30 protein-coding genes and 1 pseudogene are annotated in these 57,671 nt (G+C 53.2%); 15 read left to right on the forward strand and 16 right to left on the reverse strand.

Annotation, left to right across the window (positions count from 1 at the left end):
- The 6 genes and pseudogenes from JIN87_RS11070 to JIN87_RS11095 all read right to left on the reverse strand — a co-directional run.
- Nucleotides 1–455 (reverse strand): annotated as a pseudogene (locus JIN87_RS11070) (hypothetical protein); the annotation flags it as partial.
- Between the two features lie 34 nt (nt 456–489).
- Complete coding sequence (locus JIN87_RS11075) at nt 490–2,946, reverse strand: right-handed parallel beta-helix repeat-containing protein (RefSeq protein WP_200355625.1); 2,457 nt, start codon at nt 2,944–2,946, stop codon at nt 490–492.
- Between the two features lie 17 nt (nt 2,947–2,963).
- Nucleotides 2,964–5,024, reverse strand: coding sequence for a CehA/McbA family metallohydrolase (locus JIN87_RS11080; RefSeq protein WP_200355626.1), 2,061 nt, complete (start codon nt 5,022–5,024; stop codon nt 2,964–2,966).
- A gap of 248 nt (nt 5,025–5,272) precedes the next feature.
- Entirely contained in the window at nt 5,273–6,223 is a 951-nt protein-coding gene (locus JIN87_RS11085; protein WP_200355627.1) for a carbon-nitrogen hydrolase family protein, read from the reverse strand.
- 60 nt (nt 6,224–6,283) lie between these two features.
- Complete coding sequence (locus JIN87_RS11090) at nt 6,284–6,589, reverse strand: hypothetical protein (protein ID WP_200355628.1); 306 nt, start codon at nt 6,587–6,589, stop codon at nt 6,284–6,286.
- 131 nt (nt 6,590–6,720) lie between these two features.
- Nucleotides 6,721–9,045, reverse strand: coding sequence for a CehA/McbA family metallohydrolase (locus JIN87_RS11095; RefSeq protein WP_200355629.1), 2,325 nt, complete (start codon nt 9,043–9,045; stop codon nt 6,721–6,723).
- Between the two features lie 315 nt (nt 9,046–9,360).
- On the opposite strand from JIN87_RS11095, the gene JIN87_RS11100 reads away from it, so the two are divergent.
- From JIN87_RS11100 to JIN87_RS11150, 11 genes are all read left to right on the forward strand, one after another.
- The gene (locus JIN87_RS11100; protein WP_200355630.1) at nt 9,361–10,590 is read left to right on the forward strand and encodes a hypothetical protein; all 1,230 of its coding nucleotides are present in this window, start codon (nt 9,361–9,363) and stop codon (nt 10,588–10,590) included.
- A gap of 93 nt (nt 10,591–10,683) precedes the next feature.
- Nucleotides 10,684–11,733 carry a LacI family DNA-binding transcriptional regulator gene (locus JIN87_RS11105; protein ID WP_200355631.1) on the forward strand — a complete coding sequence of 350 codons (1,050 nt, stop codon included), beginning with the start codon at nt 10,684–10,686 and terminating at the stop codon, nt 11,731–11,733.
- A 24-nt stretch (nt 11,734–11,757) separates the two neighbouring features.
- The gene (locus JIN87_RS11110) at nt 11,758–13,224 is read left to right on the forward strand and encodes an MFS transporter (RefSeq protein WP_200355632.1); all 1,467 of its coding nucleotides are present in this window, start codon (nt 11,758–11,760) and stop codon (nt 13,222–13,224) included.
- 15 nt (nt 13,225–13,239) lie between these two features.
- Entirely contained in the window at nt 13,240–14,115 is an 876-nt protein-coding gene (locus JIN87_RS11115; RefSeq protein WP_200355633.1) for a creatininase family protein, read from the forward strand.
- Between the two features lie 558 nt (nt 14,116–14,673).
- Complete coding sequence (locus tag JIN87_RS11120; RefSeq protein WP_200355634.1) at nt 14,674–18,654, forward strand: immunoglobulin domain-containing protein; 3,981 nt, start codon at nt 14,674–14,676, stop codon at nt 18,652–18,654.
- Between the two features lie 408 nt (nt 18,655–19,062).
- Nucleotides 19,063–21,771, forward strand: coding sequence for a right-handed parallel beta-helix repeat-containing protein (locus tag JIN87_RS11125; RefSeq protein WP_200355635.1), 2,709 nt, complete (start codon nt 19,063–19,065; stop codon nt 21,769–21,771).
- Nucleotides 21,772–21,847: 76 nt separating this feature from the next.
- Nucleotides 21,848–22,732: a hypothetical protein gene (locus tag JIN87_RS11130; protein ID WP_200355636.1), complete on the forward strand. Its 885-nt coding sequence runs from the start codon at nt 21,848–21,850 to the stop codon at nt 22,730–22,732.
- Nucleotides 22,733–22,919: 187 nt separating this feature from the next.
- A complete protein-coding gene (locus JIN87_RS11135; protein WP_200355637.1) occupies nt 22,920–24,002 on the forward strand; it encodes a carbohydrate kinase family protein in 1,083 nt (360 codons plus the stop codon).
- A gap of 68 nt (nt 24,003–24,070) precedes the next feature.
- Complete coding sequence (locus tag JIN87_RS11140) at nt 24,071–25,255, forward strand: aldose 1-epimerase family protein (RefSeq protein WP_200355638.1); 1,185 nt, start codon at nt 24,071–24,073, stop codon at nt 25,253–25,255.
- Between the two features lie 152 nt (nt 25,256–25,407).
- Complete coding sequence (locus JIN87_RS11145) at nt 25,408–26,901, forward strand: Gfo/Idh/MocA family protein (RefSeq protein ID WP_200355639.1); 1,494 nt, start codon at nt 25,408–25,410, stop codon at nt 26,899–26,901.
- 117 nt (nt 26,902–27,018) lie between these two features.
- Nucleotides 27,019–27,183, forward strand: a complete 165-nt coding sequence (locus JIN87_RS11150) for a hypothetical protein (RefSeq protein ID WP_200355640.1) — start codon at nt 27,019–27,021, stop codon at nt 27,181–27,183.
- Between the two features lie 40 nt (nt 27,184–27,223).
- On the opposite strand, the gene JIN87_RS11155 is transcribed toward JIN87_RS11150, so the two are convergent.
- Nucleotides 27,224–30,745: a hypothetical protein gene (locus JIN87_RS11155; protein ID WP_200355641.1), complete on the reverse strand. Its 3,522-nt coding sequence runs from the start codon at nt 30,743–30,745 to the stop codon at nt 27,224–27,226.
- Nucleotides 30,746–30,826: 81 nt separating this feature from the next.
- On the reverse strand, nt 30,827–32,083 hold the full coding sequence (locus JIN87_RS11160; protein WP_200355642.1) for an L-rhamnose isomerase: 1,257 nt from the start codon (nt 32,081–32,083) through the stop codon (nt 30,827–30,829).
- A 260-nt stretch (nt 32,084–32,343) separates the two neighbouring features.
- Here JIN87_RS11160 and JIN87_RS11165 point away from each other — a divergent pair, with 260 nt between their 5' ends.
- From JIN87_RS11165 to JIN87_RS28205, 3 genes are all read left to right on the forward strand, one after another.
- Complete coding sequence (locus JIN87_RS11165; RefSeq protein WP_200355643.1) at nt 32,344–39,330, forward strand: MBG domain-containing protein; 6,987 nt, start codon at nt 32,344–32,346, stop codon at nt 39,328–39,330.
- 308 nt (nt 39,331–39,638) lie between these two features.
- On the forward strand, nt 39,639–40,232 hold the full coding sequence (locus JIN87_RS11170; RefSeq protein WP_200355644.1) for a VPDSG-CTERM sorting domain-containing protein: 594 nt from the start codon (nt 39,639–39,641) through the stop codon (nt 40,230–40,232).
- A 239-nt stretch (nt 40,233–40,471) separates the two neighbouring features.
- Nucleotides 40,472–41,812: a formylglycine-generating enzyme family protein gene (locus JIN87_RS28205; RefSeq protein ID WP_200355645.1), complete on the forward strand. Its 1,341-nt coding sequence runs from the start codon at nt 40,472–40,474 to the stop codon at nt 41,810–41,812.
- Nucleotides 41,813–41,936: 124 nt separating this feature from the next.
- Here the strand turns inward: JIN87_RS28205 and JIN87_RS11180 are convergent, their stop codons facing one another.
- The 7 genes from JIN87_RS11180 to JIN87_RS11210 all read right to left on the reverse strand — a co-directional run bounded on the left by JIN87_RS11180 (nt 41,937) and on the right by JIN87_RS11210 (nt 55,163).
- Nucleotides 41,937–43,871, reverse strand: coding sequence for a glycoside hydrolase family 36 protein (locus JIN87_RS11180; RefSeq protein ID WP_200355646.1), 1,935 nt, complete (start codon nt 43,869–43,871; stop codon nt 41,937–41,939).
- Nucleotides 43,872–43,883: 12 nt separating this feature from the next.
- The gene (locus JIN87_RS11185; RefSeq protein ID WP_200355647.1) at nt 43,884–46,037 is read right to left on the reverse strand and encodes an alpha-L-rhamnosidase-related protein; all 2,154 of its coding nucleotides are present in this window, start codon (nt 46,035–46,037) and stop codon (nt 43,884–43,886) included.
- A 1,126-nt stretch (nt 46,038–47,163) separates the two neighbouring features.
- Nucleotides 47,164–47,922, reverse strand: coding sequence for a type 1 glutamine amidotransferase domain-containing protein (locus JIN87_RS11190; protein ID WP_200355648.1), 759 nt, complete (start codon nt 47,920–47,922; stop codon nt 47,164–47,166).
- An 87-nt stretch (nt 47,923–48,009) separates the two neighbouring features.
- Nucleotides 48,010–49,785, reverse strand: coding sequence for a sulfatase (locus JIN87_RS11195; protein WP_200355649.1), 1,776 nt, complete (start codon nt 49,783–49,785; stop codon nt 48,010–48,012).
- Nucleotides 49,786–49,800: 15 nt separating this feature from the next.
- Entirely contained in the window at nt 49,801–52,635 is a 2,835-nt protein-coding gene (locus JIN87_RS11200) for a glycoside hydrolase family 78 protein (protein WP_200355650.1), read from the reverse strand.
- Between the two features lie 223 nt (nt 52,636–52,858).
- Nucleotides 52,859–54,019 (reverse strand): Gfo/Idh/MocA family protein, encoded by a 1,161-nt coding sequence (locus JIN87_RS11205; RefSeq protein ID WP_200355651.1) that lies wholly within the window; start codon nt 54,017–54,019, stop codon nt 52,859–52,861.
- 229 nt (nt 54,020–54,248) lie between these two features.
- Nucleotides 54,249–55,163 (reverse strand): AraC family transcriptional regulator, encoded by a 915-nt coding sequence (locus JIN87_RS11210; protein WP_200355652.1) that lies wholly within the window; start codon nt 55,161–55,163, stop codon nt 54,249–54,251.
- Between the two features lie 528 nt (nt 55,164–55,691).
- Here JIN87_RS11210 and JIN87_RS11215 point away from each other — a divergent pair.
- Nucleotides 55,692–56,786 (forward strand): TIM barrel protein, encoded by a 1,095-nt coding sequence (locus JIN87_RS11215; RefSeq protein ID WP_200355653.1) that lies wholly within the window; start codon nt 55,692–55,694, stop codon nt 56,784–56,786.
- 98 nt (nt 56,787–56,884) lie between these two features.
- Here the strand turns inward: JIN87_RS11215 and JIN87_RS11220 are convergent, their stop codons facing one another.
- The gene (locus tag JIN87_RS11220; RefSeq protein ID WP_200355654.1) at nt 56,885–57,604 is read right to left on the reverse strand and encodes an acyl-[acyl-carrier-protein] thioesterase; all 720 of its coding nucleotides are present in this window, start codon (nt 57,602–57,604) and stop codon (nt 56,885–56,887) included.
- Nucleotides 57,605–57,671 lie beyond the last annotated feature (67 nt).

Here is a 57,671-nt window from a genome sequence, read left to right on the forward strand (position 1 = left end):
TCTATGTTGCCACCTGCGAACCTGAGAAAGATTCCGACCTTAGCATCCTGACAATGCAGCGAATCGATTCTCACGTGGGAAGGGTTGTTCCACACTATACATGCCTCATCAACGAGATTGACTCCTGTGATAAGAGGTGCACGGCCTTTTCCGTAGGCGGTAAGTCTAATCGGAGATTCAGCTGTACCTTTGCCGCGGAGTTCCAACTTAGCGTTCTCCCAAACGTCACCACGCTTCAAATACACGACTTCTCCTGCTTCCAGATCCAACGCTGCGAAGTTGTTAAAACTACGCCACGGGTGATCAGGAGAAGTTCCTGAGTTAGCATCATTGCCACTGCTAGAGCTGACGTAGTATTTGATTCCGTCGTATGTTTCTTCAGCAAAGGAGTCTGCAGTTAGCAGGCCGGAAAACAGAGAACTTCCTATAGCTATCAAAGCGAAAAGTTTATTCATGATAAAAACAAAAGGGATAGATCGTTAACGGGATTTAGTTGATCTGAAATATGGGTCTCACGGGAACGATTCGAACAAACAGCTTACCAGGGGCAACTTGCAGGAACGCGGACTCCTCTGGCTCATCTGCAGCAATCAAACCACTTTCGACCTCTGTCCATGCTTCCAGATCGTGGCTCAATTCAAGCCGGTAGTTTGTTCCAACTACAGCCATCCATTTAACGGTCAGGCCTTTCGAATTTAAAAGATCGAACTCGAGAATCTCGAAAAAGGAAGCGGCATCGTTTGGATCCGTATTGGCACGGTATTCATCCGCGTTCGACTGGCCGTCTCCATCCGCATCATTAAAGGCATCAAGAGAATTACTCGGATCAAATCCTCTCCGAATCTCCCAAAGATCAGGCATACCATCACAATCCCGGTCCTGCTCGTTAACTGGAATGAAGTTTCCACGCGGATCAGCCAATGAATCAGTAAAGAGTAGTAAATCCTCGATGTCTCCCATCGAACCATTGTCCCAACTCAACCGATACACCGGCCCCGTTTCAGTCGAAATTAAGCTAACATGATCAGGACTGCTCGATAAATTCCCGACACCATCGCCCGTAATCAAATACCTAGCGGGATCAAAGACACCCCCAGTTGTATCCACCACCTGATTGAAACGTAAATCAAGACTTGTAGGCGAAGCCGCTTCGACAGAGGCAACAAAAGGAGCCTTCTGAGCAGCGAACTCATCGATCCTCAAAATCGCCCCCGTCTCAGAAGTCGGATCGATTCGCCAGCGAGTCACGACACCCCGATATTCGGCACTAGCTCCCAAATCTACCACGTACTCACGCATTTGTCCGTCAGCGATAACGGGAAACGATACGGATTTTTCGACGGAAAACGAAGGGTCCACTTCGGTCTGGAAAAAAATCTGAGCAACTTGGCCAGTAGTCGAGCTCATGCACACTCGTACCCAACGGCTCTCTCTTGTATTCACCCACGTATCCGGACTTTCGATATACGCATCAGCGCCATCAGACACCCCCATCAAACTCCCGTCGACTACACTCAACCCGCTCCAATCATTTTGGTTGCCCCATCCTTCTACCGATTTTTCAAAACGCCACTCAATTGGACGATCCTTCACATCAGCCCAACTCAAGTCGGAACGAATATCCTCCGGATGAAAATCCCGATCCCAGCGATCCTGCTTGTCAGCTACACTCAGCCGTCCTTTCGCATCATCCACTCCGACATCGCTCCCCAAGTACACCCCTACATTCTTCAACTTGCCGTAAGTTTCAGAATTGTCTGGTCCACCACCGTATCTGAACTCTGAGTTCTGCGAAGCACTTCCTGGCTTCGGATTGCGAGCATTGTTCCACACCGTCAACCGCTCCAGCAACAACTGGTCATTGGAGCCGGCACTATTGAGTACAAGGACACCTCCACCCTCGTTGTCATGCAACACGGTGTCTCGAACCACAATGTTCACACAATTGCCTTCGATATCGAAGCCTACACCATCGTTGCTGTCGGCAGGACGGGTATTGCCCGCAAACTGACAATCTTCGACAAGAAAGTTCTTACTGTGCTGGATAAAAGCTCCGGTCGTTCCGGTACGATAGTATCCATCGCCCCCCAGCCACGTATCAACTCGTTTGGCATGTCCTCCGTCCACAAAGAAAAGGGCGAACGCACCATTCTCACACCCAGTCACCCAAGAGTCTTCAAATCGTACATTGGTGAAACGGCTCTGATAAATGGCTGGAAAATAGAATCCGTTCCCCAAGCCTGTATTCACATTCTTAAAACCGCAATGCGTCACCGAGAAGTCGTTCAGGACCAGAGTACTCTCCGCCGGCCAAGGCCCACCTGGAGGAGCAGGAATACTACCTCCCAGCCAAATCCCAGCGCCCCAAGACAATTCAAAAGGCGGATTGACCGTGATGTTTCCTTCCTCATCGCTCCACCGCTCATTCATGTTTTCAAAATAACAATTAGTGATGTGCACATCCTGATTGTTAAACATGTCACCCGTACCATCCGTATTCCCTCCCGCGAAGCGGAGATAGATCCCTATCTTCGCATCTCGGCATTGCAGCGAGTCGATTCGAACGTGCGACGGATTGTTCCAAACGACACAAGCCTCAGTCGTTAGATTAATCCCCGTAATCAACGGCGGCTCGCCCTTTCCGTACGCGGTCAGCCTGACAGGAGCCTCGACGCTCCCTTTCCCCTTAAGTTCAAGCTTAGCATTCTCCCAAACGTCTCCACGTTTCAGATACACAGTCGTTCCAGGACCGAGTTCGATATCGACCAAATTGGCGAAACTACTCCAAGCTTGCTCGGGTTCGCTTCCGATATTCGAGTCATTCCCACCACTGGAGCTAATGTAGTAGTTGTTGCCCCCATTACCCCAAACACTCACGCATCCAATGAGCAGGCTGGATAAAAACAGCACGAATCGAGTTACAGATACAGGAAAGGCACAATTCATGATAAGCGAAGTTACCTTTATCGGGCGAGTTCTTGCTTGATAAGAGCTTCGTATCGATCGATTCCACTCTGGATGTAATCGAGCTGAGCCTGCCTCTGCTCGTCACTTTCATATCGAGCATTGGCTCGTACATTCTCTTTGTGCCCTTTTAAGAGATTCACCCAGAATTGGGCTACATCAGGTTTAAAGACTCCTCTCCCATCAACATCCACAAAGATGCCAGACGTATGAGCAACATGGACACGCTTCAACGCAGAGAACTCATCCGTCTGCGAACAGCGAGCAACGAACCACCTTGCTTCTTCAGCTGTGATATCAAATTCCAGCACCGCGTCCTTTTCCGAGGTTTCGGTCTCCACCATAACCTGACCATTGGAAATCACCTGAAATTTTCCGATCGGTTCCCGTGACGAAACTCTCGCTGTTACCGAAAGCAGATCGCCTTTTTCAACATCAATAGTATCCCCAATTTCACTACCATTTACAGAGAGAAAGATCAGAGGTCCGGAAGTAGTGAATGTCCTGCCCCTTCGAATTCCCTCGATCCAGTTCTCATACGTGAATCCACCTTCGACCTTCACGTACATTCGTGCCGAGCCAACAGTACGCGCCGGATGATCGGATCCGTTTCCGAGCGGAATCTTCAATCCGCAATCGAGAAAACGGTAAAAGTTCGCCGGAGTCATTTGGTCGAATGCATCGGATAAGCCCATGATAGCATTCACCGGGACATCTGATCTATGATTAGGTCCCATGTCATGAGCCTCGGTTGAGATTCCACCTTGGGCGTGAACTTCCTCGATCGCCGTCTTGTTGAGCGGCCAGTCATAGGCAGTATGATCGCCCCCCGACCCCATGCCGGTCGCCACAGGCTGCACAAGCTCGGTAATATTCAAAAAGCAAAGGTGTCCATAGTAGTTATCGTTCCGATACTCCTCAGCCATCTGGATGTGGTACGTATCGTCACTGTGAGATAACACAGGTCCAACGGGAAATTGGTCCGGCTTTAAGAAACTCCCGCCTTGGGACTCTGGCCGATACTGAAACAGCGTCAGATTGTTAACCACATTCAGATCTTCCGCTCGTTGTACAACAGCAAGAAGATTCATGTCCTCGTTCTCGCTCCAGTGATTCTTCAACCAATGCACATGCGTGTCGCCAGAGATCCACGCTTCATCCTTCATGTCGCGAAAACGCTGAGCCATCAGCTCCACCGAGCGGTTCTCGCCAGCAGCGACTTCAATTTTCCGCTCTATTAGCTTGTGCTCGTAGCCGCGTTCATAAGTCAAGTTCAGTTCACCAGATGGGACCTTAGCCCGAAACGTCCCATCGGAGTAGAAAAACGGAAGCTTGTATCCATAAAATCGATTCTCAGATCCGATTTCGAAGAGCATCTTCTCCGACAAGGTCGTGTTACCCGCGTACGCTTCTCCATGACGGCCAATACCGTCACTACCAAACAAATACACACGTCCAGGTGAAAGCTCGCCATCCGACTCAGAGACCACCCGACCTTCGAGGACGGCAGGTTCCAGCAAACGAATTGGGATCGCTACTTCTTTCTGCAGCCCCCCCGAGTTCGAATCCACAAGCTGTATACGAATGACTCCTTCGCTACCGTTAGCCCTAGCCGCCTTCGCCACCTTTTCGTGAATTACCTGACCGTTACCATTCACGAACTGCACGCGAGCGATAGACTCTTTCGCTTTCGTCTTAGGAGCAATGGGGACCATGAACACACGAGACTCGCCCACAGGAATCGTAGTACTTATAGACCCCGCAGGCTGCCCAAGCTCAAACGCGATCAGATCCAATTCGTTTGCGCTCTCGTTGTTAATCTCGATCCAAACGAGCGAGTTTAGCCCACTCCAAAGTTCGAAGTTTTGCAGTTCGCTAGCAGGCGTTAATCCTGACTCAGTCCAGTCAAACGAAGCCCCTTGAAGCGTCTGCTTCAACTTACTAAGCAACGCATGAGCATCCGCTCGTGCCGTTTCAAAGTCACCTCCGTCTTCCCACGGAGTGAGGCACGGATATATCGCCGTCGACCGATCGATTAGCTCCTGCTGTAGCGGTGTCATCGCCGTACTTAGGACATAGGTAAATAAATCGAAGTAGTAGCGGATCGGCTCATTTCGAGCTACGTTCTGCAATTGCTCGACCGTAGGCTCAGGCCGTTGATGGTGATCAGGATGGGCAAGAGCCGACTGAGCGCACAGTAGAGACAAAACAGAACTTCCGCAGATACAAAGTATCCAGCGTTTTAGTACCCCTCGTCTCGCACCCTCAAGGCGTTTTAAGACCTTACCCATTCCGCTATTTCTCGCGTTTAGCGAGAGCTAGGATCGTAGTCTCCGCCGCCTTGCAGGTCCTTACGGCTGAACTCCTCGATTCCGTTCTCCTTCATCAAGTCGTCGTACCGATGTGGTCTGCGGTAAGAGTCACCCCAGATCGTACGCTCACGATAGAAACGCAAACCGCCGAGATCAACATTCGCATAGAGAATCGTCTCTTCCGGTCCAGCTTCTCCCAAAGGCTCCGCCGCCGCGTCAAAAGCCACCGAACGACCATTCATGTAAGGTTGCGGATAGTTCGTCATCAGCATAGCGGTACTGTTTTCAAGAGCCCGAATGCGGAATTGATCAATTCTTAGATCAGGCAAAGTACATGCATTTGGCGTTAGGATTATTTCCGCACCCTTCGCCATCAAGATACGTGCGCTCTCTGGGAATTCGCGATCGTAGCAAATCATCGCGCCCACATCTACAGGTCCCTTCTTGGTATCCAAACTTCCAACGAACCACTCGCTACCTGGTGTCGTCGAACGTTCGTTTGGAGCGAAATCTACCGTGTGGACCTTTGCGTATGTTAAAACTTCCTTACCGTGGCGGTCGAACAGAGTGATGGTATTGCGAGGCGCAACATCCCATTTTTCGAGGTAAGTCACACCAATAGCCATATCGAGTTCCTTCGCCAGCTTACTGAAGTGCTGAACCCAAGGGCCATCCTTAGCCACAGCATTAGCCTTCCAGGGCTCAACGTCGGCACGTTCTAGAGAAGGGAGCCACTGGTAACCATTGCTCCACATTTCCGGCATCAAAACGATGTCAGCACCGTTTTCAGCAGCCTTTCTACAAAACAGATCAGCCTTCTCTAAGTTAGCCTGGGCATCGCCAGGAACAGGCATCATCTGCAACAAGCCCACCACGAGCGGCTCCTGCGAGCGTGCAGCAAACGCGCTCACCAAAAATATCATTACAATTGAAAATCTCTTTTTCATACTACTTTTCCGATAAGCCCCCCACCACGTCAGACACGAGGAATCCATATTCTAGTTTCTTCACTTCTCCCGCCTTCCAACATCGGAGAACTCCTGGGAAGACGGTCCAAATGACAAATAGGCAAACGGAGAATCTATCACAAAAACACCACCCTGCTCGGCAACTTCATCGCATGAGCTAAACTTAAGCGCACCCTCAGGTTTACGGCTATCCCACTTGCCTACCCAAAGCCCCAATCGCGCGCCAATGCCAGTGCTCGAATTCGCAATCACGAACTCGCCACTTGATTCGCTAAGTTGAGTTTGGGGTACCTTAGCGACAACCACCGTGCTTCGACAGTTTTCCATATCAATACCCTTCTTCATAAGGTATCGTTTCCTATGGCAAGTTTAAACGTGCCCTACGGATAAATTTTACCAAGCCATGAACCAGTTCGCCGAACTGGTTCAAGGCGATGCGAGTGACAGTTCGACCAATCTGAAAGGATCCCGTCTCCCTACCGAGGAACGCTCAACTGCTCATCCAACTCAGCAAGAAGCTTACGGTAGATTCGACGTGTAATCTCCGTGCGCTCGCGAACCTGACTGGCTTGTTCGACGGATCGAATCGCCCAGAAATCGATGTGGCTCATCCTCCCCTTCGACTTCGCATCCTCTGCAGCCGCAACCACACCGTCGATTTCGTCGAGGATAGCGAGCTGCTGCCCCACGATGTCTCGCACGCGTTTGACGTTCCAGTGACGTTTCCCACCCTGCGATACATAAACCGGCGTCGTATGGGCAACTGATCCATTCAGACCATAAGCTCGTAAGGCAATCCAACCGCTCCCATCGACAGGTACCTCGAACGAAGTCGAAAGCTCCCCTCCACCAACCTGAGTGATCGAAACGCGTTTGATCACCTCGCTCAAACGCACCACCTCCAAGCTCACTGGCTCTGAATCACCAGGCAACCCCCAAGCTTTCGCGTCGATTTTAAGCGTGTCGCCCAACTCCGCTTGGATTTCCTCGCCCGCCATTTGACCGTTCACCGAAAACTCGAGCATCGGCCCATTTGTTACGAAGGTATGCCCCTTCGAAATCGCATCGAACCAAGCATCAGCCGTAAACGGCTCGTTGCCGAGGTAAGCGTAGAATCGAACATTCCCAAGCGATCCCGCATAAGGCATGTCACTGCCAGCAGTCCCCGTTAGCTTGTAGCCGAGGTCGAGGAAGTCATAAAAGAGCTGAGTGCCAAGCGATCCCTGCATAATACTGTAGAAGTCGTACATCTCGCGTGGCACCATCAGCGCCATGCCACGGTGAGCCTCGCACGCATTTTGCCCCACATGGGTTTGACCAAACAAGCCACCTTGCTGATGGATCTGATCCGCGATCCAGTCGAGCTGCAGATAGCGGCTCAAATCGCGAGCCATCTCCGTGATATTCATACCAATGTTGTGACCCAAGATCGACCGCGGATCCTCCTGCCCAGGGATCAGAAAGTAGCCATCCTCCTCGATCCGAAACGCTTCCCCAAACCCACGCTGCGAATAATAAGTCCGCTGTGGATCTCCCATCTCTAGAATATTGGATACTCGTACGTCCATAGCTCGCGTAAACGCCATCAGCTTTTCGGCATCTTCACTCGAACGCATTCGACTATGCACATGGTCATCGCCACTGTACCAGCCACTTTCCGCCATATCGACCCAGCGCTCGAGCTTCACGACTTTATCTGTCCACCCCCCCGACTTGATCTCGAAAATCTCCCGAACCGGTACCGTTTCGATTCCACGAAACACAGTCACTTCCCACTTTCCGACAGGGAGCTCCATCTCAAACTCATCCGGCACCACCCAATAGTGCCCCGTAAATTCGCCCGGAATACGAACATCAAACGCCCGTCCTGGACCGTAGATGTTAAAGCCCGGAACGACATCGATCGCCGTCCCCGTCACATCTTCGATCATCGGCTTCAAATCCATCGAACCCGACGGAGCCCACATACGCCCCGAAGGCAAAGCAGTAAGCCTTACCATCGCCGGCACCGACTCCCCGTTACCATCCTCCACACGGAAACGGAGCTGCCCGGACTCTGGCATATCAAACTTAATCGCATGCCATTGAAACGGAGTGGTAGCATCGATTTTCTTAAACGCGATGTGGGTCGAATAATCACCAGATGGTGGCTCCGTTATGTCCTGAAAAACATAGATAATCCCATCCTCGTCCACTGGTATCTCATACTGCCCATCATAACGCTCCTGCGCCATGTTCATAGACTGCACCACGAAACGCTTAACCCGGTCCCCCGTCTTCGTCTTTAACAACAGACACCCTGCTTGCGCATCAAAAGGAACCACCGCATGAGCATCCGGAAAAGACACCCCAGGGCGAAAATCATAGGCAAGCACCTGCGGCGCTGATTCCAATACCTCACACAATATCCGCTCCCCTTCAGAGCGATTAAAAGCCGCATCCTTTGGTCCTGCCTCAGGGTGCCTTCCCGCCTCAATATCTTGGGCAACCTGAAAGGCATGCAACGCCTGATCCAATCGGGCAAACTGCCCCTTAGCAAGCAACCCGCTCCCCCGCTCAGTCAAAGCTCTCGCAAACTCCGGAGCCCCAGGTATTGCATCTGAAATAGATGCCGCCTGCTCAGCCGTCGGCTTCTCGTAATGCGCACCATGGGCCCGCAAATCCGTCGGGACCAAAGCAACAATCGCCGCACAGCAAAGCAAAGCGGCTCTTAAAAAGATGACACTACGGCATAAGTGCCCTAAATCAACAGTAGCCGCAGGCGCAAAGAATCCGAGTGCGTTAATTGAAATCTTCTTCATCTAGAGATTGGCCAGAGACATGACGAATACTCGCGAATAAGCAACTAGGAATCGTTTCTCATCTGCCAATTATTTGGCAAAGCAGAACAAAAATATCAGTGCCGCTTCCCGCTTTCGCCCTCCGATCCACGCCCTCTAGATTCTAAATACCTCAAATAGAGCCCCCCAAACCAGGATCCTCCCTCAATTTACCACGTTTTGTATAGCAGAGCTTAATAGCGCTGCTAAGGAAGCTCGGGATTGACAAAGCCAATAGGTAACGTTTCCTTTCAAATTCATACGGGCCTACGCAGCTCTAATTCACCCCCCGGAAACATGATCAAAAAGCTATCTATCTTCCTTGCTATCCTCATAGCAGCCCCCTTTCTCCAAGCCCAAGACGAGGACCCGCTCGCAGGCTATAAAAAATTCAAGTATCCCGGCCTAGTCCCTGGAGGCCGCGATGGATACAACATTTTCGACGGAGGCGGAGAATACAAAAACTTCACGCTCGCCGAAAACCAAGAGCCGCTCGTCTACGTGCTTGGCCCACTCAAGACCAGCCCAAGAGCAGTGATCGAATACCGTGCCGAAGTTGCCGTCGAAAGAACGACCGCCGACCCAGAGTGCAACATTTCGCTCGTAGCTCGAAACGCAAAAGGAAAGGAGATCGCCACCGGCTTGGGCATGGTAACTCCCGACTACACCTCCCTCGCCCCGAACTGGCAGAGCGTCACCAGCAAAGCCGTAATGCCGGAGGACACCTTCTACGTCGAGATGCGCATCCAGCTAAACGCGCCGATGAGGCTCCACACCAAAGAGAACCAGGCAGGGATCCGTTCTCTGGGCATCTGGTCCCCCCCAGCAGACAAGAGCCTCACCCAGAAAGCGAAAATCACGAACGACATACTCAACGTCGTCTTCGATCCAAATAAAATGAGCCTTGGTGTTGTGGACAATCGCAACGGCAAAAAATGGAATTCCCTCCCCCTTCCTAGCACTTTTGGCCTCGAGAAAGTTGCGACCGGAAAACTGGAGGACGGAAGCTCCGTCATCACAATCCAAGGCGTCTACCTCGCCTATACGGCCCCCTACCGCATCACAGTTATGCTGGCCCCCAACGCTCCTTCTATCATCTATCGTACTGAAACCGATCCGAACCTACGCTTCCCGGAAAAAATCGGCAAAATCACGACCGTACCATCCTTCATCGCACCTGACGACACTCACAAACTCGTCCTCCCCGCCAGCCCGCATTTCCTCTACTCACCGAGCGATAAGAACATTACTCCAACAGACTGGACATTCGACGAAAACCCAGCCTGGGCCGGTATCACCGACGCTGAAGGGGCCGCTGGTATGATGTACATCGTAAACTCCTTCCAGCACGCCTCCGCCGGCATCCGCCACGAGAAAGTCAAAGGCAAGACAGGTCCTGCATCCATCGACATCCACTGGAACTCCTTCGATGGCACATGGGAATACCCACGCGACGTGCAGATCTGGTTCACTGACCAAGGCGGACAAGACGCTCTCAGCGAATACTTCCTCAACCGGAAGTTCTAGCCGCGGACTCCCCATCCCGGTCCCGAATCCCCCTCCTCAATCGGCATCCCCCACTCCTCGAGGGATGCCGAAACCAACAACAAACAATAATCTATGGCTCCTACCCTCAAGGAAGTAGCAAAGGAAGCAGGTGTCGCTATCAGCACCGCGTCCGGAATCCTCACCGAACGCCCAGATTCCTGGGCTTCCGAATCCACCCGTAAACGCGTGCAGGAAGCAGCAAACCGTCTCGGCTACGAAGCAAATCGCTATGCCCGCGGCCTTAGAATCGGCAGCTTCCAAACAATCGGATTGCTAGTACCCGACCTCCTCAACCCAGTCTACACGGTCTACGCCCGAGCGATCCAAGAAGCATTAGAAAAAGCCGGCTACTCCCTTACTGTCGAAGAGGCTAAGGCCAGTTTGAAGGGCGAAAGCGCCGCCGTCAAAAAGCTGCTGGCGAGCCAAGTGGACGGTATCCTCTGCTTCTTCATGGACATGAAAGCGCACGAGAAATTGTTCACCAAGCAGAAGAACAACAATCTTCCAATGGTCTTCTTCGGCGATTCTTACCCGAACTCAGGAATCGACAACGTGCAAATCGACTTCGGACGTGGCACCAAGGAGGCGATCGAAGAGCTGATCAAACTTGGGCACAGTAACATCGGCGTACTCTACGGCTACCACCCCGTACCCAAGGAACGGGAGCGGGCCGACAGCCGAATGGAGTTTTTCCAGACCGTGCTGAGCAAACATGACCTGCCATTCCCAGAGTCCAACCTGCTGAAGTCCGGGCACACTATGCAAAACGCTTACGACCGCTTCAAAGAGTACCTCGACAGCACGGATCCCACCGATCGAGTCAGCGCCGTTTTCGCGATCAACGACATCCTCGCCCTAGGAGTGATGAGGGCAGCGATCGATCATGGCCTAAGCATTCCCGAAGACCTCTCAATCATAGGCGTGGACAATACGCCCATGTCCCAGTTCAGCCCCATTGCCCTGTCGTCCGTAGGGTACCCAATCCGCGAAATCGCCCGAACCGCAACCGACTTCCTGATCTCACGCCTCCAGGGCGACAAGGAAGCCCAACGCGAGGTCATGTTCTCAACTCACCTCGTGCATCGTGAAAGCATTGCTCCTCCCGCTGTGGAAGTAGTTTAGCCGAAACGCTCTCCTCTCAAAAAAATGACGACGCAAACCCTGCCTGAAACCAAGCGGCCAACAACCTGGAATATCATAGGCTACTCGCTTGGCGAAGGAGCAGGATCCCTCGTCATGAACAGCATCAACGGCTTCGCCCTACTGTTCTACACCGATGCCTTGGGACTTCCGGCAAAGATGGCCGGACTCGCTCTTTCACTCGCAGTTTTTTGGGATGCCATCACCGATCCGGCGATGGGCTACATCAGCGACAACTCGCGATCGCGATTCGGTCGCCGGCACTCGTTCATGTTGCTTGGCGGCATCGCCATGGCCGTGAGCTACTATTTCATCTGGGCCGTCCCCGATGGATTCCGCAGCAGCCAAGAACACCTCTTCTGGTACCTCGTAATTATGAACATAATCATGAGGACGGCGGTGACCGTCTTTGTGGTTCCCTACGTCGCCCTCGGCTTTGAAGTCTGCACCGACTATCAAGACCGCTCCAAACTCCAAGGGATCAAGTTCACAGTAGGCATGCTGGCAAACTTCGCCGGGCCTGCACTCGCTTGGAAGTTCTTCTTCGCCGACGTGGGTGAGACGAAAGGCACCTCCATCGCCAGCAATTTCAACGACATGGCAGTCGCCTTCACGATCGCCGTCATACTCCTTATCCTCGCGACCACCTGGCTCACCCGCCAATTCGCCATCGACTCTCGCAGTTTTACTCCACCAAAGAGCCATGGTTTCGGAGGTTTCTTCAAGGAAGTCTTCAGCATCCTTTCCGAAAAGCTGCCCGCGATCATCTTCTCTGCGGTCACGACCTACATTGTCGGAGTCGTACTCGTGGGCTCGATCCAAATGTACGTCTACGTACACTTCATGCAGCTTACGTCCGACCAAAAGGTCTTCGTCCACGGTATGGGCATGGTCAGCGGCGGTATCGGTGCCCTTGTAGCCCCGGCCATCGCCAAACGGCTCGACAAAAAGGCAACCGCTATCGTGGGAATCGGATGCGGCATCCTCTCGAACATCCTGATGTGGCTCGTCTTCATCACCTTCGACCTCCCCGTCGACACCGCCCTTTCAATCGGAAGCGCTAGCATCCCGGTCGCAGTCATCTGCTTTGTTCTCTGCCAAGGGATGTTCTGGGGAGGAAACGCCATCCTTCAGCCCATAACTTACTCGATGATCGCTGACGTATCCCAAATACGCCAACACAGAACCGGAGAACTCCGTGATGGCAGCTACTCCGCCATGCTCAGCCTGATCTATAAAGTAGCGATCGCAGTGGGCATCCTCATCTCCGGCTACGTCATTTCCGGAATCGGCTACGAAGCGGAACTCGAACAACAAACGTCCCTCGTGGTGGATCGGCTGATGCAAGCCCTCTGCATCAGCGGCATCGTCTTCCCGCTCATAGCCGGACTCGTACTGGTCTACTACCCGGTCAACAAAGCCCGGATGGAGGCTCTTGAGGTAGAATCCGAACTCAAATTTCCAAACAATTAATCGCAACTGCACACAATGACTAAAGAAATCGCAAAACAAGTACAACTCGAGCACATGATGCCGCGGGAAGTCGACGCCGCCCAGTCCAGCTGCCCAACCCTCTTTCTTCCCCTCGGCACAATCGAATGGCACGGCTTCCAAAACGTGCTTGGACTCGACTCCCTCAAAGCGCACGAGCTGTGTGTCCAGGCTGCCCTACAAGGCGGCGGACTCGTCCACCCTCCCCTTTACGGCGGCGTGGGAGGTCTAGACGAGCCACACACCTTCATCTTCGACAAGGAAGAGAGCATCATCTCCAACTACCTACGCCCTTGGCTCGAACAGCTAATCCGCGAAAGCCACCGCAACGGCTTCAAGGCCATCATCCTGCTAACGGGCCACTATGGTGCCGCTCAGCAAATCATCGTACGCGAGTGCGCCGTCCGAATGAGCAAAGAGCTCTCCATCCCCGTGCTCGGAGTACCTGAATATTTCCTCGGCCTCGACATCGGCTACTACGGCGATCACGCAGCTACTTTTGAGACCTCCCTGATGATGCACCTACATGAAGGCACCGTCGATCTCGACCGCCTTGGCGAAGCGCCACACCAAGGCGTACATGGTGAAGATCCCAAGATCCACGCCACCGCAGAAGAAGGTGCTCGTCTAGCAGAACCAATCGTCCAACGCCTCGCACTCCTCGCCGCACGCATGCCAAAGTGGGACCAAGCGACACGTCTCCGCTTCGTCGAAGCTGAAAACGCACTCGTTTCGAAGCAAATCGAGCTATCAACGCCAGCCACCGCCTGGGGAGCCTGGGCCAAGGTACAAGAAGGCGCCCTGGATAACTACCCCATCATGCTGGAGAAGGAAGACTTCGAAGGAATCAAAGCTCTTGCTGAAACGCTTTGATTCCGATCTGCGACCTGAGCTGGAGGGCACTGCCCTCCATCACTCGCCAACTCATCAAAGCTGACCAAACGTTCCCGCAAGAAGCGCTTCAGAGCATCACTTTCGGGCGAGAGTATACATCAAAGGTAGTAAGTTCGCCCACCACACAGGTAACGTTTCCTTTTAGACTTGAAATCTAAAATACGTTCCACCATTAAAGCGAGCAGAACCCTAAGGTAACGTTTCCTAAAGCAGTGCAATTTGCCGTGAACGAATACCGCGAACCATCCCCAATCGAAGAAAAGAAGATATTTCAAGAAGCTGACTCCGACACTCAGAACACGAATCTGAAGCCAGCGACATACCCATGAAGCTTCTATAATTTTAAACGTATCAAACAACAAACTTAACCCGACCTCAGCTGAAAACCCTATCAGCGCGAAGGGAAATCGCCTGAGGTCGGATAAGCAACCTTCCCTACAAGGTATCCAAGTTAACAAGACGTTTAACTTTTTTCGCTAGTAACGAATTTCAAAAAAACAACATCCTTCCATAACAACAAACCGAATAGACGCCCCAATGGAAAAACGCCAAAGCAAGCGTAACGCCTACTTCAGTAGCACAAAATTCACGTCGCCAATTTCTTCGCTAAGGACCTTCCTAGCTCTGCTTGTATTGATTGTGACTTTTGCGTTCTCTGGAGGCAATCTCCAGGCAGATCCAGTTGTAGTCCCCATCCTCAACCCGAGCTTCGAAGAGCCAGTGGTCACATTGGAAGACAGTTATTGGTTTAGCGGAGCGCAAGATTGGACCGTCCTCGGGGGTCTGGGCACTGTACTCGCTCGAGATGGGCTTGATGTACCCAACACCGCAACTGAGGGCATTCAAATCGCCTACGGGAACAGTGCAGAGCACCGCCTTATTCAAGAAGTCGGGACCATGGACGCGAACACGACCTATACGTTCAGTATCGACGTTACGCCAATCGGTGCAGACCTTAGTTCGACCTTCCTATCAGTGTTTATCGAAGATTCGCAAACGTGGACGCCCTCTCCCGCTCAATCTCATTTCCGCCCCAGCTGGGACACCGATCGCGAGGACTTCGCCCTCACCCACCTGGAATGGACCACTGTTACACTCTCGTTCAACAGTGAGAACTTTGAGAGTATCAACGGCAATACGATCCGCGTTCAGATGTTCGGCACGAACATCGCCTACGATAACGCTCGCCTCACCAAAGAGGTGAATCCCACACTTTTCATTACTGCCCAACCTGTATCGCAAATCGCTGAACCAGGTGACAGCGTTACCCTATCCGTTGAAGCCAACAGCACCGCAGGCGATGTAAGCTACCAATGGCAAAAATGGGGAACTGATATCGAAGGCGCAACTGGCATGAGCCTCGTTGTCGATCCCGTTACAGGTTTCGACGCTGGTGAATACTCCGTCGTGGTCACCAACGACAACGGAAGTCTGACCTCGTCCACAGTGACAGTTACGGTCGCGGACATCATACCAGTATTGAACCCGAGCTTCGAGGAACCAGCCCTCTCCTCACCAGACAACATGTGGGCGAACAATCTCCAAGGATGGACGGATATCAATGGCGGTGAAAACGTTGGAGGAGGCACCACCATCGCCCGCCCTGGCATCTCTGGCGCCGAGTACGCCTCTGACGGAACTCAAATCGCTTTCGTCGCTTCGGAGCATATGTTTGTCCAGAATCTAGGAATTCTTGAACCTCATAGCCTCTACACGATCATGGTGGACATCGCTCCCCACAACGATCCGGCAACAACAAGATCCGAAATCTTTGTCGAAGCTCCTGTAGACTTCACCCAACCCGTTCAGATCGCGCATCGCCCTGACTGGGACACAGAACGCCGAGACTTCATCCTTGAACCTGGCAAGTGGACAACGGTTACCGGCTACATCCACACCGACAGCTGGGACGGCTCAGTCCAAGAATGGGGCACCGAAGGCGACATTTCCGGCAAGGAAGTCCGCCTACGTTTCGCTGGTGAATTCCTCAGCTACGACAACGTTCGAATTTTCAGAACGTACATGCCTTCTATCACGACTCAGCCTACTGATCTCGCAGTCACCGAAGGCGAAGCCGCAGTCCTTTCCGTTGCAGCGGACGCCCTGCCAGTTCCCTTCTATCAATGGAAAAAGAACGGCGAGGATATCCTTGGCGCAAACGGACCAAGCCTCAATATCCCGAGCTCTGCGTTCGACGATGCGGCTAGCTACACCGTGGTCGTAGCGAATAACGTCGGATCCGTCGAATCCGCTCCCGCAACACTCGCCGTTAACCCAGCAAGCGCAGCTCCTGAGATCGCACTTCAGCCAGCTAGCCAAGCAGCAGGCATCGGCGGCAGCGCGACCTTCAGGGTGGTTGCAACAGGCATCCCTGCCCCTACCTACCAATGGAAGCGCGGCACCCTCGACATCGAAGGGGCAACAAGCAGCGAGCTAACCATCCAGACAGTCGAAGGTTTCCACACGGGAGACTACTCTGTAGTGGTCACCAACAGCGAAGGTTCGGTTACTTCCAATGCGGCAATGCTTTACGTCGGGGAGCAAATCATTTTGCAAAACCCTAGCTTCGAGTCTCCCGATACAGACGGCTGGCACCCCACTGTTAATGATTGGGATGTCGCACGAAACATAGGCACCACTTACGTCAACGAAGCCTGGGCTCAGTATCCAGCTCCAGACGGTGATCAAGTAGCTTGGGGTGGAACAAATACTGACATAATTCTCACTCAGACTGTCGGTACAGTCGAAGCGAACACAGTCTATACAGTTTCTGTGGACATTTTCGCTCTCGGCGAACTGGCAGACACTAGCGCTTCAGTAATCTTTGAAGAAAACGACAACTTCTCTGTTCGAATGGCGGACATTTCATTCGATCCAAGCGGCGACCCAGCAAGAGAGGACTTCACCCTTAAAGCGGGCTACTGGAATACAATAACCGCCTCCTTCGATAGCCAGTTCTTCGACGGCACCGACGATGAAACGGATGTTATCGACCAGAACATGTGGATACACCTTAGAGGTGATGGCATCGCGTTCGACAATGTCCGACTCGTCAAGACATCAGCTCCAGCAATCACAACGCAACCAATGGCGACAGAAGTCATCGAAGGCAGCCAAGCGGTTCTCTCAGTTGTGGCCACCGGAGCTCCAGCCCCCACCTACCAATGGAAGAAGGGTGCTGACGATATCGACGGTGCAACCAGCAGTAGTCTCACAATCGATACAGTTGCTATTGATGATGCCGGTGACTACTCGGTGGTAATCACCAACTTCCTCGGTTCGGTTACTTCCGATGCCGCAGCGTTGACTGTCACACCGCTTGAAGCGCCTGCAATCACTGAGCAACCAATGGATCTCACCGTGGTTGCCCCAGCAGCAGCTAGCTTCAGCGTAGTCGCTACCGGTGTCCCTGCCCCTAGCTACCAATGGCAAAAGGGTGGCATCGATATCGAAGGCGCAAACAACGCTACCTTGACGATCAATCCGACTGATTCCGTCAACGCTGGCGAATACTCGGTCGTGGTCACAAACTCCCAAGGCAGTGTTAGTTCAAATGTAGCAACGCTCACCGTAAACTTGGAGCCAGACTCGGCACCAGTGGTTACCACTCACCCACTGAGCCAAACCGTAACAGCTCCAGCAAGCGTGACCTTCAGTGTCGAATCAACAGGCTTCCCCGTTCCCACCTACCAGTGGAAGAAGGACGGCGTAGACATTCCAGGCGCAAACTCAGTAACCTACACCATCGATCCTACCTCGGTTGAGGATGCTGGTGACTACTCGGTAACACTGACAAACAGCGAAGGGTCTGATACTTCTAATGCTGCAACACTCGCTGTTAATCCACCGCTTGTTGCTCCAGAAATTACACTGAACCCTCAGAGCCAGACGGTTCCTGCAACGAGTACGGTTGTCTTTACCTCTGCTGCTAGCGGCAACCCAGAGCCAACATACCAGTGGCAAAAAAACGGAGTCAACATCGATGGTGAAACCGGGAGCAGCCTTACCATCGATGCAGTTGATGTCTCCAACGCAGGTGACTTCAGCGTAATCGCGACAAACTCCGAAGGCGAAGCAACTTCAGCAGTAGCGACTCTCACAGTCACACAGCCAACTGCCTTCGACTCATGGGCAATCAGCTACGGATTGAGTGGAGCGGACCTCGATATGATGGCCGACCCTGACAACGACGGGGACAACAACCTCTTCGAATACGCTACTGGCGGACACCCTGCAGGCGGAGCCGATCCAATCGCAAGCCGCCCAAGCGTGAAGCTCGTCAAGGTCAACGGAGTCGAAGAGCTGCAATACAGCTATCCACAACGACTCAACGCTCCTGAACTGAGCTACCAAGTCGAGACAGCGAACAGCTTGGATGACTCGTGGTCCGAAACTGGATACGAAGCGATGACTCCAAACACTGCGATCAACGACGACTTCGAACTGGTCACCGTTCGTGTGCTAGTCGGAACCGACCCTGGGTTCGTCCGTCTCGTCATCAACTACACGGCACTTTAAGAGTGCCGGCCAAGCGGCTTTAAAAAAGAGAATAATTAACCCTCAACAAACTTAACGAGGGGAATACGAAGCACACCATTCTCTTTGAGGGCACGAGGAATCAACGATCCTCGTGCCTTCTCTTCATCTTAGTCCCCAAGCCTGCCCGCGACTCGCCCCCACACCCATACCCATACCGGCATTCAACTCAGATACTACGCCGGTTTAAGCCTTTGCCTACTGCGTATCAATTGCCATACCCGCGCGAGAAGTCCCCCTATACTCTCAAACGTCGTAGTCTATAGTTTGATACAAGTGCCAATCTCCGTGTCCGAGCTAAGCGCGAACACATGAACCCTAACATGAATAAAACGAAACAATATGAGATTGTCTCTAGAACCTACCCCCCAAAGACCACTCGCTAAGCGGGTGTTATACTCAAAATCCAACTCCTTTATTCATAAGCTATTCGCCTACGCTCTGTTACTAGCGTTTGGCCTTTCCTCCCCAGATACGAACGCCGCCGAACAAACGGTACCCCTGCTAAACCCAAGCTTCGAAGACCCAACTCTAGATTCAACCAATTCCTGGTATGGCGGCGTCAACGACTGGGGTACACAACCTGCTGGTTTCGTCGGTACGACCTACGCTCAACCAACCATCGCCGCGTCGCCTGCTCCAGACGGGAACCAGTATTGCTGGGCAAATACAAATGGTCTCCAGCTGTTCCAGCAAATTGGTACCATGGAAGCCAATACCTGGTACACCTTCACCGTTGATATCTTCCCAATCGGCGACCTATCAACTACAAGAGCGGAGGTAATCATCGAAGAAACAGATACATGGTCTGCTCAAATGGCTGCTGCCCTCTACCATCCGACATGGGACACCGCGCGTGAGGACTTCACCATGACCGCTGGCCAGTGGACCACCGTCTCGGTATCCTTCCACAGCTCGCAGTTCGCAAACCTCAATGGCAACAACATGCGTATCCGCGTGGCAGGAGACTACCTCGCTATCGACAACGCTCGCGTCACCAAGGATGCCGACCGCACCTACTACATCGACGCAACCAACGGTAACGACAACAACGACGGCAAAAGCGAAGCCTCCGCGTGGAAGACCTTCGCGAACCCGAATGCGATCCTCCTCTACCCAGGCGAAACCGTAGCTCTCAAGCGTGGCGAAACGTGGACTGAGCAACTCAACCTCGCTGGTAAAGGCGTAGATGGTGCGTCTATCGAGCTCACTGCTTATGGTACAGGAGCTCTCCCAACTATCGACCTCGACCAACCCTACGATGGATACTGCGTCGTGATTGAAGGTCCCTCATACTGGAATATCAACAATCTGCATACACGCGACGCTAAGCTCGGCATTTACCTGCGCTACATCGACGACTACGGAAACCAAGATGTGGTGGTGGAAGACTGCTACTTCGAAAACATGTACGATCCCGCATTCGACGCCGCGCTCTTCAACTACGAAGTTGCATGGTCTTGCGGCGTGTTTGCCGGAGGTAAGATCGGTGCCGGCAATGAAAATCTTACCGTCTTGAACAACCTGACCGTGCGTCGAAGTCAAATGATCAACTGTATTGTTGGTTTCGGTACAAATTGGTTCTTCCCTGGCGTCAACTATTCACGCATGACCAATGTCTACGTTGAAGACATCGTCGTCACCAACAACCTTGCCGGTGCAGTGTGGCTCAACCATATTAACGGCGGGCACACCAAGCGCGTCCGCACTTACGGGAAACCTGACGTAACAAACTTCTCCTTCGGCACAGGAACCACCGCTGGCTTCATGCAGCACTGTGCTAACTACACGATCGATCACTGCGAATTCTCCGAGTGTGCTCGCGTGCCTGGTGAAGCGGACGGCACTGGTTTCGACTTCGAAGGCGATAACCACAACATCGTCTTCAGCAACAATGTATTGGCAAACAACGACGGAGCGGGCGTCCTCATTCTCAGTTCAGTCGCTCCCAATACGAATATCCAGATCACCGACTGCGTGACCTACAACAATTCCTTGAATCCATGGGTTGGACACGATGCTGACTACGAGTTCAAGTCCGCAGGTGGTGCGGCCAGTACTGGTACCATCACCAACACTGGCATCTACCGTTCTGTCGACGATACCTCCGGATGGTTCTCAGATAGCTGGGATGGCTTTACCGTGACCAACTCCCGCCAGCTTTACTACGACGACGTCGTGACTCGAGCTAGCACATGGGAATTCGAAACAGTGGGCGACTTCGAAGGATGGCACACATTCAACCACCTTAGCGGAGTAAGCGTAGCCAACGGTTTACTTAGCGGCACTTCAAATGGTAACGACAGCTACCTGCACACGCCGTCCATGTTCGTGGATACAAATATCTATCCAAAGGTAAGAGTGCGTCTCAGCAGCACATCCGGAACTGCGGCTCAAATCTTCTTCGTCACCGAAACAGACGCCAGCTGGGACGGAGCCAAGCTCCTGACCTTCCCGGTTGTAGCCGACGGCGTTATGCGCGACTACGTCGTAGACATGAGAGCATGTGCTGACTTCAAGGGAGTCATCACCGGAATGCGCCTCGATCCGACTACCGTATCGGGCGCAAACATCAGCATCGACTATTTCGCTGCTGTCATGGAAGACGGCGTCACCACCGCTCCTCCACCTCCACCATCTTGGACGAACCTTCTCAACAACGGCTTCGAGTCCGGCTTCGAGAACTTCGTCGATGGCGGTGGCGACTGCGCTCTCAACACTCTTCCTGAATACTCGTACTTCGGCAACAACTCCATTCGTTTGCGTGATAACTCTGGAACCGCATCTTCGATGTACATGAGCGCTGGCCTCGACGTCAGCTCATACAGCAACGCGAAGATCAACTTCCACTTTTACCCACGCAGTATGGAGACCGGAGAAGATCTCATCCTCGAAGTCAGCAACGGATCCGGCTGGACCATTCTCGATCAATACGTGAGAGGCACGGACTTCGAGAACAACTCGTTCTACGAGGTCGAAGAAGTCATTCCCGTCAGCAACCTAGCAAATCCTGCTGACCTACGCTTCCGCCTCCGCTGCGACGCCAGTGGCAACAGCGACTACATCTATGTAGACGAAGTAACCATCTCCGCTCGCTAAGCGAGCAACCGACCTTCAAGCCGGATCACCCTCGCGGCGGTCCGGCTTTTTTTCTTTTTTCAACAGCGATAAACAAATGCACCAATATCTAAACGACCAATCCAACGAGCCTCCCAAGCTACGCATTTATCTAAACTTGGAAAACCTCATCGACCTGCCTGCCCATTCCATCGGGCATGAGCTCAAGTGGCCCGAGGCAGAAGGCAGACTGCACGCAGATGGTTTCCAAGGCGTCCAACTCACCGGCGAATCCCAGCCCATCGAAGGCGGGCAGCTCCCATACTGCGGGCTTGATCGCATCAACAAGCCGGAAGAGTCCGACGCCATCTTCGCCTGCCACAAAGAGCGCGGCGATCAGTGCATCACCCTGCATGTAGGTTGGGGTATGGAGTCCGACGCGGAAGCTCACAACCTCATCGACTCCATTCTCAACGCCTCCGAAAAGCACCATCTACCCGCATTTATAGAGACCCATCGAGCAACCATAACCCAAGATGCATGGCGCACGGTAGAATGGACAAAATCGTATCCTGAAATCCGATTCAACGGAGACTACAGTCACTTCTACTGCGGCCAGGAAATGGTCTACGGAGACCTCGAAGAACGCTTCAAATTCATGCAGCCCATCTTTGATCGTGTCGGCTTCCTGCACGGCCGCATCGCCGCTCCAGGTTACATGCAAGCCCCCATCGAGAATACGGAGGATCGTCCCAAACAAGCTTTAGGAACATCCAACTACCTTGAGCATTTCAAGGAAATGTGGCGACGCTCCATGACAGGATTTCGAGCAAACGCCCCGGCAGGTAGCGTGCTCGTATTCGCACCGGAACTACTCGCCTCCCACATCTTCTACGCACGCGTCTTTCCTGACCCAAACGGCAATCTTCAAGAAGAAACAGACCGCTATCAGCAAGCCCTGCTCTATCGCCAGCTGGCACAAGAATGCTGGGCTGAAGCGTAACTCTTACCGCTTCCAACAACAGTCCTCCTCAACTCGTCCCTTCTAGGGACAAACCAAGTCATAAAGTGCAAACTTTTTGTCACTTGGCACCTTTCAACGTGCCCCGTTTTAAGATATATTCAGATAGTTTTATCTCGAATAAAAACACTCACTGGCGAACGGCCAGCTTTCGAAAATGAGGAGCAATATGGATAACTATATCAATTTCTTAAACAACATCAGCGGTAAGGTCCTTCTCGGCTGCGATGGATTCGTCGACGAAGTCTACCAGATCGTCGACGTCAGACAGAGTCTCACCGAGTTCACCGCCATGGACAACCTCAAGGAGTTCGGCGAACTCATCACCAAACGCGCGGACGGCGGTGTCGGTCTCGAGATCGTCCCCAAGCGTCGTTGCTCAGGCGGCTTCACACCCAACACCGGTCGAGTCGCCGCCTTCCTCGGCCTTAAGCCCACATTAACTGGCCTCTACGGCAAAAACACCATCGACTCTGCTTTCGAAGAGTTCACCGAAAACTGTAACCTCATCTCCCTCGGCGATCCCGCGCTCACCATCGTATTCGAATTCGATGACGGAAAGATCCTCATGAGCGCCCTCAAGTCGGTTGCGAACCTCACTTGGACCGAATTCACGAAGTTCTTCGGCGAAGAAAAGCTCACCGAACTATTCGCCAACACCGACATCCTCGGCCTCGGATACTGGTCTCTCACTCCCGACTTCGACAACTTCCTCATGGGTTTCATCTCCCAATACGAGGACGGCAAGGCGCCTAAGCGCATGTTCTTCGACTTCGCCGACATCAAGAAGAAGTCCAACGAATCCTTCATGGAGAGCTTGGCTCTGCTCAAGCAGTTCAACGAAAAGATCCCCATGACCATTAGTCTCAACGAGCACGAAGGCGCCGAGCTTTTCTCGCGCTTCGACATGGAGTGGATCGAAGAACCAGCCCAAGTCGCCTCCGGCTTGACCACTCTCCGCCAAGAGATCGGCATCAACGAACTCGTGGTACACACTCCGCATTTCGCTGCCGCATCCAACGCTTTCGACGGCGAAGCCCACGCAATGCAGGAGATGCAGACAAACGTCATCCGCACCGCTGGCGCGGGCGACACCTTCAACGGCGGATACCTCTGCGCCTCTCTCGGCGAACTCTCCGTCAAGGAGCGCCTCGCCATCGCGAATGCAGCCACCGCCTTTTTCGTCACTCACGCCACCGCGCCGACTCGCGAAGAACTCATCGCCCAAATCGAGAAAGCCTCAGACAAGTAAGGATTTTCTCAATACATGTAGCGACCGTCGCCCGTCGACGGCCCTAACGGCCCCCAAACAAAATTTCCATGCACTACACACGCACCCTTCTGCACCCCGACGCAACTGAGCCGATGCCCACGCTGGGACTCGACTCCACAAGCCTCTCCACCGGAGAGAAGCATCAGTGGTCTGTGCAAACACGCACCCTTCACGGAGGAACACAAGAAGGCGTGCAGGTCGTGGAAATCGACAACGGAAAACTCTCCTTCGTCGTACTGCCGACCCGCGGCATGGGCATCTGGAAAGGCAACTGCGGCGACGTGCGTCTCGGTTGGGATTCCCCAGTCAAAAATCCCGTCCACCCTTCCTACGTCAACTCGCAGGAGAACGGCGGAATCGGTTGGCTCCGCGGTTTCAACGAATGGATCGTCCGTTGCGGACTCAGCAGCATGGGAGCTCCAGGGCCAGACATGATTGTCGACAACAACGGCAACGCCCTCGAAGCCTTCCTGCCCCTGCACGGCAACATCGCTAATCTCCCCGCCCACACCCTATCCCTCGAGATCACCGACTCAGAGATAATCCTCCGCGGCGAGGTCGACGAAACCATGCTCTTCGGTCCTGCCCTCAGGCTACAAACCGAAATCCGCACCGCATTCGGTTCAGGTGCGCTCGAGATTGTGGATACAGTCACCAACCTCGGCAACAATCCGACCGAGCATGAACTCCTTTACCACGTCAACTACGGCAGCCCGCTTCTCGAAGAAGGAGCCAGCTTCCAAGCCCCATTCAAGCAAACGGCGCCACGCGACCCTCGTGCCGCGGAAGGCGTAGAGAACTACAACCAGTACGACGCCCCTTCCCCTGGCTTCGTCGAGCAAGCCTACTTCTTCGAGCTCGCCGGCAAACGCGGTAGCCGCGAAAGCCTCGCCATGCTGAAAAACGGCAAAGGCGACCACGCCTCACTCCTGCGTTTCTCCCTCAAGGATTTCCCCTGCTTCACACTTTGGAAAAACACCGGGGGCTCAGCTGATGGCTATGTAACAGGCCTCGAGCCATCCACCGCCTACCCAAACACACGCAACTTCGAGCGCACAAAAGGTCGGGTCCTCGAGCTCGCTGGCGGCGAATCCCGCACAACAAAGCTTGTGGTCGAATCTTTGGATACAAAAAAAGCCATCGCGACCGCCGAGAAAGAAATCAAGGCTCTGCAAAAAACGGCAAAGGGAACAGTCCACCCTCATCCAATAAGCAAGTTCTCAGACATCTAGCAGGCTACAACAGCCCGCAGGGGAAAATATGACCAAACCAATGCGGAGCCTTACCGCCAGCCTCTGGCCAATCTCCCTTTCTCCGGATGCCCATAACAAGAATGTGAGTTTTCCCCTAATATATTCATAAGCCCTACCAACCCAAAATCCCCATGAGCAAAATTTCACGTCGTCAATTCATCCAATCGTCAACCGCTGCTAGTGTAGGCATTTTAGGGGCACCAGCCATTCTCAACGCAGCCAACAAAGGAGATAAGCTGCGCGTCGCCTTTATCGGCACAGGAGGCATCAACGGGCGACATATCAATGACACCATCAGTCACGGAGATCTCTGCACAGCGTATTGTGATGTTGATACAAACCGCTACGCTAACATCTGGAAGGGAATTGCCCGGCTCGAAGAGGAAGGCAAAAGCTGGCTAGCGAAAAAATGGAAAGCAGCAAAACCTTTCCAAGACTACCGAGAGATGTTCGCCAAGGCGGCAGACCAGTTCGATGCGGTAATGATCGGCACTCCTGACCATAGCCACTACCCAGCCACAGTCCTAGCCCTTGAGCATGGGAAACATGTATTCACACAAAAACCACTCACCCACACGATCTGGGAAGCAAGACAGTTAAGCATAGCCTGCGATCGCTACAAACTCGCTACACAGATGGGCAACCAAGGGCACGCAAACGAAGGAAACCGCCAGATTGCAGCTTACGTCCAAGGCGGACACCTCGGCGACATCAAAGAGATCCATTGTTTCACCAACCGTCCGGTATGGCCTCAGGGATTCGTCTGCCCTCCAGGAGCAGACCCAGCCCCCGAAACGCTCGATTGGCAAAACTGGCTTGGCCCCGCAGCCAACCGTCCTTTCTTGGGCAACCGAGGTTTAGACGACGACCAAGAGAGGAAGCGCGGCGGCTCCTACCTCCCCTTCAACTGGCGTGGATGGCTCGACTTTGGCGGCGGAGCTCTAGCCGATATGGCCTGCCATACCATGGATTCGATCTTCATGTCCCTCGATCCCGGATTCCCAACCCATGTCGAAGCGCTTAACGTCGATACCCTCACCAACTCCGCCTTTCCCAAAGGTTCGACTATAAAATGGACCTTCGGGCCCAATGAAAAGCGTCCTGGCTTCGACGTCTACTGGTACGACGGCACCGACAATGCCTACATCGACAAGAACGGCAAACCACGCCGTCACGAACGGCTCGAAGAGCTTGCCCAAGGCGAATCGCTTGCTAACTCCGGTAACATTTATGTCGGTACCCAAAGAACCCTACTCATCTCCGGCGCGTACGGCGACAGCGCACGCATCATCCCAAAGGAGGACCACCGAGCCCTTGCCATGGAACTAAAAGAGAAAACCGGAGATCACCGCCCAACACGTGTCTACGAACGCTCAATCGGTCACCATACCGAGTTTCGTGAAGCGGCAATCGGGAATCAACCTTACAACTTCCCCGGCTCGAACTTCAATTACGCCGGCCCCTTTACCGAAACCGTTCAGCTCGGCAACGTCTGCCTGCGATTCCCAAGAGAAAGACTCGCCTGGGACGGGCCCAACCTCCGTTTCACCAACAACGAGAGAGCCAACGAGCTCATCAGCAAAGAGTATCGTAAAGGCTGGAACTTCAAGCTCAGCAAAGCATAGCCTCCACTCACAGCATCTCCCCCCCTGGCTCTTCCAAAACATGATGGAGCAGCTGGATGGATACACCTATTTCAAGTATCGCGATTCGAAGTTTCTAGTGTTTTCACAACCAGCACAGTGGAAGCCTGTGCTGGCGAAAAAGAACACTGCCAATATAGAGAGCTTCTTGTCCTGAAGGATCACCAAGAAGAAGCCTTACACGATGCTTTGAGCGATCTTGTCTACATCGTCCAGACTTTCACTCAAAGCGAAGATCTGGAGGATGATGTATGCCTCGCATGACTACGCATCACGAGAAGGGCGAACGCTCATAGCCTTCAACCTACAGTTTCACTGTCGTGTACACTGATATAGTGTCCAACTCGATAATTCCGCTATCGGTTTGGCCTGAAACAATTTCGATTCGTAACTGCTCCAACTGTCCAGTCCACGCATCCTCTTTCCCGATCGGGAACACTACGTTTCTAAACTCCGAATCATTGGAAACCAAAGGAACGAAGATGGACTTAGCCGATTTGAACGCCTCGTCCTTGCTTCTCCAATACACACGCGCCATGGCAGCGCCAGTACCGTTCTTGATACGAAGCAAGATCCCCTGAGTCGCATCACTGCTGAGATCTATAACAGACGACTCGATCACCGGATTAGTTTCAGTAACTGCAACCTTCAAGTTCGCCTCTGAACCCTCGAGAACTTGCAGACCTCTGATAACGTTCCAGCCAGACAGGTTGCTCGCACGATCCATAGTCCAATCTATAATCCGATTCTCCGGCATCGGAATCACCGGCAAGCGAGCTTCCTCAAGTCGAACCAAGTACAATGGCTTCAAATCCAATTGCTCGATACCATCTGCGACAAGTTTATACTTCCCCGCTGTTTGCGCTTCAAAGTAAGCCTTGTCCTGCGAAGTCGAAATCGTCCCTGCCGCTACCGGTTCCGACCAACCACTCTCGCCTAACCAGCGCAGCAGTTTCCAGCTCACCGGCCCCTCCGATGAATCGAATAGGCACTGAACGCCAAAGAACGGCTTCTCAGCAGAAAAGACAAAACCATCGTTTTCCTTCCGTGTATCCAGGAGCTGCGTATCCACTTCTTCAACATAGCCTCCGGTTCGCACAGCCAATTCACCTTGAATGTCCTTGTACCAACCAATTTTGCCCAGAGGATCGGAAACTTCGATAACGTACTCACTACATTCCTGTGGAGCTACGAAATACAGATCCAGCCAATCCGCATCAGCCGCCATGTAATATTCCTTGCGGGTCAGCAGCTCGCGCTCTCCGCCTACCACGGCGTAGACCGAGCACATCAGCCCATTTTCGTCGTAGCCCTCGGTCCAAAGAGGAATCGAGAAACGGTTCAATGGCTGATTGCTAGCTACGCTCACGCGTCGAGACAACTTGCCATTAAGAACTGAATACATTTCGAATTTTTCCGCTTTAGATTCTCCAATTTCACGAGTCTTCCATTCGCGGGCGGGCACGAAGTTTAGCTCCACGTTTCTCACGTAGGTCGAACTATTACTGAGATCACGAATCACGAGATCGTTAACATTATCAGCGCCTTGATTACGTGGTGAGTCGCACCAGTTTGGACGGTAGTAGGATACAGTCTTCCAGGTCTTGCTGTCGGTCTTCTGCGTCACTCCCAAGTCCATCCACTCTCCCGTGAATGCATTCTGGACGCCGGTGGTGAAACGCCCGTTACCCTCGTCAAAATACTCAACACTCACGACAACACCAAACATGCCATCGTATTGCTGACGATCATCAACATCAAAGACAATCTTGTCATTATGAGGCGGATACGTGGCAGCACAACGCTCGCCATCAACAATCGTAAACTTCGCCTTTCCATCTGGCTGGACATCGACTTGTCGCAAGCCAAGCCACATGTTCCGGTACGGGACTGGAACATTGGAGTGTTCGTTCACGAGCGGATAAGCCCCTAAGCGCGAGTAGAACTTCGTGATAAGCGGGCGTCCCAACTGCTCCATCGCAAAGTAGAAATACTTCTGAACGTGCTGGGCTCGAATGTCTCCATCATAGAGGAAAACGTAATCCGTGCCGTTGAGCATCGTCCGGTTCAGCAGCGACACTGGATGCCCCATCGCATTCAAGGTGTTACGGTAGATCTGACCGCCCGTCTCGTGAGTCAGCGAAATTCCCGGAGTGTGCTTGTAGCGAAACCAAACGTAGCTGGAGTCCGTATGTTCATCCCAAGTATCGTAGAGCTCGCTCAAGCCATTTTGCTTGATGTCAATTCCGCGCCTTACCGCTTCCTGAGCGACTCGGCGGTACATCCAGCCAATGTCGTTTTGCTTCTTGAGGCCGTAGGCTAGGCAGATTCGCAATGGCGTATCCGGCAATCGTTCACGGTAGAGATCCATCGCCCAGATGATATGCTCCAAGTAGTTATCCCGTGTGAAACCGTAAGCCATCCACTGCTCGTCCAGAACGCCCGGCTCGTCTTCATCGAGCATCACTTCCTCCCAGCGTCCCAGTCCCCCTACATTGACAATACCTAGTGACGGGTGATCCTCATAGCGATCCGCAAACGCCTCAACCAAGGCTCTCCATTTCTCTCGGAAAATCGGATCGAAATAATTCGGGAAACACGGACCTTGGTCAGACCAGACCCGATGCTTCAGGGTATCGATCTCGATCTCACCCACACCTTCGAGGCTAACTTCCATGCGAAAGTCCTCTGCCGTTGTCCGAGGCGAGTACCCACGCATCAACTCCTCCTGTCCGCTCTTAAGATCGTAGCTACGCTCCTCGAGTACCCTATCTCCGTTCTCGGAAACCAAGCGGTACACCACACGCGAATCCTTAACAGCACGCACAAGACAGTGAGCCGCATAGCCTCGTCCCTTCTGAAGCGGGAATAGCTCTACATTGTTGCGAAGGACTACCGTTCGCCCTTCCACTTTGCTATCGGCACGGATAGATCCAGAAGTCCAGTTAATCGAGTATTTGTCTTCTTGGCTTTCACCCAACAGCCAAACTCCGAGATCTTCGTCCAGTTCATTGACGACGAAGTCGGCCGAGGCGTTCACCTTGCAAAGAAAAAGATTGTCCAACTCGACCTCGCCAGAGCCTTCCCATTCCCAGGTCATCGATTCGATGCTACTACCATTGAAACCGACTACAGCTGAACCTGTCTTCCTTTCACCAGCCGCCCCAGTGAAGCTCTGAGTGAATACATGAGCACCCTCGCCGCTCGAGTACTTCGCCCTCAACGTCAGGATTCCCGGACTCGACATGCGGAAGTCGAATTGAGCTGTATACTGGGCCTCACGGTCGAAAAAATAGCTCGGATCAGTCGCCAGAAAGGCAGTCGCTCCCGAGGTAGATGCTCCCGCCTTTACTGTCCAGTTTCCGGAGATACTCCCCTTCGTTCGTATCCCATTACCAGAGAGCTGGAAATCGTCCATTCCGTTCTCAAAACCGGACCAGGTGCCACGGGCTATGCGGCGCACGTTGTATTTGTCGAACACCCACGAAGGAGTGTTCTCGAAATTGTTATGAACCGCTGACAGACGTACATCGACCGTCTTGCCCACCGCTTCCCAAGCCGCAAACTCAGCGTCGAGCCGCTCCCAATCATACTTCCCCTCTTCGGCTTCGATGTCGCCCCACCAGATGATCATCTCACTGCCGATCACGTTCGGATTATTTATCTCTGCGATGTTCTCGTAGGGTTTGCCCGGCGAGCGAAAATTGATGAAGCCACGCTCGCTGAAATGCCGTACCTTGGACGGAACGAGCAAGCTACCCAGCCCCAAAAGGCCGAGGATCAATAGGACAAAAATATAGGGTTTAAGCTTTGAGAAAAAATGCATGCTTCCTTGCGAATAAAGATTACAGGCACCACCCCATAAATGAAGCGGTGCCTGCGCCTTGACTCATTTACCTGAGAATTCTTAACGCTTAACCAGCTCCTCTTGCTCGTAACGCTTCACTGCCCCAAGCCACTGGTTATCGCCAGCCGTTTGCTGGCGTTCGCAATACTCGTTCCAAACCGTGCCCCATGGCAGTGAACGAGCATCTTCCATCATAGCCAAACGGCTTGTATAATCACCCGCCTGCTCAAGCTCACGCAGCTGCTTAGTTGGCTGAAGTAAGCCCTTAAGCAGCCCCTTCTTCGCATTGCGCGTGCCGATTACCCAAGCGGCAATGCGATTGATCGACGCGTCGAAGAAATCGAGACCTACGTGGATACGGTCCATCTGGCCGCTGCTCACACACTCCTGCAGAATCGCAGTTGTCGGATCATCCAAGGCCACCACGTGGTCACTATCCCAACGTACACCTCGACTCACGTGTAAAAGCAACTCCGGCACGTAGAGCAAAGCCGCCGAAATCTTATCTGCGACCGATTCGGTAGGATGGAAATGCCCGGCATCCAAGCACAGCGCGATTTGGCGTGTCGCCGCATACCCTAAATAGAACTCGCTAGAGCCGACCGTGTAGCTTTCCACTCCGATACCGAACAGCTTGCTTTCGACCGCATCGATATTCCACTTTTTGGATACATCCTCCGCGAGGATTGCATCCAAGGATTCCATCAACCGTACCCGCGGAGCCATACGATCCGCTGGAGTGTCCTTATACCCATCCGGAATCCAGATATTGTTCACCACTGGGCTATTAAGCTCCTCACCAATCGCCGCCCCGATCTTTCGACTCGCTATACAGTGTTCGATCCAGAACTGACGGATCCCAACATCCTTGTGGCTCAGCGTAAAACCATCCTCCGCTTTCGGGTGACTAAAACTGGTAGGATTAAAATCGATTCCGAATTGATTCGCCTTGGCCCAATCGATCCAGCTGCGGAAATTCTCAACCGTCAGTTCATTACGCTCCGGCAATGGCGAACCGTCCGTTGCATAATTCGCGTGTAGATTAAGACGCAACGGCCCCGGGATATGCGAAGCGGCCTGCTCGAGATCAGCCATTAGCTCCGCCGGATTGCTCGCTTTACCCAAATAGTTGCCAGTCGCCACACAACCATTCCCTGCCCCTGCTTTTTCTGGAGCTTCAAAGCCGTCAACGTCATCGCCTTGCCAGCAATGCATGGAAACTGGGATTTCGTTCAAAGCCTCAAGCGCCGCTTCAGTATCCACTCCAACGGCAGAAAATTGTTCACGGGCAAATTCGTACATAGATGAGTTCTTCATGATGAAAATAGCATGATAGGTGGCCTTTAAGATTTCCGGAATTACCGGCAGTACAATGCCAAAAGGTAACGTTACCTATAAAAATTATCCGTTTAACGGTTTTTACAAATACCCGCACTAGGAATCGTTTCCTTTTGGCTTGTCTTTGGATTAACACTTACTTTTTACAAGAAAATAGCAGCAGCCGACTCTCCGCCTTCAATACCCAACAGATCGCCTGAATCCCCCCCTAAACCGCTACTGATATTTCACACGACAAGATGAAGAACGCCTCAGCGGCTTCTTCACCTCCCCATCCATATTCTACCGACGCCGCAAGTGGAGACCGGCCTCATCCCGATTCCTTTTCACGGACGAATACGTCGGCAGACATCAACCTCCAAACCAAACACCCCCTACTCATGGAAGAACGCCTACTGGCGCGTCGCGAGACGCCCCCTCTCGGCATCGGCTTCAGGTCGATGAGCCGAACCCTAAAGCGGTCGCTCGCCGCCTTAACCACGCTGGTCGCAGCCTGCTCCTTCGGAGACAGCCTTCAGGCCAATGATATACAGAACCCTAGTTTTGAAGAGCCAGCCCTCTCCTCCCCAGATAACGTTTGGGTGAATGGCGCCCAAGACTGGCTTCTTCTAGGAGGCGGGGGCACCACACTCTCCCGAGATGGCATTGGAGTTCCGACACCGAATACCGACGGCTCCCAAATCGTATTTGCGAGCAGCGCCGAGCACCGCCTCATCCAGGAAGTCGGTACCATGGATGCGAATACAACATACACCCTAAGTGTCGACGTTGCGCCTATAGGGGACGATATGAGCGGGACGTTCTTGTCGGTCATGATCGATGATTCCCAAACCTGGACCGAATCCCCAGCCCAGGCCCATTTCCGCCCGCTCTGGGATGTGAACCGCGAGGACTTCACGCTAACGCCATGGCAGTGGACGACGGTTACGGCTTCCTTTAACAGTGCGGACTTCGCAAGCATCAACGGCAACACGATCCGCGTACACATGTACGGCACGAATCTTGCCTACGACAACGTAAGGCTTACCAAAACTCTCAACCCGACTGTCTTCATCACATCTCACCCAGTCTCACAAACTGGTTTCATTGGTGAAAGCGTCACACTCTCCGTCGAGGCAAACAGCACCGCTGGAGCTGCCTCCTACCAATGGCAAAAAGACGGAGTCGACATCCCAGGAGCGACAAGCTCAAGCCTCGTCTTCAACCCCGCTTCAGAGAGCGACGCTGGCGACTACACCGTGATTGTCTCAGACGTCAACGGCAGCAAGACCTCGGAGGTCGCGACGCTCACAATGAAGCAGCCTAGCCTTCTCCTCAACACAAGTTTCGAAGAGCCCGCCCTCACTCCAACTAACCAATGGGCCAACGGCGTCCAAAGCTGGACTCTCCTCGGTGGCGGCGGCACCACGGTCGCCCGAGCTGGCATTCCAGGCATGGAATACGCCACTGACGGTACTCAAATCGCGTTTGTGGCGGATGGCGACCATCACCTCTTCCAGCAAGTCGGAACTATTGATGCGAACACGACATACACCTTCAGCGTCGACATCGCCCCCATGAACAACCCGGCAGGAAGAGCGGAAGTCTTCATCGACGACACCGACACCTGGTCTCCTCTAATGCCGCAAATGTCCTTCCGCCCAATTTGGGATCCTACTTTCGAGCAATTCACATTGACCCCAGGGCAATGGACCACAGTCACGCTCACATTCAACAGTGCCGATGCCCCAAGCGTCGTCGGCAACAACATACGCGTTCGCATGTCCGGCGACAATCTCGTCTACGACAACGCGTACCTCACTAAAACCGCCAATGCAGACCTCGTCATCACTTCCCAGCCTGTTTCTCAAGTTGGTATCGTTGGCGATAGCGTTACTCTCTCTGTCGCTGCAGACAGCTATGCGGGAGCGGCCACCTTCCAATGGCAAAAGGGCGGAATCGACATCGGTGGAGCAACAGGTTCTAGCCTCTCCTTCAATCCAGTAGCAGCTGCCGATAGTGGCGACTACACCGTCGTCATTACAAACGACAATGGTAGCCTTACCTCAGATGTTGCAACGCTTACAATTGTAGAACGCGTCGCTATTATCAACCCAAGCTTCGAAGAGCCTGCCCTTCCCGAAAACGGATGGGCAAATAACCTCCAAGGCTGGGGTCTCCTCGGCGGCGGCGGCACTACCTTTGCTCGCGACGGTATTGGAGCTCCAGCTACAGCTTCTGACGGCTCCCAGATCGCATTCGTGATGGATGCCGATCACCACGTCTTCCAAGAGATTGGAACAGTCGATGCGAATACCATCTACACTCTCACAGTAGACGTCTCTCCATTGACCACCCCGGCTGGACGAGCGGAGATCATCATCGAAGACTCCCAGACCTGGCTTGCTCAAATGGGCCAGGCCCTTCACCGTCCCGCTTGGGATCCGACCCGCGAGGACTTCACTCTAACTCAAGGCGAATGGACGACCGTTACAGTGACCTTCGACAGCGCTCATTTCGACGGAACAAATCACGATGGATGGTCAGAACCTGACGTGATCGGCAAGACAATGCGCATACGATTCTCAGGTGAGAACCTCGCCTACGACAACGTGCAAGTCATCAAGACAAGCGCTCCCGTCATCACAAGACAACCCGCGGCCCTCGTGGTTACGGAAGGTGACAGCGCAACCTTCGCAGTCACCGCAACCGGCGTCCCTGGGCCTACTTACCAGTGGCAGAAAGACGGCATCGACATCGTCGGAGCCACAAGCGCAAGCTATACGATCGATTCCACAGTTCTTGGCGATGCTGGGAATTACAGCGTAGTGCTCACAAACCTCGTAGGAAGCGTCACTTCAAATCCAGCGAGCTTGAGTGTAAATGCGATCGCAGGCGTCAATCTCTCCGATCTGACCCAGACCTACGATGGCTCTGCAAAATCGGCCACCGTTAGCACAACCCCTGCCGCTCTGGCAGTGAGCGTGACTTACGACGGTTCGGCCAGCCTGCCAATTAACGCTGGTAGCTACGCAGTGGTGGCCACAGTAACTGAGCCCGGTTACATCGGCTCTAACTCAGGCACACTCGTAATTGAGAAGGCAGCCGCGAGCGTTTCGCTCTCCAACCTCGAGCACGAGTTCGACGGTTCTGCGAAGGCTGCAACTGCTACAACGACGCCTTCCGGCCTTCCTGTTGACGTAACTTACAACGGTTCCTCAACTGTACCAAGTGCAGTCGGCAGTTACACAGTACTCGCTACCGTTAATGACCCGAACTACACTGCCGCAACAGCGAACGGAACACTGGTAATCGCTCCACCTCCACCAGTGGTAGCGGATGTTGTCATCTCCGGACTCTCTCAAGTGTTCGATGGCGCGGCTCAGCCAGTGAGCGTTTCCACTACTCCAGGTGGCCTCGCGGTGAACGTGACTTACGACGGTTCTTCCACGGCCCCAACAAATGTCGGTAGCTACGCGGTTGTCGCGACTGTTGCCGAAGCGGGTTATGTGGGTTCTGCTTCCGCTACCTTGGTCATCACTCCGGCTTCAGCTACTATCAGCTTGGGCGATCTTGATCAGACCTTCGATGGTTCTCCAAAGGCGGCCTCCGCAAGCACCACGCCAGGTGGAGTATCTGTTGCCATCACATACGACGGCTCCGCGACTGCTCCAACCTACGCTGGTAGCTACAGCGTCGCCGCTGAGATTATCGACCCGAACTACACAGGCTCTGCAACAGGCACGCTCAACATCGCTAAGGCGACTGCGAACGTAGCTCTCGGCAACCTTTCGCAAACCTTCGACGGAAGCGCTAAGTCCGCAACTGCTACGACGACTCCAGAAGGTCTCGCTGTGAGCCTCACTTACGAAGGCTCAGCAAGCGCTCCGAGCGCGGTCGGCAACTACGCTGTTGAAGCAACAGTGGTCGACGACAACTACGAGGGCTCCGCTTCCGGAACGCTCGCCATCACTCAAGCCTCCGCTCAGATCTCGCTCTCTAACCTCGAGCAAGGTTTCGACGGATCAGCCAAGACCGCTGGCGTCAGCACAACCCCAGAAGGTCTCGCAGTCAGCGTGACTTACGATGGCTCCGAAAGCGCTCCAACAGACGCGGGCAGCTACGCGGTAGTCGCTACTATCACAGAAGCAGGATACACTGGCTCTGCGAATGGTACTTTGGTCATCACTCCTGCCGAAGCTTCTATCAGCCTCTCTGGTTTGACTCAGACCTTCGACGGATCTGCTAAGTCTGCATCTGCAAGCACCACTCCAGGCGGTCTTTCAGTAGACATCGCCTACGACGGTTCAGCCGATGCGCCAACGAATGCTGGTAGCTACGCAGTGGAAGCGACCATCGACGATCCTAACTACACAGGTTCAGCGACCGGTACACTCACCATCGAGAAGGCGACGGCGAGCATCACGCTCGGCGGACTCGCCCAGCAATTCGACGGTGCAGCCAAGCCAGTGAGCCCAACGACAACTCCAGAAGGCCTCAGCGTAACGGTCACTTACGACGGTTCCTCCAGCGCTCCTAGCGCGGTGGGTAACTACGCGGTCTCAGCGACAATCGCGGACGACAACTACGAAGGTTCCGCCTCGGCTACCCTCACCATCGGCGAGTCTGTTGCTCAAATCATCCTCGGAAACTTCGAGCAACAATACGACGGAGCTCTCAAGGGCGTATCCGTAACGACAATACCTGCCGATCTCGCAGTCCGCGTCACCTACAACGGTTCAACAGTGAGCCCATCCGAGGCTGGCAGCTACGCAGTCGAAGCAACGATCACTGAAGCAGGCTACTCTGGCTCTGCGACAGGTACTCTGGTAATCACTCCAGCGACAGCAAACATCAGCCTCTCAGGCTTGAGCCACACTTACGACGGATCCGTAAAGTCCGCCTCAGCTAGCACCACTCCAAATGGCGTATCAGTCGCAGTCTCCTACGACGGCTCTTCTGACGCTCCTACTGAAGCAGGCAGCTACGCAGTCGAGGCAACTGTAACAGACCCGAACTACACAGGCTCCGCATCGGCAACACTCACTATCGCAAAGGCAACTGCCAACGTAGCCCTCGGCGCCCTCGCCCAGGAATTCGATGGGGCAGCTAAGCCAGTAAGTGTAACAACGAGCCCTGAAGGTCTCTCTGTTGAAGTCACCTATGACGGTTCGGCAAGCGCTCCGAGCACAGTGGGCAGCTACGCGGTCGAGGCCACTGTAGTTGACAACAACTACGAAGGTTCCGCGTCAGGTACCTTGGTCATCTCCCAGTCCACTGCGGATGTCGTCCTCTCCAACCTCGAGCAAGGATTCGACGGATCAGCCAAGACAGTTGGCGTATCCACAACTCCAGAAGGTCTCGCAGTTGAGGTCACCTATAACGGTTCCGCTGACGCTCCGGTCAACGCTGGCAACTACGCAGTCGTCGCCACCATTACAGAGCCAGGCTACTCTGGCGCTGCATCGGCAACGCTCAAGATCGCTAAGGCAACTGCCACCGTGACCCTCGGCGACCTAGCCCAGGAGTTCGACGGCACAGCCAAAGCAGCGAGCGCGACCACCAGCCCAGCAGGCCTCACAGTTGAAGTCACCTACAACGGTTCCGCTAGCGCTCCAAGCGCAACAGGCAACTACGCCGTTGAAGCGACTGTAGTTGACAACAACTACGAAGGTTCCACATCAGGCACCTTGGTCATTGCCGAGTCTACCGCAGAAGTCGCCCTCTCGAACCTCGAGCAAGGATTCGACGGATCAGCCAAGAGCGTAGTCGCTACCACAACTCCAGCAGCCCTCGCTGTTGAAGTGACCTACGACGGCTCTAGCGAAGCTCCAAGCGACGCAGGCAGCTACGCGGTTGTCGCCACCATCACCGAAGCCGGCTACACCGGTTCCGCATCCGCCACCTTGGTTATCACTCCTGCTGAAGCGACTATCAGCCTCTCCGGATTGAGCCATACCTACGACGGATCCGCTAAGTCCGCGACCTCAAGCACCACTCCAAGCGGTGTATCCGTGGACGTAACCTACGACGGCTCTGCAAGCGCCCCGACCAACGCTGGCAGCTACGATGTAGTAGCAACAGTGAGCGACGCCAACTACACTGGCTCCGCCTCTGCAACGCTCACCATCGCCAAAGCAAGCGCAACGGTCACGCTCGACAACCTCACTCAGGACCACGACGGCTCCGCTAAGTCAGTGAGCGTATCGACTGATCCCGAAGGCCTCGCGGTGACCCTCACCTACGCCGGCTCTTCCGAAGCCCCCGTTGAGATCGGTTCCTACCCTGTTGTAGCAACCATCGAAGATGCAAACTACGAAGGTTCTGCTTCTGGCACCCTCACCATCGAACTCGACGAAGCAGCTATCCCAGTTGCGGAAGCAGGATTGGATCAAGCGATCCGCCCTGGCCAAAACGTCGATCTAGACGGTAGCGCCTCAAGCGACGACGAGACTCCATCAACCGAGCTCACCTACGAGTGGACATTCGGATCAACTCCAGCTGGCAGCGCCGCTGTCCTCGCCGGAGCTGACACCGCAACTCCAAGCTTCGTAGCTGACCTCGCCGGTATGTACACGATCTTCCTCATTGTAGAGGACGAGGATGGCAACCGAAGCGAAGTCGACATGGTAACGGTTAGCACCGAGAACCTAGCGCCAAGCGGCCTCATCGAGGTCGAGACCGAAATGCCAGTCGTGGGTGACAGTATCTACGTCAACGCGAGCGCAAGCACTGACCCAGAAGGCGACGAGATTTCCTACAGCTGGAGCATCAGCTCTCCTGAGGGAAGCGCGGCAGCCTTCGACGATCCCGCAAGCGAACGCACCTTCTTCGTCGCTGACCTTGCTGGTGACTACGAAGTCAGCCTCACAGTGAGCGACCTCCTCGGACCAAACGAGCCTTCCTCGGTAACTGTCACCGTATTGACAGCCCAAGAGCTCGCCGAAGTCACTGCCCTCGAAGCAGCCGAGCTGGTCTCTGGTCTAGGCGCTGAAGCCGTGGTCAACACACGCATGCAAGCGACCCTCGTGGTCAACCTTGAGCAACTCGCAACAGACATCGCCAACGGTGACTATGCTGCGGCAGCTCATCGACTCGGAATGCTGATCGAAACAACTGATGGCTGCGCGCTCCGCGGTAGCCCAGATCGCTCCCGCCGTAACATAGACTGGATCACCGATTGTGGCACTCAAGAGCTCCTCTACTCCGATCTGATGTCTATCCAGGAACTCCTCGGAGCTCTGTAGTCACGAAATACGACTTGAACGATCCTGTCTCCGCCGTCCGCGGCGGGGATATCCCTCAAGTTTTTCAATCTCAAACATCCCCGCCCTTCGGGGCGGGGTCCTTTTCCCGAAGGACTCTCGAAAACCTAAAACATCTACACAAACGACCGCCGGGAGAATTGAACCTAATCCAATCCCCCAGTCACTGAACCGGTCCCCTCAAGGCCATATGGTCTTTCCAAATCCCTCTAGGATTTTACAACATTTTCACCATAGGAAACGATTCGCTAACCACGCTAAGATCCAATAGTCAGCAACCCTTCAATATAATGAAATCAAACAAAACACGCTTTTCTCTTTTTGGACGAACCAAGATCGCGACTGCCGCGGTAGCCCTACTTTCGCTGTTCGCAGCGAATCAAGCAGCTGCAGTTGTCATCACCTCCACGGTTGATGACAACTTGGATGGTACCTACACTTACAACTACACCATCGACAACTCGAACGGCAGCTTCCACATCGCTTCGTGGATACTGGATTTCGACTTTCCAACCTCCGCGTGGGATTTTGCAAGTAGCGTCGTCACGCCTCAGGGCTGGGACTTTGCCGGAATTGAACTCCCCTTGAATCCCACGGGTTCAGCGATTGAGTTCTTCGCTTTGGATGATATTGGTGCGGATGACATCCTGATCGGCAGCTCTCTCTCTGGTTTTTCGCTCACTAGCGCACTCATGCCAGGCGATGTAATGTACTCCGCCTACCCCTGGGATTTTTCCAGCTTCGCCGAAGGCACTGTACGAGGACCAACACCGTCGGATCCTTCTCAAGTACCGGACACAGGCTCTACAACAGCACTCTTCGGTATGGGACTGATGGGCCTCGTCCTTCTCCGCTTCAGCTCCAAGCGTCGCGAAAACGGCTAAGGTTCTCGCAGAAAAGAACCTACAGCTCCCAGCAGCTGAAAACGCATTTCCAACTAGAGCGGTACCTCCACGGTACCGCTCTATTTTTTTCTCAGAGTTTCCTCTATTTTGCCGCGAAACAAAGGAAACGTTTCCTTTCGAATTGCCTCCCAAGCGGTAGCGCTGTTTTCCCACTAGATGTTTCTCATCGCCGAGGCCGTACCTCAACGGCCGATCGCATGAACTCAATCTAGCATGCCGTGAAGCTTTCAACCGCACTCTCCTTTCTCACATTTCCTCTCAGCTTTTCATTAACAACACTCGAGGCGTCGTCTCCGGCCGTCGGCGAGACGCTCGAATACAAGTCATGGTTGCTACAGCATTTCAGCGAACAGGAGCAGTTAGATCAGGGCATTGTAGGCGAACACGCCGACCCGGATCAGGATGGGCAGAGCAATGGCTTTGAGTTCCTGGCAAACCTTGATCCCAAGGACAACTCCTCCCGCTTCCACTTCGGCTACGAGGATAGCAAAAGAGAGTATCTCCGTTTCGGTCCGAACAACGACGAAGTCGTTTACGCCATTGAATACAGCTCCCTGCTCAAGAACTGGATAGCGATTGACCCGACGGCACTTCTGCCCGGCGGCGACTCCTTGCGGTTGAGTCTGAAGAATCATCCAGCGGAAGCCTTCTACCGAGTCGGGATCTCGCGGATCGATCGCAGCCCCAACTCCAATGATTTTACTTCCGCCCCAGCTGGCACCTACACCATGGGCTCTCCCAACGCCGAGATCGGACGAGGTAGCGGAGAGATCCGACATCAGGTCGAAATCACTAAGAATCTCCTAGTTGGCGGCACCGAAGTAACAAATTACCACATGGCCTATGTGCTCAACTGGGCACTCCAACGTGGTTTCCTAGATGCGGACTCACAATCGGTGACAGTCGTTGGAGACGAATCCCAGCAGCAATTGCTCTCTCTAAACGACCCGGATTGCCAGATAAGTTTCAATGGCATCTTGTTTGTCGTCGAAGACGGCAAAGGCGACTTCCCCTGCATCGAAGTCACCTGGCATGGCGCGATGGCGTTCTGCCACTACCTTACCCAAAAAGATGGCGAGAAGTCGCAAGCCATTAACCTCTCCGACTGGACGATCGACTTCACCAAAAACGGCTACCGTCTTCCCACCGAAGCGGAATGGGAATACCTCAGCCGAGCCGGAACGACGACCGCCTTCTACACAGGCGATATCACGGGAGCTTCGGTGGACCCAAATTTGGACAAAGCGGGCTGGTACAACGACAATAGCGAGGGAGCGACTCACGAGGTTGCCGGCAAACAGGCAAACGTATGGGGACTCTTCGATACCCATGGCAACGTATGGGAATGGTGCTCAGACTGGCATTCCAGCAGCCTCGGGAGTGAAAATGTTGTCGATCCAAACGGCCCAGACTCCGGCTCGCGACGAGTCATTCGCGGGGGAAGCTGGTCGAGCTTGGCACAGGACTCTCGAGCCGCCTTCCGAGATAGCTTCGAACCAGGCAAATCACATAGCACGATCGGATTCCGAGTTGTTTCAGCTTCCGTGCCTCAGCTTTGAAAGCCCAGGAACTCGCCTCGCCTCAAGTTGGAAACATGCCTGACTCCGGTTACATTTGTATTCATATACTGGATTCCTAAACACACTTAAAACAACGCGATTATCTTCGATCATTAACTGCAACCTACTCCTGCAGTATCCAGATTTTTCCAGATCGCGCTGGAAGGGTTGGGAAACGAACGCTTACCCCTTTGCCGAAGAATTTCTCACCGGAAAGTCTTTCTGTGAAATTCCACTCCTCTCCGAGGCCGAGATTCGTGCTGTCCAACTCGAGTTCCATATCGTCATCAGTTAAGTTGAAGACACCAATCATAAGGGGGCCTTCCTCGCTAACGAGTACTGGTTGATGCGGGTCACCGTAGTGGTCGAACCAGCGCACCTTGCCTGTGTGCACGGGCAAAGACGACTTGAGCAGGTCTAGACGGGGACCTTCTAGCTCCTTCATGTTCTCCCCGATCATGGCCAAACCACCGGTCATCCATACCATCTGTGCCCAACAGGATGCTTCGTTCTCTGTAAGTCCGTAGGCAGGGCTGTCGACATAATCAGGCGCGTGACGGCGAAAGTTCTCGAACTCAGGCTCCGGCGCATAGTCCCGAACGAGCAAGCAATCTGGGTCGTTTTGCCACCAAGTTTCGTGCATCCAATATCTCCATACATGCTGTACGGCCGAGGTCTTTATATTACAGTTACCCAAAGGCCAATCGCCCATCGGCACATACCAACGCGAAGAGACGTCGTATCCGATACGCATCCCGTCAAACAGGCCGATCGCCGGCCCCATAGCAGAACCACAGCCCAGCATGTAGCGATCTTTCGCGACCTCGCGGATCGCAGTGATGCCCTCGCGGAAGAGCTGCGCGGTTGTCTTGGAATTATCGTATCGATCACCCGGGAAAATAGCGTGGATGAGGAAGTCGATTTTGATGTATTCAAATCCCCATTCATCAAACACGCGAGTGAAGGTTTCCTTGAGAAACTCGATCGAACCTGGGTGGCTGAGGTCCAGCCCGTAGGTTCCCCAGTAATCCTTGGGTTCACCTGTCTCCTCGTCCTTGACCAAAAGATGCGGATTTTCCTTTGCGAACTGGCTCACCTTGTCGACCGAGAACGGAGCGAGCCACAAGCCGGGAACAAAGTCACGTGCCTTGATATCGTCGGCTGCCTTTTTCATGCCACCTGGGAAAAGCCCGCCCGCATGCCAATCGCCCCAAACCTTCTCACTTGTTTTTGACTCGAGATTCCATCCGTCGTCTATCTGAACGAAATCGACTTGGAGCTCATCCTTCATCTCCTGCAGAGCGTCCATGTTGTCGTACAGGTCTTTCTCTGTGAGCGTATCGTAGTAGTAATACCAGCTGCACCAGCCAGCCGGAGCTTTGCCCGGGTTGCGCTTACCAAGAATGGCCGCAACCGACTCGGCGTAAGATCGCATGAGTCCGGCTAGCGAGGATCCCGCTTCCAGAACTAGAGGCGAAATCTCCAACGAATCTTCAGCGCTCAATTCGATACCTTCCCGGTCGCAGCGGCAAGTAAGCGTATGCCTCCCCTCCGCCTTGAAATCCGTAATGAAGGTGTAGAACGCTGTTTCCAGACGAGTGAAGCCTGCGGTCAGGGCATTGTTGCCTTGGCTATCGGTCAAACCAACAACACTGTAGGATTCGTAGTTGTTCGCTACGTCGTAGAGACTGCTGAACCCAACCATGTCCTTGCCGTTGTTGAGGATACGGTCAAACCGGATGGTGGATATGAGCTCACCTCCCGAGAGAGGATTTAGCCAGTCCACCGATACGCTTTCGCCCGAGAGGTTTTTCCAGTTGGTAGCTAGGCTGAGCTTCCGCCCCTCCGCTACCAACGATAAAGAAATCTCCCATTTACTCTCAAGAGCCCAACGGATCTCGTTCTCTCCTGTACCCATGGTCCAGCTTTGATCCGGCTTGATGGACTGACCGTTTACGATGATTTCCGGTAGACAGTCAGCGATCGCGACCTCGTCTCCTTTGTAAGTTAAGCTGTATGATTTGCTGTTCGGATCAGCTTCAAATTTCCAATCGCTCATTTTCGATTTCTCCTATTTCCTAAATTCTTTTCTAGCTTTTCGAAAGCCGCCTTTGCCATCAAACACGATGCCCATCATGCTCCGGTGGATACCAATTACCGCAACGCCAGACCAAGCATGAACGTGGGATACAGGGATCCAATCCATCTCGAGCGTTGGCGTATTGCCGAGGAACGGATGAGGATAGATATCATCGGAAGTGTTCGGATCAAAGACTTCCCACCAAGTCTTTGCATCGCGATCGAGCATCGGCTTCCAGTAACGATTCAAAACTTCCGGAACGCGATCCCCCATTCCGTAACGCTCAAGCGCCTCGAAGACGATGAGATAAAAACTTGGTCCATACGGCAGCACGTAAGCATCCGGCTCGAGCAATTTCTCAAGAATTGAGCGGCCGAGCTCCTGATCTGGGATGCCCGCCGCGCACAGCATCATGTTGCTTTGGAAGCTCGCGCTGAATTCGCCCTCAGATGGATGCACCTCCCGGTACAAGCCTTTCTCTGCTTCGAAGAAGACCTCATGGGTACGGGTGCGCAGCGTTTTCACGTGACCACCAAAGAGCTCCGCATCGGACGCTTCACCGCAGAGTTCAGCCATTGCTGCCATTGCTTCCAAGTGCTGGACGTAAAGCGCTTGGATAAAACTGGTACGACCCAAACGTTCAATTCCCACACCCCAGTCAAAGAACGGCGTTTCCTGAGAAGTCAGGTTGATGAACTCGCCAGTGAAGTACCTGCGAATATAGGTATCGGCAAGCTTCGCCGAAGGGTACCATCGCTTGATAAATTCCAAGTCTCCATTAAACAAATACTGCTCGTGCAACATGATGCAGAGGTGCAGCTGGAAATCTGGCAAGTACTGACCATTCTCACGAGGGCCTACACAAGGCACCCGCCCCTGCGGATTCTGCAAAGCAAAGAGTTGCTCGATCGACTTTCTACCGAGCGGATCTTCCTCGTAGAGGTACATGCTCATCAAGGCCATGATACGGGCATCAAAGGTCCAGAGATCCGGCTCACGCAAAGGACAGCCTTCGAAATGCTGAGAAGAGCTAATCCGCAATGTGTAATCGCTCACGTCGATGATCTGCTTGAGAAAGTCATCTTCAACGCCGCGATACTCTGTAGCAGGAAATGAATACATCTCGTTGTGATGCGCCACCGACTCGATACAGATCGGTCCGGACTGCTGTATGATCACCAGCTTGATGAAGCGGAACGCCCGACGGTGATAGGCCTTCCACTCCCGGACCGAACCGTGAAACTTCACGACATCCGTACGGTAGCAATCGAGACTTTCCCCGTACCAGACTTCGACAATCGCTTCGTCACCGCTTATCTTGATTTCCGGTCGACCGACGACTTCCTTCTCGAAGTCAAAAACCAACTCAGGCGAAGCTCCATATACCTGCTGCTCAACTCTCACCGGCAGTTTCAATCCCTCCGCTGAAACGACCACCTTTCCGTCGACATCAAAAAACCAAGATCCCCTCCGAGAAAAGTCACTTACCAGATTCTGCTTGATAACACGTCGTTCTAGATCCGGCAGCTTGTACTCCTCAAGGTTGACCGCATAGCGGGAGTTAACAGCTGGTCCCCGCGAAAACGCATCCTTCCACTCGGGGCCGATCTCGTCACCCGCCGACATCCAATTGTCCTTCTTGTCGCCGTGATAGAACTCCTTGTAGCCATTCCACTCGCTAAGACGGCTTCCCACCGTGCTGTACTCAGGGCTGATCCGCACCTTCCAGCCGTCCTCCGAACTGCGGCAAAGGATTTCGTTCGACGAAGACAGACTGAAAAGCATTCCCGGTTCCCCTACATCAAACTCGGAGATGCTCGGGAAGTCATACCCTTCGTGAAAAACACGGATCGAAACTCGGTTCGTACCTTTCTTCAAAATCCCTGCCGGGATCGCGTGCTTGTGGAAATACCAAAGTTGGCGAGAACCTGGAGTTGGCCCGTGGGCGATCCTCTCCGAATTGACGTAAAGCAGGTAGTGAGAGTTCGCCGTGACCTCCCCTACGATCCCGTCAAGATCAACACCGTCGCCAATCTCGAAATCCCGCACAAAATCCAGATAAAGGGGCTTACCCTTTTCGATCCCCGAGGGACGAATCTTCTCTTGGCCCGGCAAAGCGAGCCACTCAGCATTGTAAATAGACATCGTTTCTTAACAGAAATAGGAGCAACAGGTATCGTTTCCTATTCACAAAAAGAAAGAGCCCGATCTGGTCAATGCTCGAAGTTCGATTCCGCACAAATTTGTCCGAAAGAAGCTTTAAACACACCATTTGGCAGCCCCTTGACAAAACATTCACCTAACAAGCAGAACGTCCCCCACGATGCACGAAGGGGACGACATTTAGCAGCATTTGTACAGCGGGATAACAAGAGTAACCACGAGAGCCTATTCTCTCACAGTCACAAAGCAAAAACCTCACTACTGAACCGTAACATCTTCGATGTAGTACAGCTCCGTGTCACCTTCTAGAAACCTACCACTTATGCTCCCCGCGAGTTTGTGAACATGAGCCCACGACCTCCTCCTCTGCGGCTACAATGCCTCAGAAGCCTCCCTCCTCTCCCGCTACAATTATCTCCACTATTTCTCCCCAGCATTCCGAAAAACCTATGGTCAATCGCCCCCAAAGGCACTCGGCGTAACGCCGCACGAGATAACTCCAGATTGCTTTCAGATTCACCTCATTTTCAGAACTGGCAAATTGCCATCAAATTGCCACTTGCCAATCTAAACTGGCAATTTTCAAACCTTGATTTTTGAGCACAATGCTACATATTCCACTCTAATAGAGCATTTTACAAAAATGAGACAAAAGAAAAAGGCGTCCTCTACCGGGGGTTCGAATCCCCCTCTCTCCGCCACTTTTGTCTCAGACAAAAGCGACTCCGTTCGGGGTGCCCCTTGTTTCGTCGCGATGCTCCTCAAGTCTCGCTTCGCTCGGTACTCCGCCACTTTTAAAGCCTCCCAGCACGTAGATTGTTCGGGAGGCTTTTGCGTTAAACAACGGAAGGAGGTGAGAAGCTCTGGAAGAGAGTTCGACGAAACGAGCTCGCGAGCGAAGTATGCGTCCGGAGCACTTGAACGAAGTTCAACCAATCCCCTCTCTCCACCGTTATCATTGGCCCTATTTCAGAACCTCGCGGGCGAACCAGCAAGCGAACCGCGTGCCAACAGCTACGAATTTTGATGAGCTACACAGCAACAGCCTCTAGCTTGCGAACACAGCAAAGCAGACCTGAACCTTTCACCTCGAAGCGAAAAAAGATTTTCAAAGCTGCCTAATTGATTCAATCAACGCCTCTGCGACCCTCGCCGCTGAAGCAGGGTTCTGCCCGGTTATGAGTCGGCCACTAACGACCACCTTATCATTGAACATACCGGCTTTTTCAACAATCGCGCCACACTCTTCCAACTTGTCCTCCAGGAGAAATGGCACATCACCGGCAAGTCCAGCGATCCGTTCTTCCGCATTTGTAAAGCCAGCAACCCTCTTTCCCTTAATCAGCAGCTCGCCGTTACTTAGTCGCAGATTCACGAGCGCCGCAGGACCGTGGCAGACAGCCGCGACTGATCCTCCAGATTCGTAGATCGATGCCGCGACATTAGCGAGAGCCTCGCTCTTGGGGAAATCCCACATCGTGCCGTGCCCTCCCGCGAAATAGATTGCGACGTATTCGCTAGGATCGACTTCCGCCAATGGCAACGTAGTTGCCAAGCTTTCAACAGCGCTGAGCGTCTCCCAGAAACGCCTGTTTTCCTTATCCCTAAGACTGAAGCTCCCCGGGTCGATAGGCGCGTGTCCTCCCTTTGGACTGGCGAAATGTATCGTGTAGCCGGCGTCATCTAAACGAGTCCAGGCATGGGTAATTTCGGAAAGCCAGGACCCCGTCGCTTTGCTCGAGTCTCCTATCTTGGATTGATTCGTTACGACCAAAAGCACTTTGGGTCCCGCCTCTACAGGGAGGACAAGATAGGTCGAAAGCGCCACAACAAGGAAAACAGATGCGAATGTAATGCGTTTTTTCATACGTTTTCCAAAGGATCTAAGTGCAAGTTGAATTCTCGGATTCGTATCGAGAGAAGGTCGCTCGCAAACCTACGTTCCTTAAGCCTCTCAGTTCTTTGCTTTCTCCCAATGCCTTACACTGTAAGCGGGCTTCGCTTGGATCGCGAATTCATCGCCCAACAGTTTTGCCCGCAAATCGACAAAAGGATAATCGCGAGTGTCATTCTCTGCGTTGTATCCGGGATTCAATGTCGGCATGTACTTCTGCTCCACATTATCGTCGAGCCATTGATTGAGCTCCTTGAAAAGTGCACGGGCGAGCTTCGGTTTAGACTCCGTCAAATTATTCGCCTCCGAAATGTCCTTTTCGACATTGTACAGCCAAAGCCGTCCCGACCAATCATAAATCAATTTGTGAGGACCCTTACGAATCGCCGAGTGAGGCGTCAAAGGCAGATTATCGACGGGATTGTAGACCTGCACATTTAGGGGGTAATGCCAAAAATACGTGTCGCGCCCATAGTGGCCGCGGCCTTTCGGTTTCTCAATCAGACCGGTCAGGCTGCGCCCATCGATCCCGGGCTGTCCGTCCACACCACTGTAATACGGTTTAGCGTCCAAGCCTGCATACTCGAGGATCGTCGGAAAGAGATCATTACAATCTACCGAACGATCGACCCACTTGCCTCCTTCGATCTTGCCCTTCCAGTAGAAAAACAGCGGCACGCGTATCCCACCTTCGAATACCATGGCCTTGCCACCCTTCAAAGGAGCATTGGAGGTCGCCCGCGAATCATCCGCCTTGGTCTTCTGATTCAGTGGCCAGGAAACGCCCCCATTGTCGCTCATGAAAATGATAAGCGTATTTTCGAGTTGATCAGTTTCTTCCAAAGCTTTCACAAGTTGCCCAATTGAATCATCCATACTGCGGTTCATCGCCGCATAGGTCGCGTTGTCATGCTTGTTCCATCCCTTGCTCCCCTTCGATTCGAAATAAGCGATATCCTTCTTCTTGGCTTGAATCGGACTATGCAAGGCGAACTGGCAGAAATAGAGGAAGAATGGCTGCTCCTTTTTAGTCTCCGCGTGCGAACGGATAAAATCCGTCGCTTGCGCCGTCAGCTCGTCGGTAAGGTATTCAAAATCCTGATCCTTTCCCATATTGGAATGAAGCAACTTATCTTGCGGCATTTGAGGATGAGTGAGTCGATCGCTCTCCCAAACCTTGCGCCAATTGAAGTAAGGAGAGCCTCCCGCATCGAAGTAGGCCAGTTCCTCGAAACCTTGATCCTTCGGCTCGTAGCCAACCGAACCATGTCCGCCCAGATGCCATTTCCCCACAAAAGCCGAACGATAGCCGCTCTCATTTAGTACCTCCGCAATAGTATTTGCATCACGCCCGAGATCGCCATTTTGCCCCGAAGGCAAAGCCAACAAAGAGCCGCCATTCCATAAGGCCTGCTCATGCGGGATTCGGTCCCCCCAAAAGATCGCATCCTGAGTGAGATGCCCCGGTGGCGGTGTCTTGTTTTGATTGTACCAACTGCGAACAATCCCCGGCGTCGCCGTGGTAAATCCGATTTTCCCCGCATAACGTCCCGTCAAAATGCTGGATCTAGTCGGCGAACACAAGGGACAGGCATAAGCCTGCGAAAAGGCGACGCCCCCCTTCGCAAGTCGATCGAGGTTTGGCGTCTCGTAGAATTGCTCCTCCGTCGCCACTCCCGTCACACGCTCGGCAAAGGCTCCGACATCCGTATAGCCCATGTCGTCCGCAAGTATTAGAAGCACGTTCGGCTTCTCAGCGGCTCCGAGCGAGAGAGCCGACCAAACAAACAGGGCCGAGGTTAGGCAGGAATAGAATGCCGAAGTTGTTCTCATCATTATTAATCTCTAAATTCAACTGTCCGCCATGACTTCAAATCGGTAGCTTCCCGACTGAAGGCGAAATGAGCTCATACCGTTTTCGCTTGAGAGATGCTCCACTCCCTCAGCCGCAGAAACCGACTTCCCAGATTCCCGCACTTTACCAGGCTTCGAGACGGGGAGATCCAAACGTGCGCTTGTATTCGCAGGAACTGATACATCCAAACTCAAGCCACCCGCATCAGTCTTCTTCCATTCGACCTGAATAAGACCATTGGGCGAATCGAAGCCACCCTTTGCCCAGCTCAACTCTTCAGTCGGGTTAGGCGCAATGCGGAACTCCGTCCAGGAAGGTGCCGTCTGGTCGATCCCCACCAAGTTTTGGAACATCCATTCCCCCACCGCGCCAAAAGCGTAGTGACTGAATGAATTCATCCCTTCATTACTCGCCCCCTTACCCTTAATGTAGCTATTCCAACGTTCCCAAATGCTGGTCGCCCCATTCTTCACTTCGTATCCCCACGAAGGATACTCCTGAGTATGCATTAATTTTCCGGCCACGCTGTGCTGACCGCTCTTGGTCAAGGCTGGCAAGAGATGTCGGGTGCCTAGGAATCCAGTCGCCATGCGACCGCCCTTCTCCTCCACCAAAGCCGCCAACTCCTGGCCAGCCGCCTTCTGCTGATCCTCTGGAATCAAGTCCATGAAGATCGCCAAAGCATAGGCCGTCTGGGTGCTCACCTTCAGCTTGCCCTTGCCTTCCAAATAGAGCTTTCGGAAAGACGCTTCGATTTCCTTCCTCTGCTTACGATAGAAATTCCCTTTCGCCTTATTCCCAATCGCATCGGCCATCTCCGCCATCATTTGGGCGGACTGCGCATAATAGCATAAGTCGATATAAGCGAGCGGAGTCGGTTGATCCAAATTCAGCCAATCCCCCCAGGTCTTGCCTTCTTCCGTTCCCAACTTCTTGCGATCTCTCGCATGACGGAAGGCCATAAAGGTATCCATGGACTGCCAATTGTCTTGGACGACTTCCAAGTCTCCGTACGCCTGCCAAATCGTCCATGGGCAGATTACACCCGCGTCCATCCAAGCAGTGCCATGCGGCGGTCCAGGACGCGAATACGGGAAGGGAGCAAAGGCAGGATAGGATCCGAAAATCAGCTGCGAATCGCGCAGGTCCACCAGCCATTTCTTATAGAAGGCCGCAATGTCAGCGTTGTAGGTCGCCGCCTTTACGAAAATCTGAGCATCGCCGGTCCAGCCTAAGCGCTCATCGCGTTGCGGACAATCAGTCGGCACTTCCAAGAAGTTCGCCCGCTGTGTCCATACGATATTGCTGTAGAGCTGATTCAGCATCGGATCCGAACACTCGAAACTTCCGGTCAAAGGCGTATCGGAGTGCATGACTAAACCGGTGATCATGTCGAGACTTGGCTTCTCATCGATTCCCGTCACCTCAACGTACTGAAAGCCATGATACACGAACTGTGGCGACCACACTTCGGCTTCCTTGCTTCCTTTTAAAGTATAGGTATCGGTGCTACGAGCGGTACGCAGATTCGCCGTCACCAGTGTCTTGTCCGGACGCACCATTTCAGCTACCCGCAAGCGTACTTTTTGGCCGGCTTTACCCTTCACCTTCAAACGAGGAATTCCCGCGAAGTTCTGCCCGAGGTCGAAGACATATACGCCGGGCTCAGGCTCGAAGATTTGCTTTGCAGCCAGCTCCTCTGTCACTCGAACCGGTACGCCTGGGTGGGCCTCGAGGGTATCGACATAGGGTAGCATCACCGAAACCGGCTCCCAGGCCTTGTCATTATATTTTGGCGACGTCCATTCTCCCAGTTCGCGGCGAGCATCGTAGGACTCGCCCATTAGAATATCGGTTTCCGTAATCGGACCTAGCGAGGTTTTCCAAGTCTTATCGGTCTTCACGATTTCGCGTGTTCCGTTTTCATACTCTATTTCCAACTGCATCAGAAGAGACGGCGTTTCGCCGTAGTAACCTCTACCCGAAGGATTGGAGTGCATCTTCACGAATAAGGCATAACCAATATAGCCCGCGTACCAGCCATCCGACAGGGTAGCTCCAATCGCGTTGGCGCCCTTTTCGCGTACGTGATCCGAAACGTCGTAAGTTTGGAAATACAAGCGCTTGTGGTAGTCGGTCCACCCCGGAGCAAGGTACTGATCGCCCACTCGCTCTCCATTGATGGAAACCTCATAGACACCCCTCGCAGTAGCGTACAGTGTCGCCCGTCGAATACCTCCCTTTGCCTTGAATTCCTTTCGGAAGTACTTGGCCGGGCGCATTCTCAAAACACCGCGATGCGGGTCATCTGTTAAGAAAGTCACATTCTCGGACGTTTTGAACTCATGATTGTCCTCCATGCCAATCCAGTCGCCTTCCCAATCCGAGTGCTCCAGCAAACCGACCGACCAGCTAGCGACATCGCTCCAATCGCTTGCCTTGTCATCACCATCCCAGAGCTTAACTTTCCAAAAGCACTGCGAGCGGGCGTCCAACTCCTTTCCCGCATAGCGAATCAAGCGCGTATCGCTCGTATTCACCTTCCCACTATCCCAAAGATCCCCTTGATCACTCTCTAGTTGCGAGCGCGTCGAGGCCACCAGAATCCGATAAGCGCTTTGCTTCAAGCCGCGCGCTTCCGGCGCTGAGGCGCTCACCCTCCATGAGAGACGCGGGGCCGCTTCGCCAATGCCGATCGGATTTTCCAAATGCTCCACTTGGAGCTGAGACGGCTGTATGGTTCCAGCCAACAAAGTCTGGCCAACAAAGAGCAACCAGAGCACGGCGAAACCAAAGACTCGATAGCGATTCTGTATTCTAGAATATGTCATATTTTCAAAAAGTTGATTTTTCTGCCCTAACTGCGTTTTTATTTTCCGCTAAGATCGTGCAACTACAGTTACGGCCGCTCGCTTAGATTCACGTATTTGAGCACAATCAGCCCAACCGTTAGTAACGAGTTTGAGGAGCCCCTTCCGCATTTATCCCCCACCCCTTACAAACCGCTTCTTCAACTGTCAGTCCCGCAAGAACATGACTGTCAACCAAGCCACCCTAACTCTTCGCCATCTTCGTCCACTTGCTTTTCGACTTGGCTGATTTGACGACCGTTTCAACAAAGGCCATCCCTTTCACACCGTCGTCAACAGTTGGAAAATCTAAGCTCTTCGGCATCTTCTTTCCGCTTACTTCCGCTCGAATCGCCTTCGCCGCATTCACGTAAACATTCGCAAAAGCCTCGATAAATCCTTCGGGATGACCAAACGGCAGACGGGTGTTTTCCTGGGCGACCCGACAGTTGTAAGCATTGCCTCGCCTCACGATCTGGCGCGGTTTATCCGAGTATTTCACGATCAGCTCATCTGGGGATTCTTGGTGCCATTCGAGAGAGCACTTCGTTCCGTAGATACGGATATTCAGGTTGTTCTCATCTCCATTAGAAATCTGCGACGCATAGAGCACGCCTTTCGCCCCGCCTTTGTAGCGGATAAGCACATTCCCATCGTCATCCAGCAAACGGCCGGGAATGAACGCCGTCAATTCCGCGCAGAGCGATTCCATTTCCAATCCAGTGATATATGATCCAAGATTCGCTGCATGCGTACCGATGTCCCCCATACAGTTTGAAGCTCCGGCAATAGACGGATCAGTCCGCCAGGAGGCGATCTTCGCGACGGCCTTGTTATCTACGTCGCCAACCGCATAACCCTGGGGGTATTCAGTCACTATTTTCAGGATACGACCAAGCTTCCCTTTCTTCACCATTTCCTTGGCTTCCTTCACCATCGGGTAGCCGGTATAGTTATGGGTAAGAGCAAAGACTTTTCCAATTCTTCGCACCAGCGTCCGCAGCTTTTTGGCCTGCGCGAGATCGAATGTCATCGGCTTATCGCATATCACGTTGAACCCCGCCTTGAGAAAGGCGCTAGCTATTTCGAAATGGGTGCTATTTGGGGTAACGATGGTCACGAAATCAATTCGTTGGTCCTCCGGCAACGCAGCCTCTGCCTTAGCCATTTCCAAATAGCTACCGTAAACACGACTCGGATCGAGAAATAGCTCCTTCCCTGATCGCTTCGACTTTTTCGGATCAGAGGAAAACGCCCCCGCAACAAGTTCGATCTGCCCATCGAGAGCAGCGGCCCGTCGGTGAACGTTTCCAATGAAGGCGCCAATACCCCCTCCAACCATTCCCATTCGTAGTTTTCTATTCATTACAATAAAATTTGAGATTCTGATTCACACGAGGGCATAGAACAGGCACTTCATCTCCCCGAAATATAAGCCTCCATTTTTCACAAATTCAGCGAACCTCGCTAATGCGCTAAACGCGAAAACAAGTGCTCTCGTCTCAGAGCGAGCGGCCGTTCCCAATCCGCAACATTGGGCGACCATTGGCCGCGTCGAAAAGAAACCTACCCGCGCAAAGCGAGTCGCTCCGCTGTCAAAGGCTCAAGCGGAACTCCCGTGGAGTCTGGCCCCACCGTTCGCGGAAGAGCCGGTTGAAATGGGATAGGTTTTGGAAACCTGACTCAAAGGCCGCTTCGGTGATCGAGTGATTGCCGGCTATCAGCAAACGCCGACAGTACTCGAGCCGATACTGCTGGAGAAAAGTGGTGAAGGACTGGCCAGTAAATTGTGGGAAATGACGCGAGAAAGTCGCGCGACTCGTCGATGTATGCTTCAGCACATCCTGCAAGGTGATGGGATCCCGGAACCGCGAACTGATAAACTCGATCGCCTCCGAAATGATCTCACTGTATCCAGCCGCCCCTGACTTTAAGCGAATGGGACGCGAAAGCGAGCTTACCCCAGCAGACTTCTCAGACGAAAAAGCCTGAGCGATGTCACCGAGCAGCTCGAATATAGTACCCAATCGACTGATTGGCGCTTGAGCGACCGCTTTCTCCAAGGCCCCACCTACCCGCTCCGAAAGCTCCTCATCAAATAACAACCCCTCGGCAGCGAGCCCCCAGAGTCGATCCAAGTCCCGCAATTCTGGAATCTCGCCAAAGGCCGAGCCAGGCCCGACTCGAAATTGCAAAGCAAAGCCAGCTGACTCGCCCACCTGCCACTGGTGAGGCAGAAGCGATCCCAACATCACAGTCTCAGGCGCATTCACCTGCCGAATGGAATCCCCCACCAGGCGTATTCCCTCTCCCTTCGAAAAATGAGCCAACTCGATCTCAGGATGGTAGTGCCAACGGTGCCCCATCCCACCTGTGCGTTCCAACGCAGGTTGTCCGTGATGAATCTGGGGCTTCGCCACTGAGCCATCCCAAGACAGTAGTCGAAACGACAAGCCAAGCGGACTGGTGACTTGCTCGAATGAAGGAGACGTTTTGGGTTTGTTCTTCATGAGGGGGGACATCGAGTCAGCTCGACGTCCGACAGTAGAGGAATGAGATAAGCAACGGGCTGCGGAAGAATCATTAAAGCTCGCATCATAAGCCTCAGAGGGGGCAAACGGTCTGGATGCAGCCTATCTCTCAACAAGACCATGGATTGAGACTGACACCCGCAGAGATTCTCAACCAGTTCAAAGCACGTACGTTGACGTTCAATCCATATGCAATCCGGTTCATTTGGTGCTTCTGAGCGGTCTTCATAATACTCTAGTATCGGAAAAGGTGGTTAATTCCACCGTCATGACGAGACAATAACACGTATTATGCAATCTACGAACAAGCGTAGCCTTTGACCCGTCCGCCAAGCTCGCAGCGCGCTCCTCGCCGAAGCAATCGAAATTGTGAGTTGGTCAATAGGAGTGGAAGTGGCAGACCTGAAACAAATCTCCGTCCATTAAAGTCGCAAACTGAGACTAGAGCATCAGTTTCCGCATTCATTGCATTAGCGGAATTAGCAAAAATGATGAACAATCGATCTCATGAAATCTCCTTCAAGTTATCGATTTTCCTTTGGCCCTTGGAATATTAGCGAAGGTGCCGACCCTTTTGGCCCTGAAGTAAGGCCTGCCTATCCTCACGAACAGAAATATGCCCTTTATAAATCGCTCGGTTTCGAAGGCGTGCAATTCCATGACGACGATGTAGTCACTGACATCGATGCGAAAAGCCCCGCCCAAATCGCAGCCGAGGCACGACGCATCAAATCGATACTGGACAACGAAGGGCTCGTCCCAGAATTCGTAGCTCCCCGTCTTTGGTTCGCGGAGCAGACAGTGGATGGTGGATACACCTCCAACTCAGCTAGCGATCGTCAGTACGCATGGGAACGCACCCAAAAAAGCATCGATATCGCAAACGAAATCGGAAGCGGAGCCTTGGTCTTGTGGCTCGCACGCGAAGGCACCTACATCCGTGAAGCGAAGGATGCTAAGCTCGCCTACGAGCGCATTCTCGAAACGATCAACCGTGCCCTCGAATACGACGATAAGATCGAGATCTGGATCGAACCAAAACCCAACGAACCAACCGACCAAGCCTACGTGCCAACGATCGGACACGCCGTCGCCCTCGCCTACGCCTCGCAGGACCCAAATCGTGTAAAGGGCTTGATTGAAACAGCTCACGCTCAACTCGCCGGACTCGATCCTTCCGACGAAATGGCATTCGCGCTCGCCCACGACAAACTCGCCAGCGTGCACCTGAACGACCAAAACGGACTCAAGTACGACCAAGATAAGAACTTCGCTTCTTCCAATCTCCGAGCCGCCTTCAACCAAATCCGCGTTCTCGAAGCCGCCGGATACGGCAGCCGCGGAGAATTCATCGGTCTCGACGTTAAAGCCATGCGTACACAAAAAGGAGTGCCCGTCACCGAACATCTCTCCAACAGCCTGCGCATGTTCCACCATCTCGTGGAAAAAGTCCGCAGCTACGACACGGCGAAGGAAGCCGCTTTCCGAGAAGCCAGAGACTATGAAGGTCTCGAACTCTACGTGATGGAACACCTGATGGGCGTCCATCAAGCGAGCTCGCCTTCAACGCCAAATGGCGAGGTGCTGTCAGCGGCCCAATAAGGTTTAAGACAACAGATTCAGGCGATTTGTTTAAGCAGAGCGAATCGCTATCTCTCAGCGACCCGACTCAGTCAAACGGGGCACCCTTGCGATAAGAGCTAATCGAAACGTAGCTGACCATAAGAAGCCATCTCTTCCGCAAAGCCGATCCTGAAAGCAAGCCCCTGCTCTCCCTCCTCCAAAGCGACTTCAACCGCCTCCTCACTCAACCCGATTTCCTTGGTAAAATGAATGACGAGCTCACGTGGACGCGTATTCTTCTTTTGGACACTCAAACCCGTCTGCAGAAAATCCAAGTAAGCAGCGCTATTCACGTGCTGATGCGGATCGTAATCCGCATAGCGCAATGAAATACTCGTCCGAGCGGCACCTTCAGTCGTTCGCAAAAGAATCATCCTCACCAAATCGCTAAAGAAGCAATCATGGTTTCGAACAGGTATCGACTCGACAATCTCTTCGGGCACTTTCGCCACTCTCTTCTTCCCCAAGTCCACATACAACCAAACCGCTGAAGCCTCCCCGATTTCTTTACCATCGCAAAGGATACGGAACTCGCGGAAGGCCTTGAAGCCTGAAAACGAGGAGATCCAAGTCTCCACCTGAATCGTTTCCCCAAATTTCGGATACCGTTTGAAACGCATCGCAAGACGCCCCAAAAACCAAGATTTTTCCTCTTCTCCTTTCTCCTGAATTAAGAGATTGTAATGCTGAACCGCCGCTTCTTGCAAAAGCTGAAAGAGCGAGCCGAGACGAATCCGTTGTTCTCGGTCAACTTGGAAATAGCCAATTTGATGTTCTTGAAGATACTCGCTATCCATTACACAGAATCACTTGTAGGAACAACGCAAATACAGCCCTTCCGTTCTCTTTGTCAATTCACTCTAG

This window comes from Pelagicoccus mobilis (genome assembly GCF_016595505.1).
Classification (GTDB): Bacteria; Verrucomicrobiota; Verrucomicrobiia; order Opitutales; family Opitutaceae; genus Pelagicoccus; species Pelagicoccus mobilis.

Bases quoted from the DNA above. Each gene is read 5' to 3' on its own strand.
- JIN87_RS11075 (WP_200355625.1), bottom strand. From the start codon at position 2,946: ATGAATTGTGCCTTTCCTGTATCTGTAACTCGATTCGTGCTGTTTTTA.
- JIN87_RS11080 (WP_200355626.1), bottom strand. From the start codon at position 5,024: ATGACACCGCTACAGCAGGAGCTAATCGATCGGTCGACGGCGATATAT.
- JIN87_RS11085 (WP_200355627.1), bottom strand. From the start codon at position 6,223: ATGAAAAAGAGATTTTCAATTGTAATGATATTTTTGGTGAGCGCGTTT.
- JIN87_RS11090 (WP_200355628.1), bottom strand. From the start codon at position 6,589: ATGAAGAAGGGTATTGATATGGAAAACTGTCGAAGCACGGTGGTTGTC.
- JIN87_RS11095 (WP_200355629.1), bottom strand. From the start codon at position 9,045: ATGAAGAAGATTTCAATTAACGCACTCGGATTCTTTGCGCCTGCGGCT.
- JIN87_RS11100 (WP_200355630.1), top strand. From the start codon at position 9,361: ATGATCAAAAAGCTATCTATCTTCCTTGCTATCCTCATAGCAGCCCCC.
- JIN87_RS11105 (WP_200355631.1), top strand. From the start codon at position 10,684: ATGGCTCCTACCCTCAAGGAAGTAGCAAAGGAAGCAGGTGTCGCTATC.
- JIN87_RS11110 (WP_200355632.1), top strand. From the start codon at position 11,758: ATGACGACGCAAACCCTGCCTGAAACCAAGCGGCCAACAACCTGGAAT.
- JIN87_RS11115 (WP_200355633.1), top strand. From the start codon at position 13,240: ATGACTAAAGAAATCGCAAAACAAGTACAACTCGAGCACATGATGCCG.
- JIN87_RS11120 (WP_200355634.1), top strand. From the start codon at position 14,674: ATGGAAAAACGCCAAAGCAAGCGTAACGCCTACTTCAGTAGCACAAAA.
- JIN87_RS11130 (WP_200355636.1), top strand. From the start codon at position 21,848: ATGCACCAATATCTAAACGACCAATCCAACGAGCCTCCCAAGCTACGC.
- JIN87_RS11135 (WP_200355637.1), top strand. From the start codon at position 22,920: ATGGATAACTATATCAATTTCTTAAACAACATCAGCGGTAAGGTCCTT.
- JIN87_RS11140 (WP_200355638.1), top strand. From the start codon at position 24,071: ATGCACTACACACGCACCCTTCTGCACCCCGACGCAACTGAGCCGATG.
- JIN87_RS11145 (WP_200355639.1), top strand. From the start codon at position 25,408: ATGAGCAAAATTTCACGTCGTCAATTCATCCAATCGTCAACCGCTGCT.
- JIN87_RS11155 (WP_200355641.1), bottom strand. From the start codon at position 30,745: ATGCATTTTTTCTCAAAGCTTAAACCCTATATTTTTGTCCTATTGATC.
- JIN87_RS11160 (WP_200355642.1), bottom strand. From the start codon at position 32,083: ATGAAGAACTCATCTATGTACGAATTTGCCCGTGAACAATTTTCTGCC.
- JIN87_RS11165 (WP_200355643.1), top strand. From the start codon at position 32,344: ATGAAGAACGCCTCAGCGGCTTCTTCACCTCCCCATCCATATTCTACC.
- JIN87_RS11170 (WP_200355644.1), top strand. From the start codon at position 39,639: ATGAAATCAAACAAAACACGCTTTTCTCTTTTTGGACGAACCAAGATC.
- JIN87_RS11180 (WP_200355646.1), bottom strand. From the start codon at position 43,871: ATGAGCGATTGGAAATTTGAAGCTGATCCGAACAGCAAATCATACAGC.
- JIN87_RS11185 (WP_200355647.1), bottom strand. From the start codon at position 46,037: ATGTCTATTTACAATGCTGAGTGGCTCGCTTTGCCGGGCCAAGAGAAG.
- JIN87_RS11190 (WP_200355648.1), bottom strand. From the start codon at position 47,922: ATGAAAAAACGCATTACATTCGCATCTGTTTTCCTTGTTGTGGCGCTT.
- JIN87_RS11195 (WP_200355649.1), bottom strand. From the start codon at position 49,785: ATGATGAGAACAACTTCGGCATTCTATTCCTGCCTAACCTCGGCCCTG.
- JIN87_RS11200 (WP_200355650.1), bottom strand. From the start codon at position 52,635: ATGACATATTCTAGAATACAGAATCGCTATCGAGTCTTTGGTTTCGCC.
- JIN87_RS11205 (WP_200355651.1), bottom strand. From the start codon at position 54,019: ATGAATAGAAAACTACGAATGGGAATGGTTGGAGGGGGTATTGGCGCC.
- JIN87_RS11210 (WP_200355652.1), bottom strand. From the start codon at position 55,163: ATGAAGAACAAACCCAAAACGTCTCCTTCATTCGAGCAAGTCACCAGT.
- JIN87_RS11215 (WP_200355653.1), top strand. From the start codon at position 55,692: ATGAAATCTCCTTCAAGTTATCGATTTTCCTTTGGCCCTTGGAATATT.
- JIN87_RS11220 (WP_200355654.1), bottom strand. From the start codon at position 57,604: ATGGATAGCGAGTATCTTCAAGAACATCAAATTGGCTATTTCCAAGTT.